Origin of the sequence: Hahella sp. KA22 (assembly GCF_004135205.1) — a bacterium.
Classification (GTDB): Bacteria; Pseudomonadota; Gammaproteobacteria; order Pseudomonadales; family Oleiphilaceae; genus Hahella.
This window is the reverse complement of sequence record NZ_CP035490.1, coordinates 5792942-5850332: the sequence shown is the minus strand read 5'-3', so window position 1 is coordinate 5850332 and position 57391 is coordinate 5792942. Positions and strand designations below refer to the sequence as shown.

General features: G+C 54.7%; 49 protein-coding genes (2 of these 49 cut by a window edge). 19 read left to right on the top strand and 30 right to left on the bottom strand.

Going from position 1 to position 57391, the window contains the following annotated elements; genetic code table 11:
• From EUZ85_RS25755 to EUZ85_RS25740, 4 genes are all read left to right on the top strand, one after another.
• Positions 1-223: the 3' portion of an extracellular solute-binding protein gene (locus tag EUZ85_RS25755; protein WP_127973011.1), read on the top strand. The gene continues 848 nt to the left of window position 1, outside the view; 223 of the gene's 1071 nt are visible here — the last part of the coding sequence; its start codon lies beyond the left edge, outside the window; its stop codon occupies positions 221-223.
• Positions 224-392: 169 nt separating this feature from the next.
• Positions 393-1523, top strand: a complete 1131-nt coding sequence (locus EUZ85_RS25750) for an ABC transporter ATP-binding protein (protein ID WP_127973010.1) — start codon at positions 393-395, stop codon at positions 1521-1523.
• A gap of 8 nt (positions 1524-1531) precedes the next feature.
• Positions 1532-2392 (top strand): ABC transporter permease, encoded by an 861-nt coding sequence (locus EUZ85_RS25745; RefSeq protein WP_127973009.1) that lies wholly within the window; start codon positions 1532-1534, stop codon positions 2390-2392.
• A 10-nt stretch (positions 2393-2402) separates the two neighbouring features.
• Entirely contained in the window at positions 2403-3257 is an 855-nt protein-coding gene (locus tag EUZ85_RS25740; protein ID WP_127973008.1) for an ABC transporter permease, read from the top strand.
• Positions 3258-3471: 214 nt separating this feature from the next.
• Here the strand turns inward: EUZ85_RS25740 and EUZ85_RS25735 are convergent, their stop codons facing one another.
• A complete protein-coding gene (locus EUZ85_RS25735) occupies positions 3472-4341 on the bottom strand; it encodes a CHAD domain-containing protein (RefSeq protein ID WP_127973007.1) in 870 nt (289 codons plus the stop codon).
• 147 nt (positions 4342-4488) lie between these two features.
• Here EUZ85_RS25735 and EUZ85_RS25730 point away from each other — a divergent pair, with 147 nt between their 5' ends.
• Entirely contained in the window at positions 4489-5286 is a 798-nt protein-coding gene (locus tag EUZ85_RS25730; protein WP_127973006.1) for an ABC transporter substrate-binding protein, read from the top strand.
• 19 nt (positions 5287-5305) lie between these two features.
• On the opposite strand, the gene EUZ85_RS25725 is transcribed toward EUZ85_RS25730, so the two are convergent.
• The 6 genes from EUZ85_RS25725 to EUZ85_RS25700 all read right to left on the bottom strand — a co-directional run bounded on the left by EUZ85_RS25725 (position 5306) and on the right by EUZ85_RS25700 (position 15158).
• On the bottom strand, positions 5306-7633 hold the full coding sequence (locus tag EUZ85_RS25725) for a pre-peptidase C-terminal domain-containing protein (protein WP_127973005.1): 2328 nt from the start codon (positions 7631-7633) through the stop codon (positions 5306-5308).
• 236 nt (positions 7634-7869) lie between these two features.
• Positions 7870-8364 (bottom strand): NUDIX domain-containing protein, encoded by a 495-nt coding sequence (locus EUZ85_RS25720; RefSeq protein WP_127973004.1) that lies wholly within the window; start codon positions 8362-8364, stop codon positions 7870-7872.
• A gap of 33 nt (positions 8365-8397) precedes the next feature.
• Positions 8398-9963 (bottom strand): SpoVR family protein, encoded by a 1566-nt coding sequence (locus tag EUZ85_RS25715; RefSeq protein ID WP_127973003.1) that lies wholly within the window; start codon positions 9961-9963, stop codon positions 8398-8400.
• On the bottom strand, positions 9956-11254 hold the full coding sequence (locus EUZ85_RS25710; RefSeq protein WP_206618159.1) for a YeaH/YhbH family protein: 1299 nt from the start codon (positions 11252-11254) through the stop codon (positions 9956-9958). Before EUZ85_RS25710 ends, EUZ85_RS25715 begins: the two co-directional genes overlap by 8 nt.
• A 20-nt stretch (positions 11255-11274) precedes the next feature.
• Positions 11275-13197, bottom strand: coding sequence for a PrkA family serine protein kinase (locus EUZ85_RS25705; RefSeq protein ID WP_127973001.1), 1923 nt, complete (start codon positions 13195-13197; stop codon positions 11275-11277).
• A 605-nt stretch (positions 13198-13802) separates the two neighbouring features.
• Positions 13803-15158: an HD-GYP domain-containing protein gene (locus EUZ85_RS25700; RefSeq protein WP_164887357.1), complete on the bottom strand. Its 1356-nt coding sequence runs from the start codon at positions 15156-15158 to the stop codon at positions 13803-13805.
• Positions 15159-15552: 394 nt separating this feature from the next.
• Here EUZ85_RS25700 and EUZ85_RS25695 point away from each other — a divergent pair, with 394 nt between their 5' ends.
• Positions 15553-16023 (top strand): OsmC family protein, encoded by a 471-nt coding sequence (locus EUZ85_RS25695; protein WP_127972999.1) that lies wholly within the window; start codon positions 15553-15555, stop codon positions 16021-16023.
• A 135-nt stretch (positions 16024-16158) separates the two neighbouring features.
• Here the strand turns inward: EUZ85_RS25695 and EUZ85_RS25690 are convergent, their stop codons facing one another.
• Together EUZ85_RS25690 and EUZ85_RS25685 are read right to left on the bottom strand one after the other, a co-directional pair.
• A complete protein-coding gene (locus tag EUZ85_RS25690) occupies positions 16159-16620 on the bottom strand; it encodes an EF-hand domain-containing protein (protein WP_127972998.1) in 462 nt (153 codons plus the stop codon).
• A 391-nt stretch (positions 16621-17011) separates the two neighbouring features.
• Positions 17012-18589, bottom strand: a complete 1578-nt coding sequence (locus EUZ85_RS25685; RefSeq protein WP_164887356.1) for a CRTAC1 family protein — start codon at positions 18587-18589, stop codon at positions 17012-17014.
• Between the two features lie 228 nt (positions 18590-18817).
• Between EUZ85_RS25685 and EUZ85_RS25680 the strand changes: the two genes are divergently transcribed.
• Entirely contained in the window at positions 18818-21298 is a 2481-nt protein-coding gene (locus EUZ85_RS25680) for a M48 family metallopeptidase (protein WP_127972996.1), read from the top strand.
• Here EUZ85_RS25680 and EUZ85_RS25675 read toward each other — a convergent pair.
• From EUZ85_RS25675 to EUZ85_RS25660, 4 genes are all read right to left on the bottom strand, one after another.
• Positions 21279-21809: a hypothetical protein gene (locus tag EUZ85_RS25675; protein WP_127972995.1), complete on the bottom strand. Its 531-nt coding sequence runs from the start codon at positions 21807-21809 to the stop codon at positions 21279-21281. The two genes, EUZ85_RS25680 and EUZ85_RS25675, sit on opposite strands and share 20 nt — an antisense overlap.
• Before the next feature lie 169 nt (positions 21810-21978).
• A complete protein-coding gene (locus EUZ85_RS25670) occupies positions 21979-23022 on the bottom strand; it encodes a DUF1338 domain-containing protein (protein WP_127972994.1) in 1044 nt (347 codons plus the stop codon).
• Positions 23023-23431: 409 nt separating this feature from the next.
• Positions 23432-24934: an aldehyde dehydrogenase family protein gene (locus EUZ85_RS25665; protein WP_127972993.1), complete on the bottom strand. Its 1503-nt coding sequence runs from the start codon at positions 24932-24934 to the stop codon at positions 23432-23434.
• A 110-nt stretch (positions 24935-25044) separates the two neighbouring features.
• Positions 25045-26166, bottom strand: a complete 1122-nt coding sequence (locus tag EUZ85_RS25660) for a saccharopine dehydrogenase family protein (RefSeq protein WP_127972992.1) — start codon at positions 26164-26166, stop codon at positions 25045-25047.
• A 133-nt stretch (positions 26167-26299) separates the two neighbouring features.
• Here EUZ85_RS25660 and EUZ85_RS25655 point away from each other — a divergent pair, with 133 nt between their 5' ends.
• Positions 26300-26725, top strand: a complete 426-nt coding sequence (locus tag EUZ85_RS25655; protein ID WP_127972991.1) for an Lrp/AsnC family transcriptional regulator — start codon at positions 26300-26302, stop codon at positions 26723-26725.
• Positions 26726-26752: 27 nt separating this feature from the next.
• Here EUZ85_RS25655 and EUZ85_RS25650 read toward each other — a convergent pair whose 3' ends face one another.
• A complete protein-coding gene (locus EUZ85_RS25650) occupies positions 26753-27163 on the bottom strand; it encodes a hypothetical protein (RefSeq protein ID WP_127972990.1) in 411 nt (136 codons plus the stop codon).
• Positions 27164-27406: 243 nt separating this feature from the next.
• Here EUZ85_RS25650 and EUZ85_RS25645 point away from each other — a divergent pair, with 243 nt between their 5' ends.
• Positions 27407-27952 carry a type VI secretion IcmF C-terminal domain-containing protein gene (locus EUZ85_RS25645; protein ID WP_127972989.1) on the top strand — a complete coding sequence of 182 codons (546 nt, stop codon included), beginning with the start codon at positions 27407-27409 and terminating at the stop codon, positions 27950-27952.
• A gap of 38 nt (positions 27953-27990) precedes the next feature.
• Here the strand turns inward: EUZ85_RS25645 and EUZ85_RS25640 are convergent, their stop codons facing one another.
• The 3 genes from EUZ85_RS25640 to EUZ85_RS25630 all read right to left on the bottom strand — a co-directional run bounded on the left by EUZ85_RS25640 (position 27991) and on the right by EUZ85_RS25630 (position 30803).
• Positions 27991-28749 (bottom strand): slipin family protein, encoded by a 759-nt coding sequence (locus tag EUZ85_RS25640; RefSeq protein ID WP_127972988.1) that lies wholly within the window; start codon positions 28747-28749, stop codon positions 27991-27993.
• Positions 28746-29942, bottom strand: coding sequence for a nodulation protein NfeD (locus EUZ85_RS25635; protein ID WP_241566865.1), 1197 nt, complete (start codon positions 29940-29942; stop codon positions 28746-28748). The genes EUZ85_RS25640 and EUZ85_RS25635 overlap by 4 nt, the downstream gene beginning before the upstream one ends.
• 369 nt (positions 29943-30311) lie before the next feature.
• Positions 30312-30803: a hypothetical protein gene (locus tag EUZ85_RS25630; RefSeq protein ID WP_127972986.1), complete on the bottom strand. Its 492-nt coding sequence runs from the start codon at positions 30801-30803 to the stop codon at positions 30312-30314.
• Between the two features lie 169 nt (positions 30804-30972).
• Between EUZ85_RS25630 and EUZ85_RS25625 the strand changes: the two genes are divergently transcribed.
• The gene (locus EUZ85_RS25625) at positions 30973-31890 is read left to right on the top strand and encodes a DMT family transporter (RefSeq protein ID WP_127972985.1); all 918 of its coding nucleotides are present in this window, start codon (positions 30973-30975) and stop codon (positions 31888-31890) included.
• 8 nt (positions 31891-31898) lie between these two features.
• Positions 31899-32342 (top strand): YchJ family protein, encoded by a 444-nt coding sequence (locus EUZ85_RS25620; protein ID WP_241566864.1) that lies wholly within the window; start codon positions 31899-31901, stop codon positions 32340-32342.
• An 8-nt stretch (positions 32343-32350) separates the two neighbouring features.
• Here the strand turns inward: EUZ85_RS25620 and EUZ85_RS25615 are convergent, their stop codons facing one another.
• On the bottom strand, positions 32351-33355 hold the full coding sequence (locus EUZ85_RS25615; protein WP_127972983.1) for an adenosine deaminase: 1005 nt from the start codon (positions 33353-33355) through the stop codon (positions 32351-32353).
• A 97-nt stretch (positions 33356-33452) separates the two neighbouring features.
• Entirely contained in the window at positions 33453-34559 is a 1107-nt protein-coding gene (locus tag EUZ85_RS25610; protein ID WP_127972982.1) for a BMP family ABC transporter substrate-binding protein, read from the bottom strand.
• 379 nt (positions 34560-34938) lie between these two features.
• Here EUZ85_RS25610 and EUZ85_RS25605 point away from each other — a divergent pair, with 379 nt between their 5' ends.
• Entirely contained in the window at positions 34939-36222 is a 1284-nt protein-coding gene (locus EUZ85_RS25605; protein WP_168199905.1) for a patatin-like phospholipase family protein, read from the top strand.
• 227 nt (positions 36223-36449) lie between these two features.
• The gene (locus EUZ85_RS25600; protein ID WP_129498766.1) at positions 36450-36740 is read left to right on the top strand and encodes a hypothetical protein; all 291 of its coding nucleotides are present in this window, start codon (positions 36450-36452) and stop codon (positions 36738-36740) included.
• Between the two features lie 39 nt (positions 36741-36779).
• Here EUZ85_RS25600 and thpD read toward each other — a convergent pair whose 3' ends face one another.
• The 6 genes from thpD to EUZ85_RS25570 all read right to left on the bottom strand — a co-directional run bounded on the left by thpD (position 36780) and on the right by EUZ85_RS25570 (position 42223).
• Positions 36780-37721 carry an ectoine hydroxylase gene (gene thpD / locus EUZ85_RS25595; RefSeq protein ID WP_127972980.1) on the bottom strand — a complete coding sequence of 314 codons (942 nt, stop codon included), beginning with the start codon at positions 37719-37721 and terminating at the stop codon, positions 36780-36782.
• A gap of 9 nt (positions 37722-37730) precedes the next feature.
• Positions 37731-38129 carry an ectoine synthase gene (locus EUZ85_RS25590; protein ID WP_011395439.1) on the bottom strand — a complete coding sequence of 133 codons (399 nt, stop codon included), beginning with the start codon at positions 38127-38129 and terminating at the stop codon, positions 37731-37733.
• A gap of 105 nt (positions 38130-38234) precedes the next feature.
• Positions 38235-39506, bottom strand: a complete 1272-nt coding sequence (ectB, locus tag EUZ85_RS25585; RefSeq protein ID WP_127972979.1) for a diaminobutyrate--2-oxoglutarate transaminase — start codon at positions 39504-39506, stop codon at positions 38235-38237.
• Positions 39507-39648: 142 nt separating this feature from the next.
• Positions 39649-40185 carry a diaminobutyrate acetyltransferase gene (ectA, locus tag EUZ85_RS25580; RefSeq protein WP_241566863.1) on the bottom strand — a complete coding sequence of 179 codons (537 nt, stop codon included), beginning with the start codon at positions 40183-40185 and terminating at the stop codon, positions 39649-39651.
• Between the two features lie 382 nt (positions 40186-40567).
• Positions 40568-41521: a tripartite tricarboxylate transporter substrate binding protein gene (locus EUZ85_RS25575; protein WP_127972977.1), complete on the bottom strand. Its 954-nt coding sequence runs from the start codon at positions 41519-41521 to the stop codon at positions 40568-40570.
• Between the two features lie 360 nt (positions 41522-41881).
• On the bottom strand, positions 41882-42223 hold the full coding sequence (locus EUZ85_RS25570; protein WP_127972976.1) for a hypothetical protein: 342 nt from the start codon (positions 42221-42223) through the stop codon (positions 41882-41884).
• A 339-nt stretch (positions 42224-42562) separates the two neighbouring features.
• Here EUZ85_RS25570 and EUZ85_RS25565 point away from each other — a divergent pair, with 339 nt between their 5' ends.
• Positions 42563-43642 (top strand): hypothetical protein, encoded by a 1080-nt coding sequence (locus tag EUZ85_RS25565; RefSeq protein ID WP_127972975.1) that lies wholly within the window; start codon positions 42563-42565, stop codon positions 43640-43642.
• Here EUZ85_RS25565 and EUZ85_RS25560 read toward each other — a convergent pair.
• Complete coding sequence (locus EUZ85_RS25560; protein WP_127972974.1) at positions 43639-45000, bottom strand: MBL fold metallo-hydrolase RNA specificity domain-containing protein; 1362 nt, start codon at positions 44998-45000, stop codon at positions 43639-43641. The genes EUZ85_RS25565 and EUZ85_RS25560 overlap by 4 nt on opposite strands.
• A gap of 224 nt (positions 45001-45224) precedes the next feature.
• Here EUZ85_RS25560 and EUZ85_RS25555 point away from each other — a divergent pair, with 224 nt between their 5' ends.
• Positions 45225-46742, top strand: a complete 1518-nt coding sequence (locus tag EUZ85_RS25555; protein WP_127972973.1) for a thymidine phosphorylase family protein — start codon at positions 45225-45227, stop codon at positions 46740-46742.
• Positions 46742-47614 carry a ribose-phosphate pyrophosphokinase gene (locus EUZ85_RS25550; protein ID WP_127972972.1) on the top strand — a complete coding sequence of 291 codons (873 nt, stop codon included), beginning with the start codon at positions 46742-46744 and terminating at the stop codon, positions 47612-47614. The genes EUZ85_RS25555 and EUZ85_RS25550 overlap by 1 nt, the downstream gene beginning before the upstream one ends.
• Positions 47615-47628: 14 nt before the next feature.
• Here the strand turns inward: EUZ85_RS25550 and EUZ85_RS25545 are convergent, their stop codons facing one another.
• Positions 47629-49479, bottom strand: a complete 1851-nt coding sequence (locus EUZ85_RS25545; RefSeq protein WP_145965872.1) for a 7TM diverse intracellular signaling domain-containing protein — start codon at positions 49477-49479, stop codon at positions 47629-47631.
• 206 nt (positions 49480-49685) lie between these two features.
• Here EUZ85_RS25545 and EUZ85_RS25540 point away from each other — a divergent pair, with 206 nt between their 5' ends.
• Positions 49686-50648, top strand: a complete 963-nt coding sequence (locus EUZ85_RS25540) for a D-2-hydroxyacid dehydrogenase (protein WP_127972970.1) — start codon at positions 49686-49688, stop codon at positions 50646-50648.
• A 178-nt stretch (positions 50649-50826) separates the two neighbouring features.
• Here the strand turns inward: EUZ85_RS25540 and EUZ85_RS25535 are convergent, their stop codons facing one another.
• Complete coding sequence (locus tag EUZ85_RS25535; protein WP_127972969.1) at positions 50827-51177, bottom strand: histone-like nucleoid-structuring protein, MvaT/MvaU family; 351 nt, start codon at positions 51175-51177, stop codon at positions 50827-50829.
• Between the two features lie 685 nt (positions 51178-51862).
• Here EUZ85_RS25535 and EUZ85_RS25530 point away from each other — a divergent pair.
• On the top strand, positions 51863-52282 hold the full coding sequence (locus EUZ85_RS25530) for a secondary thiamine-phosphate synthase enzyme YjbQ (RefSeq protein WP_127972968.1): 420 nt from the start codon (positions 51863-51865) through the stop codon (positions 52280-52282).
• Between the two features lie 422 nt (positions 52283-52704).
• Positions 52705-54072, top strand: a complete 1368-nt coding sequence (locus tag EUZ85_RS25525) for a YihY/virulence factor BrkB family protein (protein WP_127972967.1) — start codon at positions 52705-52707, stop codon at positions 54070-54072.
• 26 nt (positions 54073-54098) lie between these two features.
• Here the strand turns inward: EUZ85_RS25525 and EUZ85_RS25520 are convergent, their stop codons facing one another.
• Positions 54099-56513: a DUF748 domain-containing protein gene (locus tag EUZ85_RS25520; RefSeq protein ID WP_127972966.1), complete on the bottom strand. Its 2415-nt coding sequence runs from the start codon at positions 56511-56513 to the stop codon at positions 54099-54101.
• 528 nt (positions 56514-57041) lie between these two features.
• Positions 57042-57391, bottom strand: the end of a protein-coding gene (locus EUZ85_RS25510; protein ID WP_127972964.1) for a hypothetical protein. 871 nt of this gene lie beyond the right edge of the window; the window shows 350 of its 1221 coding nt (coding positions 872-1221); the start codon falls outside the window, past its right edge; it ends in the stop codon at positions 57042-57044.

The window sequence follows — 57391 nt, the reverse complement described above, 5'->3', positions numbered from 1 at the left end:
CGTAATGCGTCCGGACATCGCCGCGAAAATCACTGAATCCGCAGGTAACTTCACTGCGTCCAAAGGCAGCGACGAGTATGTCAACGCCACCCTCAAAAAGCAGTTCCAGGAAAGCTTCTCCGCGCAAGCCGTGGATAACATCAAATGGTATCCGCCGGTTCCTCCCGGGTTGGAAGAGATGGAAGGCAAGGTTCTGGATCGGGTGAAAGCCGCCAGACTGTAACGCCCGTTACTCTGTCGTCATAACGAAACTCCCGCCACGATGCATTTGTATCGTGGCGGGCTGCTTTTTTTCTGGCGAGGTCGACAAAGGCAAGCCCGGTTGATGATATGGTCGTTGGGCGCGTCCGCTGTCGCCATGCGCCGACCAACTTCAGTGTGTAAGTATGCCTATGTCCGATCCAGTCACTACTTCCTTCGACCTTGAGTGTCGTAACGTCCGCAAAAATTTCGCCGCCTTTACGGCAGTGAACGACGTCTCCTTCCAAATACCTCAAGGCAGTTTTTTTTCCATCCTTGGTCCGTCCGGGTGCGGCAAGACTACTTTGCTGCGCATGCTGGCGGGATTTCAGCAACCCGACGCGGGGGATATTCTCATCAAGGGACGCTCGGTGTTGGATACGCCGCCGAACAAGCGACCGGTGAATATGGTGTTTCAGCACTTGGCGCTGTTCCCCAACATGACGGTGGCGGAAAACGTGGCCTATGGTTTACGCCGTAGAAAAGCGCCGCGCCATGAGATTGAGACGGCGGTGAAGGATATGTTGGCGCGGGTGGGATTGCCGGATTCCGGCGGCAAGCGCATTGACCAGCTGTCCGGCGGTCAAAAACAGCGTATCGCCATTGCTCGCTGTCTGGTGCTGAAACCAGATGTTTTGCTGCTGGATGAACCACTGGGCGCGCTCGACCTGAAGTTGCGCGAACAGATGAAAGTAGAGCTGAAGCATTTACAGGAAAAGTTCGGCACCACCTTTGTCTATATCACCCACGACCAATCCGAAGCATTGGTGATGTCCGACCATATTGCAGTAATGAACAAAGGGCGTTTTGAGCAAGTCGGTACGCCGCAGGAACTGTATTACCAGCCTGATACGGCCTTTGTCGCCAGCTTTGTCGGCGACAGCAACTGCTGGCGCGGAACCTTGGTCAGCCGTGACTCAGATGGCGCGGCGATTCGCACGGCGAGCGGGCTGCAGTTTCGTGTGGAGGGCGCGCTGGAAAATCTGCAGCAGGGACAGGAGGCGCAAGTCTACTTACGGCCTGAGGCGGTGAAAATTGAGTTGACGGCAACGTCGTCGCATAGTGATGCAGGCGCCGGGCGTGGAGGCGAAAACTGCTTCAGCGGCGTGGTGGACGCGGTGTTGTTCGACGGCGCCCGCAGTCAGGTGCAGGTGAGTCTGGACCACAGCAGCGAGTCGATTTCCGTAGCGCTGCCGCAAACGCCAATGTTCCACACTATTGGCAAAGGCCAGCGGGTGCAGCTGGCCTGGGCGGCTGGCCAATGTAGCTGCTTTCCAGTGTAGGGGGCGTCATGAAACCCCAACACTTTAAATTCGGACTGGCGTTGCTGCTGACGCCGATACTATTGTGGCTGACGCTGCTGATTGCGCTACCTCATGTGGACATGGCGATGATCTCTCTACGCGAGCGCGTGTCCGCCGGGACCTATGCGTTCAGCTGGAGCAATTACACCGCCTTTTTTACGGAGCCGCTGTATTGGCGTACTTTCATGCGTACGGCGGTGATGTCGATCATGGCGACCGCTTTGACGCTGCTGATTGCATTTCCGATTTCCTTTTATATCGCCAAGGTGGCGCGAGGCAGGCTGCGGCCGCTGCTGTTTCTGTTGTGTCTGGTGCCGTTCTGGGTTAGCGAACTGGTGCGAACCTACGGTTGGATGATCCTGTTGCGGGAAACCGGCGTGCTCAGCTCCCTGTTGCAATGGCTGGGTTGGGTGGATGGCCCGGTGGAGATGCTGTATCAGGACGCCACCATTATGGTGGGGCTGGTGTATACCTCCATGTTGTTTATGGTGGTGCCGCTGGTGTCCACTCTGGACAGCCTCGACGACAGCCTGATCGAGGCCGCCTACGACCTGGGCGCCAGTCACTGGCGGGTCATGCGCGACGTGGTGATTCCCCATGCGGGGCCGGGGATCGTCAGCGGCTGCATCGTGGTGTTCATGCTCACTCTGGGCAATTACCTGACGCCGACTCTACTGGGCGGTAAAGACAGCCTTTGGTTCACCGAACAGATCTACACCCAGTTCATTACCCGGTTTAACTGGGAGCAGGGTTCCGCTTTCGGAATATTGCTGCTGATCCTGTCTTCGTTGATTGTCTGGATTGGATTGCGTCTGTCGCGCCAGTCCTTCACCAAAGTGATGAGCTAAGGAGCCTTTTATGCTGGCCTCAATTCCGTCCAGCCGCTATTTTCGCGGCGCTTATCACGCCTATGTGGCGGCGTTTTTTGTTTATCTGGCTGCGCCGCTGACGGTGGTGGCGGTGTTTGCGTTCAATGATTCCCTGTTTCCGGCGATGCCCTGGAAAGGCGCCACGATGGGCTGGTTTCTGGGAGAAAAATCGCCCCAGCTCGGCATCTTTCACGACACTGAACTGCTGGAAAGCATCCTGGTAAGTTTGCAGGTGGCGGTGTGCACCACTGTCGTCAGCCTGGCGCTGGCCACCTGTAACGCATTCCTGTTCGAACGACATGACTTTCCCGGTAAAAATCTGCTGTATGTGTTGATGCTGACCCCGCTGGTGATTCCCGGAGTGATTCTGGGGGTGTCGGTGCTGGTGTTCAGCAGCAGCATCGCCAACTGGGTGGAGGAAACCTTTTCCTATGACCTGGAAGCGCTTCGTCCGGGGCTGGTTCTGGTGGTGATCGGGCAGTTTGCGTTCATCACGACAATAGCCACCCTGGTGATCTCCGCGCGCTTGCGCAAGTTCGACGTCAGTCTGGAAGAGGCGGCGTTGAATCTGGGAGCGTCCCATTTTGACGTACTGCGCACCATTACGCTGCCATTCCTGAAACCAGCGCTGGTCGGCGCCGGCATCGTCAGTTTTCTGATGTCCTTCGAAAACTTCAACACCACGTTGATGCTGGTGGGATCGGATGCGCCATTGACCATCGCCATGTTTGATCGCCTGCGAGAAGGTTCAACACCTGTGCTGAACGCCGTGTCTCTGTTGTTGATGGCGGGCTCCGGCGGACTGGCGGCGTTGTCGATCTTCGTGCGTCGTAAGGAAGAGTGAGCAAGGGGCGAGTGTTGCCCCTGGACGTGTTAGTTTTAGGCATAAAAAAAGGCTGCAAAGGCAGCCTGAATGTCGCTCTAAAACTTGGTGATCGCTGTTTAAGGAAGCCGAATGTTTTACAGAGCCTTCTTATCAGCGGCCGAACCGCGTGGAAATCCCTTCCGGCCACTGTTGGAATTAGTGTAGGCGGTGATCGTTGCAGGGATGTGACAGCTCAGGAAATCCGCTTGTGTATCAAGCCTTTGAATTTTTCATCAGTATCGGTGAAACGACGGGCGGCCTGTTGGTCCGCCTTTTCCCATAACGCTTGCTGTGCGGCGCATAATTCCAGACGTATCTGTTCACGCCCGCTGATGTCTGTATCCGCTACGGCGTGCTCCAACAGATTCAGATCGTTAGCGTCTCCCAGTCCTTCGGTGACTTTCTTCAGACCGTTGTGAAGGCGGCGTAGCGATTTGTTCCATACTGGCTTGATCACGCGTAGCGCGTACATCAGATCTTTCAGGCGTTTGCGCAGCTCATGGCGGTCTTCGGCGTCGATGCCGCCCTGCACGCGCTGGAACTCGTTTTGACCGCGTTTGTACAGACGCGCCAGGCGTGCGCTGAGCCATTCGGCGTCAATGTCGGTGGACCAGGGGCGTTGTTGCAGCAGATCCTTATGCTTCAAAAGCTCGCAGTTGGTTTCTTGCAGCAGCTTCTGGGTTCTCTCTCGATCGGGCGCTGGAACCCGCTCTGCTTCGGCCTGAATGCGCGCGCTGATTTTGTCGATATCCGGATGCGGGGTAAGAGATGCTGTGAATTTGTTCCAGGTATTGAGCATGACGAAGCGATCGCGGTAGGGGGCGAGGGCATGGGCGGCGGTTCTCAGGGTTTGCCGCAGCTCATCGTGGGCTTCGTGACAGGCTGGCTTGAGCAGTCGCAACAGCGCGCGCAGCTCCTTGATCAGCTTGCGGGCGTTGTGCACCGCGGAATCAAAGTCGAAACGGGTTCTGATCAGTTCCAGGGCCAGATCGTTGATCAGGCTCTCCAGATAGCGCTGCAGTTCCTGCTCCAGCGGCTTGTCGAAACGCGTTTGATAACGCATAAGAGTTTGATTTCCCGGGTTAAACAAATAGTTCCTTTAAGGCGCCCCCTGAGCAACGATAGCACCCCGCGTGGCGGGCTGTCTGCATGAGACTATACTTAAGGTATTTCTTCTCAGACCCTGAGACCGACCAAGGGAGCCGGCTAAATGTCGTTGTATTTGACAAGGGCGCGCCAAGCTTTCGGATGCGCCTTGTGCCTGATTCTGCTCAGCGGCTGGGCCGAGGCGGTGGAATATACCCTGGTGACGGGAAAGGACTCTTATCCCCCTTTCAGTGGGGAAGACCTGCCTAATGGCGGGTTGGTGACGGAGATTATTCAAGCCGTTCTGGAGCGCAGCGGCGCAGGCGTGAAAATAGAGTACCTGCCCTGGAACCGAGGGTTCCGTCTGGCGGAAGCAGGCGACGTGCTGGGCACATTCCCCTATGTCAAAGACCGCGACCGCGTGGACGCCTTTTACTTTTCTTCCCCTTTGTATGTGACGGTGGAGCTGTTCTTCGTTCGTCGCGACGAGGAAATCAAATATACGAGCGATGAGGACCTTGCTGGTCTGGTGCTTTGCCGTCCTTTGGGTTATAGCCTGGAGAGCGTACAACCGTTGCTGGATAAGGACGTCGTCAGACTCTGGACTCCCAATGATCTGGAAACCTGCTTCCAATTGCTGGAAAGCAAGCGGGTGCATCTGGTGCCAATCGGCGTGAGAGTGGGGCGTTCCACCATTGAGCGCCTGTTTGGAGACCCGGAGCATTTTCGGGTGTTGTCCAAGCCTTTGCAGGTCAACGGGCTGCATCTCATCATTTCCCGTCGCCGTCCTGATGCGGAGAGTATTATGACGAACTTCAACAAAAACCTGTCGGAGATGTGGAAGGAAGGAGCGATCAGGAGAATTTATGACAGGCACCATACTCAGATGCCGACGGATGAGCTGTTAAAAGCGGCGCCTTAGGCGCCGCGTGTCAGAAGGGTTAGCGACAGTCCGCGCAGAGCAACACGCCTTTCTGTCCTGGGGAGGGCAATTCAATTTCGCTGTCAGAAGAACTCATGGATAAGTATCCGCCTCTGGCGTTGGAAATACCTTTCGGCCAGGAGTAGGTCAGGTCGACGTTGCAAGCGCCGCCTGGAGGCAGCTGCATGGCGTACTGGCCGTTACTGGCGTTGCTGAGGCAAGTCGACGACAGGCCGTAAGTCCCCCAGCTTCTTTTAGCGATAATCTCATCCACATAGCTCAGTTGCAGCGCCAGGTTGGCGCTCTTGCCGCCCTGATTGGCGAACGTCAGCGTGCGGTGGCATTTCATCCCGGGATTGCACCCGTCCAGCATGACTTCACCTACGCCAGCGCTGTTTACGTCCAATCCATCAACCGTCACTTTCGAGCTAAGAGTCGGTTTAAATTCAGGGCTGAACATCGCCAGATTGCTGGCGCGATCCCGGGTTCTGATGCGGACTTTGTAGGTCACATCCGGCTTCCAGGTCCAGGTCGCGGCGAACTCCAGCGAGTTGGCTCCACTCTTCTGAGCGTAGTTGGGCGTAAGATTGGTGACCAGAGTATTACCCTGGTATAAATCCAGGCTCACGTGACTGCTCTCGCCAGTCCAGCGCCAGATGACGCTCAGCTTTTCCCCGGAAGAGACGGGAGGGGCGATCAGCATTTCCGGCTTTTTCAGCTCAAAAGCAGGGCTCAGGCTCTTTTTACCCGAGTTCAGATTGTCGCTGACGCGGATTTTGTACTCGCCCTCCTGGTTGTAGGTCGCGTTCCAGACCAGGGTGTTGACGCCGTTGTTAAGCCCGCCACTGGAGGTGATCGTCTTGATTTTGGCTTCATTACTGGCTTTGACCAGATCTACGGTAGCGTAGCTGCCCGCGTCAAAGCACTCGGCGCGCCAGCTGATTGGCAGCTTTTGTCCAACGAAAGCCGGATTCGCCGCACTGACGTCACTGATGCTGGTGGGGCAGGGCGGTTCTCTGTCCCAGATGGCGGTAATGTCATAGGCGACGCCATTAAGAACTTCCAACTGACCGGAATATTCCGAGTTAGTGGGACGATCCGCCGTGACAGACGTGGCGTTTTCAACGCTGACGTACCACTCCCCGTAAGTCAGATTGTCGATCTGCAGCGTCTTGTAGTTCCCTGCGTCAGTGAGCGCCACATCGGCGTTATTGGCGAAGGCGGGCTCGCCTTTTTTCAGATACAGGTTAAAGTCGTAGCCATACTCGCCGTTCAGCTCAATGGTCAGGTACTTCTTACGCGGATCTTCAACGTTGATCTTGAAGTGGTGATACTGCTTGTCGCCGATCTTGATATGGCTGGCGTCGTAGTACCCGGTGTTCTCATCCATATAGCGGGTGCGACCGTTTTCCAGATCGCCTTTGATGCGCACTTGGGGCGTATAGCTCCCGTCCAGACTGCCTTTGATCGCCAGCGCATACATGGCTTTCGTCAATTCCTCGGCTTTTTCTTCATGACTTAGCTCAGGATGTCGGCCGCTAAGCACCAAGGTTCCACTATGAGGATTGCTTGGGTCATGCCAGCTCCAGACTGCTGGATATCGGTCGGTCCGCCCCAGGATTTCTACGCCTTCAGGATACTGGTTGGACTGTGATTTATATATGTAACCACCGCCTTTGCTCATAACATACGGAACCTCCCTAAATCCGAGAACATCGGTAAGGCTGCTCGTCAGGTATACCGTCTCCGAGGAGTCAGGCAAAGGCAAGGTTTGACCAGGATATAAGCGCAGTCCGTGTACGGAAGAGCCCGCCATACTGGCGCCGGCGCAAAAGCCGACATACCCGCCGCCGTTTTTCACAAAGTCCCGGATATTCTGGGCGCCGCTACGTTGAGCGGGATTCCAGATTTCGTTGAGTATGCCCATGTGCACGCTACCGCCGCTCGGTGTTGTTGAGGTGCGCAAGAACGAGGCCGCGCCGATATTCAACATACGATAACGGGGCGCGCCATCGGGATATAGAAGACGACCATTAAGATCGATATCTGAGCCGATGAACTTTTCGATGAAGGCTTGTCGGTCTTCCTCGTCCACTTCACCGGTCAAAATGTCGTAGGCGTCATAGCTTAGCGTCTCATAGGACAAACCCAGGGACTCGAAGTGTCTGATGGGTGAAGCGGTTATACCAGGTCCACCGTCGATCAGGACGTCTTTATAGAAGCCTTCTCCCGCTGGAATAGAGAAGTCGGTCAGCTGGTCTGCGCTAGCCTGACCGACAAGGAGCATGGATGAAACAAGTATTTTCAGCGGTAGTCCCACCGCGTTTTTATAAGAGCGTGCTTGCATAATGATTCCCTAAATTAAGCAATGAAGATATCAATCGTCGATGTCTCAGCCGGTCGCCGCCAGCTAGTGAGGGATCTCTCGATTGGGTTTCAGCGCTTCCAATGATAGGGAGGGCGAGAACGGCGGGATTGTAAAAATATGACGTTAGTGACTGGTCAGTGATACATAGCGCACAAAAGGCGGGCTTAAGGCCCGCCGATACCGAGTTTTCAAAAGAGTGATGAGAAAGAGGGTGGTTAGAGCGCCAGCAATCCCTGCTTGCTCAACCAGTCGCGCACCGCGAGACCGGCGCCGAAATTCCAGGGTTTGAGTTTTTCCGGCGGTATACGCTTGTACTCGGCGAGTTCGTCGCCCAGTTGGATTTCTCCGTTGCAGCGCACATGGAACGCCAGGATCAGTTGGTTTTGCTCATGGAACGCGTAATAGCCGATAAAGCTGGCGCTTTCTCCGGTCAACCCAAGTTCTTCGGAGACTTCGCGCAGGGCGCAGCGTTCAGGCGACTCCCCGGACTCCAGAAAGCCGGTTTGGATGGACAGCATGCCTTGCGGCCAGGTTTTATTACGGGCGAGGATGATGTCGCCATCATGCTCCACCAGCATCGCCACGACTGGCGTCGGGTTGTCCCAGTGAACAAAGTCGCAGCCATCGGAAGCGCAGCAACGCCGCGCTTTGCCGTCTATTTGGCGAGTGGTGAGGTTGTCCCCGCACAGAGGGCAGAAATGGAAGTTCATGGCCGCCGGCTCCATCCAGGTCCGTCGGCGGCGTCAGTCATGAGAGTCGTCCTCGTCATCTTCGCCATGTTGCGGACAACTGAAGCTGCGCAGCGTGACATCGCCGTCTACGGAGTTCAGGTGGATGTCGAAGCCCCACAGACGGTGAACATGACGCAGCACTTCATATACGTCTTTTTCGTACAGAGGGACGCGATCAAAGGGCGTATGCCGCAAGGTTAATGAGCGGTCGCCGCGTACGTCCACGTCCCACACCTGAATATTCGGGTCGCGATAACTCAGGTTGTACTGCCGCGCCAACTGTTCGCGTACGGCGCGATAGCCGTTGTCGTCATGAATGGCGGTGACGTGGTACTCGCTGTCCATCTCGTCATCCAGAATATTGAAGAACTTGAAGTCACGAATCACTTTCGGCGACAGGAATTGCAGGATGAAGCTCTCATCCTTGAAGTTGCGCATCGCGAAGTGCAGCGTCTCCAGCCAGTCTGAACCGGCGATGTCCGGGAACCAGGCTTTGTCTTCTTCCGTGGGCTCCTGGCATATCCGTTTGATGTCCTGGAACATGGCGAAGCCCAGCGCATAAGGGTTGAGGCCGCTATACCAGGGGCTGTCGAAGGGCGGCTGATACACCACGGACGTGTGGCTTTGCAGGAATTCCAGCATGAAGCCGTCGGTCACCAGTCCTTTGTCGTACAGCGTGTTAAGCAGGGTGTAGTGCCAGAAGGTGGCCCACCCCTCGTTCATAACCTGAGTTTGGCGTTGTGGATAGAAATACTGTGCGATCTTGCGCACGATGCGCACGATCTCCCGTTGCCAGGGCTCCAGCAGCGGAGCGTTTTTCTCAATGAAATAAAGGATGTTTTCCTGAGGCTCCGACGGAAAACGGCGTTTCTTTTGGGCTTCTTTTTCTCCTTGTTTGGAAGGGATGGTGCGCCACAGGTCGTTGACCTGTTTCTGCATGTACTCTTCCCGGTCCCGTTGTCGACGCTCCTCTTCCGCAGCGGAAATGGGCGCCGGGCGTTTATAGCGGTCCACCCCATGGTTCATGATGGCGTGGCAGGAATCGAGAATCTGCTCTACCGCTTCGACGCCGTGACGCTGCTCGCACTGGGCGATGTAGTTTTTGGCGAAAATCAGGTAATCGATGATCGCGCTGGCGTCGGTCCAGGTGCGGAACAGGTAATTACCCTTGAAAAAGGAGTTATGCCCATAACAGGCGTGTGCGATAACCAGCGCCTGCATCATCACGGTGTTTTCCTCCATGAGATAAGCGATGCAGGGATTGGAGTTGATGACAATCTCATAGGCCAGACCCATCTGGCCCCGTTTGTAGAGTTTCTCTGTTTGCAGGAACTGCTTGCCGAACGACCAGTGGTGATATCCCACCGGCATGCCCACGGAAGAGTAAGCGTCCATCATCTGTTCAGCGCTGATAATCTCCACTTGGTTGGGGTAGGTGTCTAACCCGTACTCTTCCGCGCATTTGCGAATTTCTTCGTCATAACGGTTGATCAGCTCAAAGGTCCACTCGGAACCTTCGGATATAGGCCTGCGACCCGCAGGCGGAGTAGCTTCGGTATGTTCAATCGCTTCAGGCATAGTCCACCTGCTTTTGGAACAGCTTGCGGAATACCGGGTAAATATCGCCTACATCCATGATTTGCTGCATGGAGAAGCGTTCCCGGAAGGCTTCGGTGAGCTTTTCATACTCATGCCAGAGCATCTGATGCTCGTGGGGCGTTATTTCGATGTAAGAGTAATATTGCACGTAGGGAAGGATGGACTCCGCCAGCAGCTTGCTGCAGCGGGGTGAGTCGTCGTTCCAGTTGTCGCCGTCGGAGGCTTGCGCGGCGTAGATATTCCAGTCGTCAGTGGGATAGCGCGCCTCCATGATCTCCCGCATCATCTGCAATGCGCTGGAGACAATGGTGCCGCCGGTTTCCCGTGAATAGAAAAATTCTTCTTCGTCCACTTCTTTGGCGCTGGTGTGGTGACGGATAAACACCACTTCGATCTTCTCGTAATTGCGCTTCAGGAACAGGTACAACAGGATGAAAAAGCGCTTGGCGATATCCTTGTGGGTCTGGCTCATGGAGCCGGACACATCCATCAGGCAGAACATCACCGCCGCAGTGGCGGGCTGTGGCTGTTTGACGTGCTGGTTATAGCGAATATCGATCTCATCAATGAAAGGAATCCGCTGTACGCGGCCTTTCAGGCGTTTGATCTCTTCTTCCAGCGCGCGGATCTGGTCTTCTTTGCTGAATACGGGGTCCGGGGTTTCCGGCGTGCGTTTCAGCGCTTCCAGTTGCTCCTCCATGTCGGAAATTTTCTTGCGGGTGTTGCCGGACAGGGCCAGACGGCGGGCGTAAGCGCCGCGCATACTGCGAATGACGTTGATTTTGGCCGGCGTGCCGTGAGTGGTGTAACCGGCGCGGACGAATTTGTAGTTGGAGGTGTCTTTCAGTTGCTTCTGCACCAGATTGGGCAGGGCCAGATCCTCAAACATGAAGTCCAGAAATTCTTCCTGGGAGATCTGAAAAACAAAGTCGTCGATGCCTTCGCCCTGGTTGCTGGCTTTGCCCTGGCCGGAGCCGCCGCCACCGCCGCCTCCTGGCGGCCGTGGGATGCTGTCTCCGGTGACGAACTCTTTATTACCGGGATGGGTGACGGAACGCCGGCCACCCTTACCGTGTCGGAACGTCGGCTCGCCGATATCCTTGCTGGGGATCGAAATGCTTTCCCCGCGGTCAATGTCGGTGATGGACCTTTTGTTGACCGCATCCGCCACCGCTTTCTTGATGTGTTCGCGATAGCGGCGCAGGAAACGCTGTCTATTGATAGCGCTCTTGTTCTTGCCATTGAGTCGACGGTCGATGATGTGGGTCATACCCATAATGGACCCTCACTTTATTGCGACTTGCGAACCCGTAGATACCACTCGCAAAGTAAACGCACTTGTTTTTCAGTATAGCCACGCTCGATCATGCGCCGCACAAATTCCTGATGTTTCTTCTGGTCCTCCTGGGACGCTTTCGGGTTGAACGATATGACCGGCAACAGGTCTTCCGTGTTGGAGAACATTTTCTTCTCGATCACGGTGCGCAGTTTTTCATAACTGAGCCAGGACGGGTTTTTGCCGTTATTGCTGGCCCGCGCCCGCAGCACAAAATTGACGACTTCGTTACGGAAGTCTTTTGGATTGCTGATGCCGGCTGGCTTCTCAATTTTCTCCAGTTCGTCGTTGATGGCCGCGCGGTCAAAGATTTCGCCGGTTTCAGGGTCGCGGTATTCCTGATCCTGAATCCAGAAATCGGCGTAGGTGACATAACGGTCGAAGATGTTCTGACCATACTCGGAGTAGGACTCCAGATAGGCGGTCTGAATTTCCTTGCCGATAAACTCGACATAATGCGGCGCCAGAGACTCTTTGATGAAGCGCAGGTAGCGGTCGTGAGTCTCCTGCTGGAATTGCTCCTGTTCGATCTGCTTCTCAAGCACATACAACAGATGCACCGGGTTGGCGGCCACTTCCGTGGTGTCGAAGTTGAACACCTTGGATAGTATCTTGAAGGCGAAACGGGTGGACAGTCCGTCCATGCCCTCGTCGACGCCGGCGGAGTCCTTGTACTCCTGAATCGACTTGGCTTTGGGGTCGGTGTCCTTGATGCTCTGACCATCGTACACCTTCATTTTTGAGTAAATACTGGAGTTTTCCGGCTCTTTGATGCGGGAAAGACAGGAGAACTGCGCCAGCATGCCCAACGTGTCGGGTGCGCAGGGCGAGCCGGCCAGCGAACTGTGCTTGAGCAGTTTCTTATAGATTTTGACCTCTTCGGACACCCGCAGACAGTAAGGCACTTTGACGATATAAATTCGGTCCAGGAACGCCTCATTGTTTTTGTTGTTGCGGAAGGTCTGCCACTCCGATTCGTTGGAGTGAGCCATAATGATGCCTTCGAACGGCACCGCGCCCATACCCTCAGTCGTGTTGTAGTTGCCTTCCTGAGTAGCGGTCAGCAATGGGTGCAATACTTTGATCGGAGCTTTGAACATCTCCACGAATTCCAGCATGCCCTGATTGGCTTTGTTGAGTCCGCCGGAGAAAGAGTAGGCGTCAGGATCGTGCTGAGGAAAATCTTCCAGCATGCGAATGTTGACTTTACCAACGAGGGCGGAGATATCCTGGTTATTCTCGTCGCCGGGTTCGGTTTTTGATACGGCGACCTGATTAAGAATGGAGGGATACAGTTTGACCACTTTGAACTTGCTGATGTCGCCATTGTATTCATGCAGGCGTTTCACCGCCCAGGGCGACATGATAAAGCGCAGATAGCGGTTGGGAATGCCATATTCCTCTTCCAGAATTTTGCCGTCTTCCGCCGGGTCGAACAGGCCTAACGGCGATTCAAATACAGGGGAACCCTTGATGGCGTAGAAGGGCTGTTTCTGAAACAGGCTCTTCAACTTTTCCGCCAGAGAGGACTTACCGCCGCCGACCGGACCCAGCAGATAGAGAATCTGTTTCTTCTCTTCCAATCCCTGCGCCGCATGTTTGAAAAACGACACTATTTGTTCCACGCACTCTTCCATGCCGTAGAACTCTTCAAATTCGGGGTAACGTTTGATGACTTTGTTAGAGAAGATGCGGCTTAACCGTTGGTCGCGGGATGTGTCGACCAGTTCCGGTTCGCCGATGGCGAGAAGCATTCTCTCTGCAGCGGACGCATAAGCGGTGCGATCCTTTTTGCAGATCTCCAAATACTCCTCCAACGTGTACTCTTCTTCCTTGCGTGAGTCGTATCGACTGGCGAATTGACTGAAGATGCTCATATAGGCCCCCTCTTGTGATGAATAGCTCGCTTAGTGGCGCTAAAACGTCGACATGATCAGTGACCGGCTATCGTGGACTGGCGGCTTCGCCTTGCTCAGACAGGGTCATCATGCGCCTCTTTGGAGCTTTATATGCGCCCCTTTCGGCTGCGTCTGGCCTGCAGACAAGTTTCCTGACATTTTTTCAGCGCGCCCGCGGGCGTCTCCGCTGAACAGATGTGAGAAAACGTTTCTGAATGCGCCCCAACACCACTTGCATGAAGTATTCCGCTTATGAATTAGCATAGTTCAGATCTATACAATTGGATAGGAATTAATTTTCTTAGTTTCATTAAAATTTTTTATATATCATTCTGTTACGTTAGGTGACACATTAATTTGATGACGATTGCAGAGTGATTTTGCGCGCCTTGTCGTGCACGTTAGACATCTATTTCCTTTAGTTGTGCGCCCGGATAGGGCGCGTGGTTGGAGCGCTAGGATAGTGTTAAGAAAAGCGCCCCGAAAAACAGCCTGACGGCAAGAAGAGGTTTAAAAAAGAGGAGGGCGTGAATCGAACTGGCGCAGCGGACGCACGATGAAGCGACGTCCGCCACTGGGTTGTCTTAGGCTACTTTTTCCGCCTTTTCCATGGACTTAGGCGCGCCCATATCGAGAATTTTGATGGAATTGGCCAGCGCTTTTCTAAGCTCGGGAGTAATTTTCTTCTCTTCCTCCAGATAGAGATACAGCACTCTTCCCAATTGTTTCAGCTGCCACTGCAGCTCCTGGTACATCAGGTCCATTTCCACGATTTCACGGCTGACAGTCTGAATGATCTGATTCTCCACTACGTGCTGCAACCAGCGGCCGAGAGGCGCGCTCAACATGCCGGAGCGCGTGACCAGAGTCCACAGACGATCTATTTTCACTTTGGCGACCCGCATGCGTTTGATGTGCTCTCTCTCCGCCAGCGTTTCTCGCAGCGCATAGATGCTCTCCACCACGCCTTCCAGCATTTGCCGCTTTTCCATGAGCTGCGCCGACATGCTGCTCAGGTCGCCTGAAATATTCAGTTGAGTAGCGGCGTGATTCACCTGACGCAGTACGGACATGAGCGCCATGTGCACCTGATTGGGGAAGAAAGAACTGTCGATCTGAAAGACCGGCATAACTTCGCCGAGATTAATTTTGTCATTGAAGCGGCGCTTCTCACAGATGGCGTAGGTTGCATCCGCCATCGCCACCACCTGTCCGACAATGCACAGGCTGTCTTCAAACAGACCGGCGGGATAGCCGCTGCCGTCAGCGCGTTCATGATGTTCTTTGACTGCGCGACGGGTGACGGCAGGGATCTCTTTGATATAGGAAAGAAACAGGTCGCCAATGAGCGTGTGGCTCTGCATGGCGCGCCATTCTTCCGGCGTGTACTCGCCGGTTTTGGCGACGATTTGTGGATCAATGTGGAGCATACCGGCGTCGTGAGCCAGTCCCGCCATAAAAGCCGCTTCGCGCTCTTCGTTACTCAGATTAAGGCGTGTCGCCATGGCGAAGCTTAACCACGCACAGAACAGGCCCTTTTGGTACTCTTTCGGCAATCGTTTGCTCAGAACGGTAACTTTCTGCACCAGCAGATCGTAGCCGCCATACTTCTCGCACACCTCGATAAGGCTGGCTTCCAGACGCATGGACGAATGAATCTCCAGCAGTCCTTCGAAACGATCGAACATTTGATGAATGTCGCGGTGAATTTCCTGCCCAAATAGGGCGTCGTCCACATTGACGGACACTTCAAGCGGCTTCACCAGTTTGTGGTTAAGCAGTCTGCGCGCGACTTCCGGTTTGATGGCCAGCCCCTTTTTAACCAGCAGCATCCCGTCCTTGTTGTATATGTCCTCAGTAGCGATTACCGCATTGGTCTCGTTCACCTCCGCTAGATGATTCGTATAGTGATCGGGCGTTGTCGGATCGTATTGCTTCATTTCAGTTTTCCTGCCGAAATCAGAATGTGACGTCATGCCATTAGGACGAGATTGAGAAGTGTGGGGCGCGTGCGAGATGATCGAATATTGCTCAAATATAGCTCAGTTATTGCTGGTCGATGGTGTATTTCTGCTCATATTTTGCAAACGTACGTAACTAACGTATCTAAAAAGAAAAAGCCTGAAAAATCGGGAGGTGAATGGCGTATTTCGCCAGTTAATTGTCTCGTTTGGCCGTATTGGCGTATAAAAAGTGCTCTATATTTGAGGAGGCCGATGTGTGGTGGCGACCAGAGAGCGGCTGATCGAAAAAGTCTGTTAACATTCTCCTTCACGGCATAGGCGCGTCGTCGGTTCGGCGCGCGTTTCATTTGGCTGATTCAAGGAGGTGTGGATGTCCGAGTATTTCGCCACCGTGCGCTGGCTTCGAGGCGCGCAGGATTTTCTCTCCAATCAATATAGTCGCGGGCATGAATGGGAGTTTGACGGCGGCGTTCGAATTCCCGCTTCCGCGTCTCCGCATATTGTCCCTTTACCCTTTTCTGTCGCTGAAAACGTTGACCCTGAAGAAGCGTTCGTCGCTTCGCTCTCCAGCTGCCATATGTTGTTTTTTCTGGCTTACGCCGCGAAGCGCAAGTTCGTGGTGGACAGCTATGAGGACCCCGCTATTGGCGTGCTGGCCAAAAACGAGCAAGGCGTCATGATGATGACTCAGGTGAGGCTGCGTCCCCGCGTCGAATTTTCCGGCTCAGTCAGGCCGACTCGTGAGGAGCTTGAAGCGTTGCATCATCGCGCGCATGAAAGCTGCTTTATCGCTAATTCGGTGAAAACGGAAGTCGTGGTGGAGTTAGATGCCTGGAAGTGAAGGCGTGAGCAGGGGAACTGAGTCAGGAGACCGGTGTAGCAGAGAGTAAGAGGCTGAGATAAGGAGCCAAAGCGTGCGTCAAGTAGCGCCCGGATTTAACTTATAGACGCACGCTTTGGCTGAAACTGTCGCCGCTTATTCGGCGGGAGCGGTTTCCAGATCTACCGGCGCATCAGCCGGAGCTGCTGGATCTACAGCCATTTCAGGCTGAGGTTCCGCTTGGTATAACTGGCCAGCTCTGGAGCCGGCTGCAGTGGCTTCACCGCTGTACACTACAAATTCATCGCGGCTGATTTCGCCGTTCTGATCGATATCGATCTGGGCGAATGCTTCGTTAATGCTGGAGTCAGCTGCGGCTTCTTCTTTGTTGATGACGCTGTTGCGGTCAGTGTCCAGGTACGAAAACACCTGCTCTACCGCTGGACCTGCGTACTGGTCGGAGCTGGCGGGCGCTTCAGTGATTTGCACTGGGGCGCTCATTTCAGTTTGAGGCTGTTGCTCCGCCACAGGTTGTTCTGTTTGAACGCTGGTTTCGTCAGAGCAAGCAGTCAGTGCTGCCAGGAATGACGCGGTTACGATTGCGAGTGCTTTATTCATACTCTAATACCTACTAAGTTGGTGTCCTTGTTTCCATTACTAGGAGACTGGCTTGAATGTGCGGATTCAAGGCTCCTCCTGTTAACCTCTCCCTTCTTGAGGTAGCCGGGCTGCTTAGCCTCAGCGTGTTTCGCCCTAGGTATATCAAGTTCGGCGCCAGTTTTTAAAATTCCTTTAAAAACAATTGATTAATTGTGTTCGGTGGATTTTGCTGCGAGTGAAAAGGTGGCTGAAAGTCGCAGAAAAGAGACGGCGGCGGCGACTATGCTGGTAATGTCATAAATATCAATGAGTTACGAGTTGCAAAAAGGCAACAGAGGGAAGCAGAGGATTAGCGGAAGAGTTTGGCGGCTGGGCGAAGACGCTGCGCCTGGCCGCCGGCTAAGCATTACTATTCGCTCAGAGAGAGCACGGTATTAATCTTCGGGTTCGTCAATTCCAGGCGCTTGCCATCGGGCTTCAGCGCCACAATACGGGTGGCGGATTCTCTGGCGCCGATACCGAAAACAAGACGGGGGCTTTGGTCTGTCATCAGGCCCACTGCGGATGTCGCTTGTCGGGTATAACTGCGCGCATCCTCCATTTCGATTGTGACTTCGGCTCCTGACCATTCAGGTGAATCCGGCAGCTGCAGGGCGATGAAGTTGGCCTCTGTGGTGTTCAGAAAAGCCCGCACGGGACCGTCCATGTTTAACCAGACGATATCCGGGCGTCCGTCGCCATTCAGGTCTAGGATAACGGGAGACTGGCCGAACCAGGGGTTGTCCAGCTCCAGGTTGTCAGCCTGGAAAAAACCGGTGGCGTGGCCCACTCCAGTCGGCAGTTGCAAAAATGCCTTGCCCGCCAGTTTGCTGACCTTGTGAATCGGCCATTTAATGTAGTTCTGCGCCACCAGCAGATCCATTTCTCCGTCCAGATTGATGTCTTCAAATACGCCCCCCCAGGCGAAGCCGTAGCCGGTTAACTGATAAGGTTCGGTCATATCGGTGAAGCGGAAGTCTCCCTCGTTTCGCAATAGCAACCATTCGCTGTCCTGACGCTGGTCATCGCGCAGGTCGCCGCTGGTGAGAAACTCCGGGATGGAGTTGCCGATATTGGTGAAAAACAGATCCTGATCGCCGTCGCGGTCAATGTCTCCCACCGCCAGCCCCATCCAGAAGCCAAACCCGGAGTGGGTGGGAACGGATTCAAAACGACCATCCCCCAGGTTTCTGAATATTTCCACTTCTCCCGTGTTTTGCGCCACGACCAGGTCTTGCAGGCGGTCGCCGTTGAGGTCGACAAAGACAGATAGAAAGGTGTTTTGCAGCGATGCAGTTCCGGACTGCGCGGTAATGTCGGTGAACTTCAGATCGCCGTCGTTGCGCAGCAGAATGTTGGCGCGGGCATGGCCGGGGTCGTTGAAGGTGGCGCTTTTGAAGGCGTCAAAGGAGATAAAGTTGCTGATATAAAGGTCGCCGTCGCCATCCTGATCAATGTCGGAGACAGTGACGGCGAAGGAGACGGTATTGTCCGGCAATTGAACCGGCAGCTTTTGCGCCGTGAAGCGTCCGCCGTTGTTCAAGTACAAATAGACGCCGTCGTTGCGAGCGATGATAAGGTCCACTTCGCCGTCGGCGTTCATATCCATCGCTGTCGCGCCATAGGTGGCCGCCGATGCGGATAATCCGGTGTCCTGAATAATATTGCGTAATTCGCCATCCCTGAGGCTGAGCAAAGCGTCGTCCTGTCCTTCGCCTCCACCCACAAAAATCTCTTCCTTGCCGTCGCCATCCATGTCCAGCACCGCTGCGCCGCTAAAAGGATGGACCTTTTGCGTCCAGTGGTGGACGAAATCCGTTTTAATCTCTGTGAACGGGGAGAGCTTCAGGCTGGCGGGCGCCTCGCGGACATCCTCCAGTGAAGCGGCGCAGCCGGTCAGCAAGAAAGGTGGTATTAAGAGAGCGCTGAAAGCCGCTGGTGTTTTCATGAACAATTTCCGCATGGTTCGCAATGAATAGGACTTAAAGAAAAAATAGTCGATTTGACGCAGTTATCAGAGTTCAAGCGATGCTTGTCTTAAATACCCGGCTTACTGTTCATAAATCCGGCTGCGCCAGTTACACTTCTTCGCGTAAAAACAACTAAAAAGATTAGAAAATATCAGCTTCGGCGCATAAAATTGCCGCCTTTTGCTGCCTCCACAAAGGATGTCGATTTGAGCGCACCTGCTTCCCCCCAATTCAATGTTATCAGCCAGGGTAAAATTCTTTCCGGTTTCGAAGAGCGTCAGGTGCGAGATAATCTCGTTGCGCGTTTGAAGTTATCGAACGCGCAAGTCGAGCGTCTGTTGACGGGGGCGGTGGTGATCAAGAAATCTTTGTCATCTTCGGACGCCAGAAAATATCAGGCCTTATTTGTTCGCCTGGGACTGGCGGTGACGTTGCAGCCTTGTCCCTCCGGGGACGTGGCGACGAAGCCCGCGCAACCGCAGCCGACAGAAACCGCACAGACCGCCAAAAGCGCAGTCTCATCGACGGCCAGTGGCGCCAAGCCGGCCAAAGACGCCGACATACAGACAGACGTGCTTGCCCTGGCGAAGAAGCGTCTGCACCAACCCATTCCCAAACTACCGGTAACCACAGCTTATAAACTGGGGCTGTTCAGCGTGACCTTGTTGAGCCTGATAGCGCCTTTGATTTACATCAGCCTGACAATCTGCGCGATAGTGGGAACGGTTTGGTACGGGATCAGTATCCCGGATATTCTGGCGGTGCGTAAAACCAATGCGATGGGGACGTTGATGCTGTTCGTACCGGTTCTGTTGGGAACCGTGTTCGCCTTGTTCCTGCTGAAGCCGTTCTTTGGTCGCGACTACGAAAACCGCACTCTGGAGTTGAATCCGAAAAAGTATCGCCGCTTTTATCAACTGGTGCAGCTGCTCACCGAGCGCATGGGCTTGCCGGCCCCGGTGAAAATCTACGTGGATGGCGAGGTCAATGCTCACGTCGCCCCGGAAAAAGGACTGCTGAGCCTGTTTCAGGGACGTTTGACCCTGACAGTCGGCCTGCCGCTGTTGGCGGGCATGAACAGTCGGCAATTCATTGGCGTATTAGGGCATGAGTTCGGGCACTTTGCGCAACGCAACGCCATGATCGCCAACTATATCGTCAACACCGCCAACGCCTGGATGGCGAGCCGGGCCTTCTATCCCGACGCCTGGGATCGTCGCTTGAGCAAGTGGCGGGAGTATTCCCCGATTTTTGCCCTGGATGTGGCGCTGATCGCCGCGCAGGGTATGATCAAAGGCACGCGCCTGATTCTGAAATACCTGTTCTTGTTTAACCTGCGCGTCACCCGTTGGATGTCCCGGGAGATGGAGTACGACGCCGATCGATACGAAAGCTGGGTTGCGGGCAGCGAAACCTTTCAGAGTACGGCGGTGGCGTTGTGGAATATGTCCATGTCGCAGCAACGCAGAGATGAGATCTGGCAATCCGCCTGGAACGAAGACCGCCTGATCGACAACTTGCCGCAAACCATTGCGCAGCTGGCGGCTGAGTTATCCCAGGAAGAAATCGACGCGGTGCGGGCGAAAATGGATGAGCGCCAGACCAATGTCTGGGATACGCATCCGGCGGACAACGACCGTATCGCCCATGCGGAATCTCTTGGTTATGAGCCGGTTTGGATCGATGAATTTCCCGCCACTGAGTTGATGCCGGACTTTGACGCTTTGTGCAAAATCGTCACGTTGCGCATTTATAACTCAATGGGGCTGGAGAAGCCGGAACAGTACCTGTGCTCCTTCGAGGAAATCAGGGACGTTCACTCGAAAATGAATGAGTCGGAAGAAGCCTTGAAGCGCTACTTCGCCGACTTGTTCTCCATGCGCCTGATGAAGCCGTTTAACGCTACGCCGACGGAGGTGGACCTGGCTGGGGCCGTGACCGAACTGCGCGGCCAGATTCCGCGCGCTACGGCGCAAATGGAGCTGTATTGGGAAGCCTATCAGCATATGGAGGCGGCTCAGGTCGGGCTGGCGTATGTGGAGGCGGGTTTTAACATCGACGCCGCTGATTTTGGCGTGAAGGCGGGCGATATCGGTTCTGTGCAACGCAGTCTGGATGATCGACGTACGGAAGTGAAACGGATGGCGGGCGAGTTAAGTCGCTGTCTGGACGCCTATGTGGCGCAGCGCATGCATCTGGCGATGGCGCAGATGTCCGCCGATGACAAGGCGCGGGCGGAGTCGTTGTACAACACTTTCCGTCAGTTGTTTTTATTGCGGGATATCTGGGACAGCCTGCCGTTATGCATGGCGGCGCTTGACGCCCTGTTCCGCCAGGACGAAGAAGAGCGCCCCAAATTTTTCGCTCAGGCGGCGGCGCGGCATGTGCAGTTGGCGAGGGAGTATCTGCGTCAGTTCCATCAGATCTCCGCCAATATCGACCTGCGTTTTTCCACCAGCAAAGAGCAGACTCTGGCGGAGTTCGCCGTAAATTGGGGCGTAAATCCAGAGGAGAAGCTGGATGAGCTGAATGCCGGAGCGATTTTCCAGATCAGCGACCGTTGTCTGCGCGTGATGCGTTATGCTTATCGCCGCACTATTTCAGAACTGGCGCTGCAGTGTTTGCAGGAAGAAGAAAAACTGGGGGTTCCGCCTCTGAAAGTGGAGATTAAGCCAGTGACGGCCTAGCCGTCGCAAACCCTTGACGCTCTATGTCTGCGAGCAGCGTTGCTATCAGCGCATTGGGAAACTGCCGGTAGTCCAGATAGGGCGTCAGATAAACGTTTCCCGCTCGCAGGATGCGACTGTCTTCCTGCAATGCTTGAGGCGTTTGCGGGAGCGTTGAGAACCCTTCCGCGAATTGCTGTCCCCCGATAAGGTGAACAGGAGGCTGACGATCTGTTGGCGTCTCCAGCAGGTGTTGTTGAAACAGCAACGCCGTCGCGCCGCCTTCCGTGAATAAGCGCCTGTCCCGCACCTCACGCCAGTCTTCCTCTGGAAACAACAGCTCCTGCGTTATCTTGGCGAAGATGGAAAAAATCTTGCGCCAATGATTGCCTGTCTCTTGGATGATGACTTCCGTTTCTCCAGAGATGCCGCAACGATAGTCCTGCAACTGCTCATACTGAGGCATGGGCGGGCGGTGAGGGGGGTAAAGAATGAGCAATGGGCGTGAGTCGCCGATTCCTGTCGCGTGCATGGCGAAGTCTGTAAGCGTTGTGTTGTCGGGGTTAATCGAGGAGGGGAGTATAGCCTGACCGGCCGAACATAAGCGAAAAAATGCGCACATGGCCAACCTCGGTCCAGGCCGCTGGCTTGCAAAGCCTGGCCGGAGTGACGATGTGCGCTAATTCTTCAATATGCTGGAGTTAGCATTCCGCTGTCTCGGCCGTATGCGTAACGGCGCGAGTCATGGTGAAGATGCCTTGGGCGTTACTGCTGTCAAAGCGCAGGTCCATGCCCTTTTCAGCGCTCTCATCGATATCGTTGCGCTGAATGAATTCAAAGAAGGAGCCGGGAACCTCATGGGTTTCGACGCCTTGATCCGTTTTGAACTGGCGTTTTACTTTGGTGGCGCGATAAGCGGTCTGCATGATGTTGGCGTTGCGCGCCACTTCAATTTCATCCTTCATCGGGCGACCCAGCTCACGCTGCTGTGCGTCCAGTTGACGAATGTCGCCCACGCGATCGGTCGCGTGGTTGAAAGCGTTGCCTTCAGTGGAGATCCAGGCCATTTCCGCGGACTCTTCCCGCAGCGCCAGATAGTCGTGCAGGTGAGGCACGCCGTGCTGACGGTCAAAACACTGCAACAGGTTGGGCAACAATTCCGCCGCGTCCGCCAGTGACAGCGCGCTGCTTGCAGCCAGTTTCTGCAATAGCTCCGCGGAGCGCGGCGTCAATGGATCGGAAGACACGGACACCACTCGGTCAACAGCGTCCTGGAAAGATTTGGTGAATTGTTCCGGGTACAACTCACTGACGAAGTATTGGGCGATATCGTGGGGCAGGTCCGCATGCGTGTAGACGAAGCCGCACATTTTCAGCTTGGGCAATGGATACTGTCCGGCCACGGTGAAGCCGAGAGGCTCCAGGATGCGCGCGAACGCTTTATAACCCATCGGCAGCGCCTGGTTTTCCCAGGCTACGGTGCGCAGCGCGCCGTGGTCGAATACGACTTTCTCTCCAGACGCCAGCTTTTCCGCCACGTATTGTTTGCCTTCCGGCACGCGCTCTAACAAATCATCGAACAACATCATATTCATCGCCTGGGCGATGACGGCGCGATTGAGCGGCTCGTCGTCATGGTGAGGCTGGGCGAAAATGGGGTGCAGTTGGACGGAATCAAGCAATTGCTGAGCCTTGGCGGCGTCAGTCAGCGAAGACAATAGTTTGAAAAGCGCAGTAGTTTGCATGGTACGGCTCGTAATCCTGAAAATAATACTGACGTTTGTCTGACCGGCGTGCGTCCAGACGCCTGAGGCGTTCTGGAAGAAGAGGAGGAGGTCCGGCTTCGGTCGAAGTCCGGTTACAGGCGCACAGTCGGAAACAGCTTCCCGTACATCATCGGTATATTAATCAGGCGGACAAATAGCTTCCTTCTATTTGTCCGCACGACAGGGCCTGCACATGTCAGACCCTGTCTCCCGCAGCTAGTCGCCGCGCAGGCGCATCCATGCGCCGGGCTATTAACATGCCAATATCATTGCCATGTTAATAAGCGTTAAACCAATAAGGAAAATCCTGACCTGTCGAACCGCGCGTCCTGGCGCGGATGTCAAAAGGAGAGCCGAAGCTCTCCTTTCAAGTCAACTCAGCAAAGGCTTAGTTGAGATCGAACTTAATGCCCTGGGCCAGCGGCAGCTCGGACGAATAGTTTACTGTCGCTGTGGAGCGGCGCATGTACGCCTTCCAGGAGTCGGAGCCGGACTCGCGACCGCCGCCGGTTTCTTTCTCGCCGCCGAATGCGCCGCCGATTTCAGCGCCGCTGGTGCCGACGTTGACGTTGGCGATGCCGCAGTCGCTGCCCACCGCGGAGGTGAACAGTTCCGCTTCACGCATGTTCAGAGTGAAGATAGCGGAAGACAGACCTTGTGGCACATCGTTCTGACGTTCAATCGCGTCTTCCAGATCAGAGTATCGGAAGAAGTACAGGATCGGCGCAAAGGTTTCGTGAGCATTGTTGGTCAGCGCGTTGCCGCCTTCCACAATCGCGGGGTTCACGTAGTAAGCCTGTGGGAACTCTTTTTCCAGCGCGCGTCCGCCGCCGTAAACGTCACAGCCTTTTGCTTTGGCGTCAGCCAGCGCCTGCTCCATTTGTTCGTAAGAGCGGCCGTCGATGAGCGGACCGATTAACGTGCCGGCTTCCTGTGGGTTACCGATAGGCAGTTGCTTATAAGCGGCCTTCAGGCGCCCCAGCAATTCGTCATATACGGAATCATGAGCGAAGACGCGACGAGTGGTGGTGCAGCGTTGGCCTGCGGTGCCGACTGCGCCGAAAACAATGGCGCGGGTGGCCATGTCCAGGTCAGCGGATTCCGCCACGATGATGGCGTTGTTGCCGCCCAGTTCCAGAATGGATTTGCCGAAGCGAGCCGCGACGCGCTGACCGACTACGCGGCCCATGGCGCAGCTGCCGGTGGCGCTGATCAAAGGTACGCGCTTGTCGTCAACCAATTGTTCGCCGACTTCACGTTCGCCGATGATGACGCTGGACAGGCCTTCTGGCGCTTCGCCGAAGCGAGCGATGGCTTTATCCAGCAGATGTTGACAGGCCAGGGCGCACAGAGGCGTTTTCTCGGAAGGTTTCCAGATCACAGGATCGCCGCACACCAGCGCCAGTGCGCTGTTCCATGCCCAAACCGCCATGGGGAAGTTGAACGCGGAAATAACTCCGACTGGGCCCATTGGGTGCCAGGATTCGCGCAGTGCGTGATTGGGGCGCTCGGATGCGATAGTCAGACCGTACAGTTGACGGGACAGACCGACGGCGAAATCGCAGATGTCGATCATTTCCTGTACTTCGCCTTGGCCTTCAGAAATGATCTTGCCACATTCCAGCGTGATCAAGGCGCCCAGAGTTTCTTTGTGCTTGCGCAGTTCTTCACCGTAAAGACGCACCAGCTCGCCACGCTGAGGAGCGGGCAGGCGACGCCAGGCTTTGAAGGCGTCTGCGGCGGCGGCGATTTTCTTTTCTACTTCGTCTTTGCTGTCCAGTTTCAGGTTGGCGATCACTTTGCCGTCAACCGGGGAGCTGATTTTGTAGTCCCCTGAAGCAAGAATGCCCTGGTCCATGCCCAGGGCTGAAAAAATCTCTTGGATATTCATAGCGGTCCTCCCGTAAAGAGTCGTAAGTGCGTTTGGTGGTCCTTGTAGCGAGCTTCTGGTTCGCTACCTGTCCTGATGTCGGGGCGCGGGGTCGCCGCGCCCATATTTGATCAGGCTACGCGACGCACTGAAGCCGAAGGGTTTTTCCCGTCGTCTTCCATATAGTTGCGGCCGAAACGGTTGTTTATAAAGTCTTCGAAGCGGATATCTTCCTGACGTACAAAGCCTTGGCTCGGCAGTTTGCCTTCCGCCAGCAGGTCCAGCGCAGCGCAGATGCCTGATGCGGTGGTGATCTGGATGGCGCTACGCAGTTTACCGTTGATTTCGCGGCTGTAAATCTTACGTGCGAAGGTTTCCTGCAGGAACAGACCGTTCTTCACGCCGCTAACGTTGGCGAATACCAATACAACGTCCTGCATGGTGACAGGGATGGCGGATTCCATGATTTCTTTCAACAGGTCGCGACGCTCGCCCAGACGCAGGTCGTTCAGCAGAAGCTTCATGACGTCGCGGTGACCAGGGTAACGCACGGTGCGGTAGTTCAGGTTGGACACTTTGCCTTCCAGGGTTTCGCACAGCGTGCCCAGGCCGCCAGAAGTATTGAAAGCTTCGTAATCGTCGCCGTCCAGAGAGAAGTGCTCCAGCTCTTCCATCGGAGGAACTTCGCGCAACTGGCCGTTAACGATGGCTTCACAAGGGTTCAGGTATTCGTTGATCAGCCCGTCGGTGCTCCAGGTCAGGTTGTATTTCAACGCGTTGGAGGGGAACTTGGGCAGTGCGCCGACACGCATGTGGACGTTATGCAAGGAGTCGAAGTGGCGCGCCAGATCATAAGCCACGATGGAAATGAAGCCAGGAGCCAGCCCGCACTGAGGAATGAACGCGGATTTGGCGTCTTTCGCCAGTGACTTGATGAGACGGGTGCTGGCGACGTCTTCGGTCAGGTCAAGGTAGTGAACTTGCTGCGCGGCGGCTGCGTGAGCGATGGATGCGCTGATATCGAATGGGCAGGAGTTGATAACGGCGAAGTGGCCTTTGAAGGCGGCTTCCATTTCCTGCTGGTTAGAGGCGTTCGCCTTCACAGTTGAGATGCCGGGAATTTCTTCGGCGATGCGGTCCAGCGCGTCCTGATTCTGGTCTACCAGCGTGACTTTGTAGTCGCCAGTGCTGTTCAGGAAATCCGTGATCATTGAGCCGATTTTACCAGCGCCTACAACAACGATGGGTTTCATATGTGCCTCTCCTAATTGTTATTGGATGAATAAATCTATAATAGGAGGCGCAGATGTCGGATTGTAACTGTCATAGTGACGAATTTACTGATAAATTTAGACGAAATATCTATATCTGTAGTGAAATCGTCATATGGATGAAAAAAATCAACGTTTGCTCGATCTGTTGCAGGCGAACGCGCGAGAAGCCACTTCGTCACTGGCGAGAAAACTCAACCTGTCCCGCACAGCAGTACATGAACGCATCGCCAAGCTGGAGGCGGAAGGCGTCATTCGCGGCTATACCGTGCGTCTGGATAAGGAATATGAGAAGAAGCGCATCAGCGCCCAGGTGATGATCGAAATCAATCCGAAACTGAACAAGCAGGTGGAGACGGCGCTGCGACGCATTGACGAGGTGCGGTCGCTGTACACGATCAATGGACAGTACGACTTCATCGCCCTGATCCGCGCGGAAACCACGGAACAGATCGATGAAGTGCTGGATCACATTGGTGAAATAGAAGGCATCGAAAAAACCATGTCGTCGATTGTGTTATCGACGAAGTTTGAGCGCTGAGAGGGCTTATCCCTCAAACCAAACGTACTACCAGCTCCCGCCGCCCCAATCGTCTGCGCCCGAGCTTCTGCTGTGTGAATTTCTTACAGGTCTTCCCCAGCTATTTTCCCACTCTATGTTTATAGGCTCTGAGGTCCATTCATTGGCGCCTTCATCAGAAATCATCGGGGGACGTGGCGGCTCGCAAAATGAGCAGAACATATCCGAGTGAATTTTGATGCCAGGAGAAAGATCATAGAGGTCACCGGCGGACCATTGGGCATTTTTGTCATAAACCCAAATGCCGCAGACACAGCATTTATCGCAATCGATTCTCTCGTTCAATGTGCTTGAGTTTTTAAATAATAAATCGAAATTGGCTTCACCAAACAGCTCTCGAGCTTTTTCTTCAATAGCGTTGAGCGCCTGTTCTTCTTTAGCGTTGTTATCGATATCCACAAGCAATCTCATGCTTAGTAGAACCGTTTTTTTCGTAGTCATTATTGCAATTTTCTCGTTATAACTTTTTGTAGGGATGACGGCAGGGAAGGTAGTGGTGACGGGCTTCCCTGCTTTTTGTTTGAGGCGGTTTTCGCCGTTTCTGAAATCGATTCGCCAATAATGCTATCCTGCGGCGGGCTTGGCAATGGGTAGGTTTATAGGTGATTTTCTGTCTCTTTTTTGTGTGAGAAGCGGGCGTAAATGAGGTTCCTGTTGAAGGCGTTTGGGTGGGCTGCTTTGCTTACAGGAAACTGTCTGAACGCGATGGCGGCGGAGGTTGGATGCTATCGAGACGACGTCATGGCGGCGTTGTCCACGTCTCCGGTAACGAGTTCGGCGGCTTCTTCTGAAACCGCATCAAAGGCTGGTTTCAGAGTGAGTCTTAAGCCTTTGACGATGTCTCCGTCAATTCGACGGATTCGCATTGTAATCGGGGAAGTCGAGGCGGCTTCAGTGCCCGGACCGAGATTTTGGTCCGAGTTCTCCTGGCCAGCGAGCAATCCGGACGCATACGTGGAAGTAGAAACGTTGAACGGCGACCGTAGACGGTATGACTTCTTGGGGGAGTGGGCGTTGTTTCGTTTCCTTGGGCAAGCGCGGATTACGCCCGAGTCGGACACCTCCGGCCAAGCCCAATTTGACTTTGGCGGCCTGCAAGTGACTTATCAGATAAAAACCGCTACAGCGACGCAATTCAACGTATTGCAGAAGTTATCCGACTATCCCTGTTTGGAATCCATGCCCTGAGTCGGTTTTCAGGGGCGAGTCAGGCTTGATGGGGGAGGTCAGCTGGACTCATTCTCCTGAATGCCGAAAGCCTTGAGAATTTCCAGTGGTAGTGGAAAAGCGATGGTGTTGGTTTTGTCGCTGGCGATCTCCGTGAGCGTCTGCAGGTAGCGCAGCTGAATCGCTTGCGGCTGCTTGGCGAGAATCGAAGCGGCCTCGCGCAGTTTTTCCGATGCTTCCAGCTCGCCGGTGGCGTGAATCACCTTGGCGCGCCGAATACGCTCCGCTTCCGCCTGCTTGGCGATAGCGCGAATCATGCGTTCATCCAGGTCCACATGTTTGATCTCTACGTTGGAGACCTTGATGCCCCAGCCGTCGGTCTGGACGTCCAAGATGCGCTGGATATCCTCATTCAGCTCCTCCCGCGACGCCAGCATTTCATCCAGCTCATGCTGACCAAGCACTGAACGCAACGTGGTTTGCGCCAGTTGACTGGTGGCCTCGTTGTAATTCTCCACGTTAATCACGCTTTTCTGCGGGTCCAGCACCCGGTAGTACACCACGGCGTTGACCTTAACCGAGACGTTGTCCCGGGATATTACATCCTGTGTCGGCACATCCATGACGACAATCCTTAAATCGACGCGCACCATTTGTTGAATGATGGGCACGATAACGATCAGTCCGGGCCCTTTCACCTTATAGAAACGACCAAGCAAGAACACCACTGCGCGCTCATACTCGCGCATGACTCGAAACATCGTCAGCAGCAGGGCGAGCGCAATAATAACCAGCGCCAAAACAACGTAAGCGATCATGGGATAGCCTCCACTTGCAGGGTCAGTCCCTGTATTCCTGTGATTCTGAGTTTTTGGCCTTGCGATACCGGCGTGTCGCAATAAGCCATCCATAGTTGTCCCTGGGCGGCGACCCGGCCGCTCCCTTCAAAGTCGGCGATAGCTTCCGCCTGTGAACCGATAAGAGTTTCCACACCGGACACCACCGCCTGTTTTCGGGATTTCAAGGCGAAGTGCAGCAGCACGCTGAGCACCAGGACGGATAGGGCCGCCACGGCGATGATGACGGGCAGGGCGATCTGGTAGGCGGGAGATTTCGTGTCCATCAGCATGACGGAGCCAAGAATAAACGCCGCCACGCCGCCTAAACCCAATGCGCCGAAGCTGGGAGCAAAGCTCTCCGCCGTCATCAGCGCGACGCCCAGTAACAAGAGCCCCAATCCCGCGTAGCTGATAGGCAGCAGCTGTAATGCATACAGGCCTATCAGCAGACAAATGGCGCCGAGGATGCCGGGCAGGGCTGCGCCAGGATTGTAGGCTTCCAGCAGCAATCCATAGATGCCGATCAGCAGCAGGATATAAGCGACGCTGGGATCGGTGATGACAGCCAGGAAGCGGTGGCGCCAATCCGGTTCGACAGGATGCAACTCATATCCAGACAGCTTTAAGGTTACAGCGCCGTTATCAAGGTTGACCTGCCTCCCTTCCAGTTGGGTCAGCAGTTGCTCTGTTGAATCCGCCATCATATCAATGACGTTCATTTGCAACGCCTCTTCCGCACTCAAGCTGGCGGCGTCGCGCACGGCCCGTTCCGCCCACTCTGCGTTACGCCTGCGCAGTTTCGCCAAGCCCTGGATATAGGCGACAGCGTCATTGATCTGCTTGTGTTCCAGCGTACTTAGCCCTTTCTCGTCGCCCTTTGCATCGCTGTCAGGCTTTGATGGCGAGGATGAAGGGGCGGCGATTGATATCGGCGTGGCGGCTCCCAGATTGGTGGCGTGCGCCATGGCGGCGACATGAGAGCTGTACAGAATGTAAGTTCCGGCGCTGGCTGCTCTGGCGCCTTTGGGATAAACGTAGGCGGCGACTGGAGTGGAAGAAGCCAGAATCGCCTGAATCATATCGCGCATGGACTTGTCCAAACCGCCAGGAGTATCCAGTCGCAACAGAAAGAGAGACGCCCCGGCTTCATTCGCCTCTTCTAATGCGCGCATGAATAAATCCGCACTGGCGGGTCCTATAGCTCCCTGTATATCAAGGGTCCATACCTGCGGCGGGTGTTTGGCGGATGCATTCACACCGCTTGTTTCTGCGGCCAGGGTTTCTGCGGTAAAAGACGAAAAGAAGAAAGAAGCGGAGATCGCGAAATAGAGCAGCCAAAACAATCTTGCGGGAAGCTGCATACAAAAACACAACCCCGAAGCGGTCGGCGTCCTGCGCCGGATTGCAAGCGAACTTAATCGCATATCCTTGGCCATGGCGTGGGTGCTCTTGCTGCGCCATTAATTGATATCAGTATTAGCAGATTAACTCGACTTCTGCAGAGGTCGCCAGAACATTATCCAGAATGGCGGGGTTCTGGCTCAAATAAATTCTCCCCCCGATCTTTCCGCTTGTAGCGGGAAGTTGGGGAGGAGGACTTGTTGCAGGAGGTGGCGGAAGGTGGGATCTTTTTCGCTTAGAGATTCAGCTTTTTTCTGGGCTTCGGTTTGAAGCTGACGATTCAGGGTTTTCACCAGTTCATGAAATTCGGTGAGCGCTCCCGCCCAGTGCAAACCGTTATTCAGGACATTATCGTCTTCCGGGGCGCCTCTTTCTGCGTAGACGTTGCGATAACATTGCGCAATGTCTTCCACCCAGCCGTTGAGGCTGACTTTCAAGTCGATTATATTGCCGCGTTGGCTGGCCAGAGACTCATGTTTTCTGAGATAAGGTTTGAAAACGGCGCCTAATGTTTGCGTCATTTTTTCTCTTTCGGATTCACAGGCGGACAGCTCCGTCGCAGCGCCCTGTTCCGTCATCAGCGTGAGGGCGGCTATGCTAAGGATTAATAGAGTCGGAGGATGGACTCGCATTGTGGTCGCCCGTCAGCAGTGCATGAAGGAATGCCGCTGAGATGTGGCGATATGTGGGTTGGGTCGCTTTAACGACATCGTCAGCGGCATAATTTAAACATAGTCCAAATATTGCGGATTGGCGAAATCTTCAATATTTGTCGTCAGGAAAGAAGTACAGGACGCAGCTATGTCTCAGGAAGTTTCGCGCAATACTAACGAGTCGCTGGCGTTGCGCTATGGTTTGTCCGCCGTCTTGCTGTGGTCTACCGTGGCCACCGCGTTCAAATTGGCGCTGGCGCAGCAAAGCGTCAGTCAGCTGGTGTTTTTCGCCAGTCTGACATCCGTATTGGCCCTGGGGGCGGCGTTGCTCTGGCAGGGACGTTTGACTGAGGCGATGCGTTCTCTGCGGGAAAACGGCTGGCGGGCGCTGTGTTTCGGTTTATTGAATCCGCTGCTGTACTACCACATTCTTTTTTACGCCTACGATCTGCTTCCTGCACAGGTGGCGCAGCCCATTAACTACACCTGGGCGTTGATGCTGGCGTTTCTCGCTGTGCCTTTTCTCGGCCACAAGCTCACGCGTACGGATGTGATCGCCATGTTGGTGAGTTACAGCGGCGTAGTGGTGATTTCCTTTGGCGGCGATGATAGCGGGCAATCTTTAAATCTTGTGGGGATTGCGCTGGCTTTGGTCAGTACTCTGGTCTGGGCGGCGTATTGGATTTTGAACTCCAGAGACAAGCGCGATCCGGTGATCGGGCTGTTTCAAAATTTCTTATTCGCCACGCCCTGCGCCGCCGTGCTGGCCTGGCCTTTGAATCTGGCGCCCGCCGCGTTGGGCGGCGCGGTCTATGTCGGCCTGTTTGAAATGGGCGTGACCTTTATGCTGTGGCTGATGGCGATGAAATATACGCGCCACGCCAGTCGCATCAGTAATCTAATATTTATCTCACCGTTTATTTCTCTGCTTCTGATCCACTTTATTCTGGGCGAGAAAATTCACATGCTGACCCTGGTGGGTCTTGGCTTTATTGTCGCCGGCCTGGCGATTCAGGCGCGCTCCGCTAAAAAAGGGCGGGCATCCGAACCTTTGTTGACTGAATGAGAGTAGTTATGAATAACCTGTGCCCCTGTAATTCCGGTTCGCCTTATGAAGAGTGCTGCCAGCCGCTGCATTCCGGTAAGGCTGCGGAGACGCCGGAACAGTTGATGAGATCCCGGTATAGCGCCTTTGCGATGGGGTTGATGGAGTACCTGCAGCAGACCTGGTGCGCGCAGCATCGCCCGGCGGATTTACAGCCGAACGAAAGTATCCAGTGGAAGCGTTTGGAAGTGCTGGATAGCGGCTCTGAAAGCGATCAAGGCTGGGTTAATTTTCGGGCCACCTTTCAGGAGGGAGACAAATGGATGCAGTTGCAGGAACGCTCCCGCTTCATTAAAGAGCAGGGGCGCTGGTTGTATGTAGATGGCGACGCCACCTGGACGGCATTAAGCGTCGGCAGGAACGATCCATGTCCCTGCGGCAGCGGTAAGAAAAACAAAAAATGCTGCGAGTGAGCTCTGTCTCAGTGACTTTGCAGATACTGGTCCAGCCGGGCCAGTAAACGCGCTTTTTCCTCAGAGGTCAGGAAACTGGCCTCAAAGCTGTTTCTCGCCATCTGTGCGGCTTGCTCCCTGGTCATGGGCGACGCCTCCTGCATGGCGATGAAATTCTCATTCATATAACCGCCGAAATACGCCGGATCATCTGAGTTCACCGTCACCATCAGGCCTTTTTCCAGCAGGCGTAGAATGTTGTGTTCTGACATGGAGTCGAACACGCACAATTTGATGTTGGAGAGCGGGCAGACGGTCAGCGGAATTTGTTCGTCGATCAATCGCTGCATCAGCGCTGCGTCCTCAATGCAACGTACGCCATGGTCGATGCGTTTCACCTTCAGCAGATCCAGCGCCTGCCAGATATACTCCGGCGGTCCTTCTTCACCGGCATGAGCCACGCTTAACAAGCCGGCGTTCAGCGCTTGCTCGAACACGCGCTGGAACTTTTCCGGGGGGTGACCGACTTCAGAGCTGTCGAGTCCAACGCCGACAAAGTGCTGCTTATAAGGTAACGCCTGGCGCAGTGTTTCCATCGCCGCTTCTTCACTCAGATGGCGCAGGAAACAGAGAATCAGTTTGCTGGATTGTCCCCACTGCGCTTCCGCCTCCTCCATTGCGCGGGTCAGGCCGCGCACCACCACGCCAATGTCCACGCCGCGATCTGTATGGGTTTGCGGATCAAAAAACATTTCCGTATGGATGACGTTCTGCTCACGACACCGTTGCAGATAGGCGAAGGTCATATCGTAAAAGTCCTGCTCATGCAGCAACACCTGAGCGCCCTGGTAATAGATATCCAGAAACTCCTGCAGGTTGTTGAATTCATAGGCCGCACGGACTTCTTCCACATTGGCGAAAGGCAAGGCGACGCCATTCCGACGTCCGATTTCGAACATCAGCTCCGGCTCCAGCGAGCCCTCTATGTGCAAATGTAGCTCCGCCTTGGGAAGTCCTTTCAGAAAATCTTGCATATCAAATTCCTGCGATCTTTTTTGAGATTCGGCCATAGGCCGCTAATGTCTTAAACATAGCATTTTGCGGCCCGTCGCGCTTACCTGATGCGATCTCTTAATGGGGAATTTCGCCTTTGATTCCCTGCACATACCAATTCATGCCCGCGACCTCTTCGTGAGACAGCTCTTCACCGGCGGGGGCTTTTAACTCGCCTTTCTGATTGTAGATAGGTCCGGCGAAGGGTTTCAGTTTGCCGGACTTGATGTCTGCGATCATGGTTTCCGCTTCTTTCACCACGTCAGCGGGAATGGCTTTGTTGAACTCCGGCAACAGGATCATGTCCTCCGCCATACCGCCCCAGTAATCACGTGGTTTCCAGGTTCCGTCCATGACGCTTTGCACGGTGTGAATGTAGTGGTAGGACCAGTCATCCACAACTGACACCAGATGCGCCTTCGGGCCAAAGCGGGACATATCGGAGGATTGGCCGACGGCGTATACGCCGCGCTGCTCCGCCACTTGCATGGCGGCGGGGCTGTCTGTGTGTTGCAGGATGACGTCGACGCCCTGATCAATCATGACATTGGCCGCCTCCGCCTCTTTCGCCGGGTCGAACCAGCTGCTGACCCAGAGGATCTTCAACTCATAATCCGGATTGACCTTGTTCATGGCGAGACGTACGGCGTTGATGTCGCGAATGACTTCAGGAATGGGAAAGGAGGCGATGTAACCGAGCTTGCCGGTTTTGCTCATTTTCGCCGCCACATAACCAGATACGTAGCGTCCTTCATAAGTGTTGGAGATATAAGTGCTGACGTTTTTGGTGCGTTTGTAGCCGGTGGCGTGTTCGAACACAACATCAGGGAATTGGGCCGCCACTTTCAGGGTGGGATTCATGAAACCGAAGGAGGTGGTGAAGATCACTTTATGGCCGGACTTGGCCAGATTGCGGATGACCCGTTCCGCGTCGGCGCCTTCCGGCACGTTTTCCACGTAGGTTGTTTTGACTTTGTCGCCGAAATGCTTTTCTAACGCCTGACGGCCCTGATCATGTTGATAGGACCAGCCGTGATCGCCGATGGGGCCGACATAGACAAACCCTACTTTAAAGGGCTCCTCTGCGTTGCTGATGCTTGACGCCATTAGCGCCACCGCGCCGAAAACGGCGATCAGCGGTCGACGGGCTTTTTTGAGTAACGCAGTAATGCTGACATTCAACATCGTAATTTATGCTCCCGGATCGTGTTTTTTGTTTATTGACGGCGGGTAGCCTGTGCTCAGCGGCCGCCGCTGATGCAGAAGCAATTTTATGACCAGCCAGCCAGGTTTTCGGAAACTTCCGCCGTATTCCGCGACGGGCTGCGTCACCGGCGATTCACTCAAGCACCGATATTGAACTTTTACATTCCTGAAGTACATATACGCCCTCAAATGGCGCATGCAGTGATCCGCCGCAGAGAGGGAGTGGCGCCCAGGTTGGTCGTTTTGGTGCGTAATCTGGATAGCGCAGTAAGGCCTGATTTAAGTTCGCGCATGACGTCTTCGCTCTTCCCGGCGGACGCCATGCGCGCTTTTTCATCGGATGATAAGGAGGTCTGTTATGCAATCGATATCTCAGCGCCATGAATATTCGGACTACGTCAGCGAATTGAAGCGGTGGTTTCCGCGAGATCGCTCCACGTCACAGGAAAATCCCGTACCTCCCCATACATTTGAATTCGCCCTGGCGTTGGCGGGTGCGGTGTCCGGCGGCGCCTACGCGGCGGGGTTCATGGATGTGCTGTTTGAGGCTCTGGATGCGTGGGAGGCGGCGAGGGGTTTGGCGGGCGTTCCAGTCCATCGCGTGCGCTTAAAAACAGTATCCGGCGCTTCCGCCGGGGCGATGAACGGCGCCTTGGCGGCGTTGTTCGCCAGACGGGATTTCAAACACGGGCGTCATCCCAGAGAGGAGCCCGGCTACTTATTCAATAATCCGTTTTATCAGGTTTGGGTTAGAGATATTGACGCCCAGCGCCTGCTGCGTCCTAACGATCTGGGCAAGGACTCTGCATTGCGATCGCTTTTGAATTCCGCGCACCTGGATCAAGTGGCGGAATCTCTGTTGCGACGCCTGGACGCTACCGCAGAGTCGTCTGATGGATTTCAGCGACCCTGGATGGGAGACGCCTTCAGTCTGCATTTTACGGTCTCCAATTTACGCGGCGTTCCCTACGCATTCGCTTTCTCCACGCCAAAGGGAGAGGGGGCGCGTGACCTGACAGGACATCTTTCGCGGTTGCATCAGGATCATCTGAGCTTTGCGGCCCCGGCTGGCGGGGTAATTCAGGCGTTGGATTTTCCGCCGGACCACCGCGCATTGCCGATGGATTTCTTAAATGAATCCTGGCGTGACCTGATTCAGGCAGCGTTGGCGGCGGGAGCCTTCCCCGTTGCGTTGCAGGCGAGAACCTTGCGACGGCCCCGTCGTGATTACGACTGGCGCTTCATTCGCTGCGATGACGAAGGGGTTTACCGGTTTGTCACGCCGGCGTGGGGGCGGGAAGAGATGCAAGAGGAAACCTATTGCTTTCTCAATGTGGATGGCGGCGTGATGAACAATGAGCCGTTTCAGTTGGCCCGACGGACGTTGTCGGGCCTGGAGGGGCGTAATCCTCGCTCTGGCGTTGCGGCGAATCGGGCGGTCATCATGCTGGACCCGTTCCCGGAAGCGCCAGCGCCGGGACTGGCGGATCAGGACTCCCTGGCTCACATCCTGCTGGGATTGCTGAGCGGCCTTAAGAATCAAACCCGGTTTGACTGCCAGGATATTCGTCTGGCGGACGCTGGCGACATTTATTCCCGTTTTCTGGTGGTCCCCGGCGTCCCGGCAAAAAGGGCGGGTTAGATATCGCCGCCGGAGGGTTACAGGGTTTTCTCGGCTTCTTTTCAGAGTCCTATCGTCATCATGACTTCTTTCTTGGACGGCTGAACGGCTATAAGTTTCTGCGTGACTGGTTTGTTTTACCCGCCGCGAATCCCATCGTTCAGTATGGATACGCGTCGCTCAACGATGCGGAAAGGGAGCGTTTTGTCTCCCGCGTCAGACCGGGTCACTACCAAATCGCACCTTTGATGACGAGCGTCGGTGAGCATTTTGAAGGCGACGCCATGGAAAGCGCTATGCCCAGGTGGCCCGGCGCACTCAGTCGCGCCGAATTGACGCTGGCGGAAGGATGGATTCGTGATCGCCTAGACGCAGTGTGGCCGCAGGTGCTGGCGGAAATGCGCGGCGTCTCTTCCGGGTGGAGGGGAACCTTGTTAAAGCTCGGCGTTGGTCTGTGTGAGCGACCAGTAAAGGCGAAGCTGGTGGATAGGGTGATGCTGGCGTTGCGCGGGGCGATGCGCGAAATGTCTGAAGGATAAGGTCGGCGCCCGTTGTCGGGCGCCGGGACCGGATCAGGCTCAGGAGGGATCGGTCAGTGATCCAGCCTTAAGCGGCGCAGTCGCTTGCCGGGAAGCGATATACTCCGGACGCGGCTGATGGTCGCTGAAAGGCGTTTCCAGGCGATTGCTCCAGGCGTTATAAACAAAGAAGGCGTTGGAGCGCGGGAAGGGCGAGATATTGCTGTTGGAGCCATGCATGGTGTTGCAGTCGAACAATATCACGGAGCCGGGTTTGCCGGTGGCGGTGGCGATGCCGCCTTCGTTAACCAGCGTGCTCAGGGCGATCTCGTCGGGAACGCCGTACTCCTGGCGCTTCAGCGAGGTCTTGTAGTTATCCTCTGGCGTGCCGTCGACGCAGGCGATGTAGTACTGATGCGAACCGGGAACCAGCATCAATGGACCGTTGTATTCGAAGTTCTCGGTCAGGGTAATGGAGGCGCTGAGCGCGCGCATGCGAGGCATGCCGTCTTCTACGTGCCAGGTCTCGAAATCGGAGTGCCAGTTGAACTCCTTGCCACGGAATCCGGGCTTGTAGTTCAGGCGGGACTGGTGAATATACAGGTCGTCGCCGAGGATGAAACGAATGATGTTCATCAGTCTCTGGTCAGTGGCGAGCTTGGAAAACAGCGGGCTAAGCTGGTGTACGCTGAATATGGAGCGCACCGACTGGCTTTCCGGCTCTGTAATGGTTTCTTTGCGCTTGGCGATCATGGGATTGCGGCGCATTCTCTCCATTTCTTCGGTCAACAGCGCAACTTCTTCCTGAGTGAACAGCTCGGGCAGCATCAGGAAGCCGTTTTTGTCATAGCTTTCCACCTGCTCTTGAGTCAGAGGGCAGTCGGCGTCGTACTCACTGTAAACCACCGGGTCGCAGCGCTTTAGAATGCAGACTTCCGAACTTTTGCGCGAAGGATAGGGGTCCGGTGGGGTGAGGTGGGCTTTATCAAGAATCATGTTCATGGTTTTGCTCTACTCCATTATGGTTTCTGCTTCCAGGGGGTACACGCCATTCTCGTCGTGGGTCTCTTTACCGTTAAGCGGTGGATTGAAGACGCAGGCGACGGTCATTTCGCTAAAGGCGCGCAGCAGGTGTTTGTCGTGTTTATCCAGTACGTAAAGGGTGCCGGGTTTGATGGCGTGGACTTCGCCATCGGCGACGGTTTCCACTTCGCCTTCACCGGAAATACAGTACACCGATTCCAGGTGGTTCTGATAATGAATCGGCGTTTCCTTATTGGCGTATAAAGTAGTGATATGGAAGGAAAAGCCCATGTTGTCGTCTTTCAACAGCATACGGACGCTTTCCCAGTTGTCCGCTTTCACTCTGCGATCGGATTGGCGGGCTTGTTCCAGTGTTCTAACGATCATTGCAATTGACTCCTGCAATAAGTCTGAATTCGTGACGGATGTATAGAGGTGCACCTTTGTATAAAAGTGTCCCTGTGTACAAAGATATAAGGCGCAAGAGGGCTATCAGCTGGCTTTGCTGATTTCATGGACTAATGCGTCTTCTACGCACTGCGCCAGCGTCGCCAGCCCCTCTTTAAGTTCCTGCTCAGAAATCACCAGTGGACACAGGCATTTCACTACCTGAGACTCGGAACCGCTGGTCTCAATGATCAGGCCTTTCTGGAACGCGCGCTTACAGATGGCGGCGGCCAGTTCTCCGTCGCGACAATTCAGACCGCGCATCATGCCGCGGCCTCTCGCTTGCATGAGCGTCTTGCCGTGTTTGTCGGCGATCTTGTTCAACTCAGTGCGCAGAATTTCGCTTTTGCGTTCGATCTCTGCGGCGAAGTCAGGGGTGGACCAGTAGTGGCGAATCGCGGCGGCGGCGGTAATAAACGCATGGTTGTTGCCACGGAAAGTACCGTTGTGCTCGCCTGGTTTCCATTGATCGTGTTCTGGCTTGATCAGGGTGACGGCGAAAGGAAGACCGAACCCGCTCAATGATTTTGATAAGGTTACGATATCCGGTTTGATGCCGGCTTTTTCGAAACTGAAAAACGTCCCCGTCCGTCCGCAACCCGCCTGAATGTCATCCACGATCAGCAGGATGCCGTGTTTGCGGCAAATAGCCTCTACATTACGCAGCCAGCGCTCGCTGGCCACATTCAGGCCGCCTTCACCCTGCACGGTTTCCAGAATAACCGCCGCCGGCAGATCCAGGCCGCTGCTGTTGTCAGAGATCATCTTGTCGAGGAATTTACTGGTGTCTACGTCTTTGCCCAGATAGCCGTCGTAGGGTAAGTGGGTGACGCAGTTCAACGGCACGCCCGCGGCATCGCGGTGGTGGCTGTTACCAGTGGCCGCCAGAGAGCCCAGAGTGACTCCGTGAAAGCCATTGGTAAAGGCCACAACATTGTGCCGTCCGGTGACGTTGCGAGCGACTTTAAGCGCTGCTTCCACGGCGTTGGCGCCGGTGGGTCCGGTGAACTGGACAACGTACTCCATCTTGCGTGGCGCCAGGATGCGCTCTTTGAATTCAGTCAGAAAGCGCGCTTTGGCGTCTGTGTGCATGTCGAGGCCGTGTGCGACGCCGTCCTGGCTGATGTACTCCAGCAGCGCTTCTTTCAAAGCCGGGTTGTTATGGCCGTAATTCAAGGTGCCGGCGCCAGCCAGAAAGTCGAGGTGTTTCTCGCCGTCCACATCGTACAGATGAACGCCTTTGGCCTTATTGAAAATTTTAGGGAATGAGCGGGCGTAACTTTGTACCCCGGATTCTACTTCTTGGAAAATATTCATGGTTTCTCCTTGTCGTAGCTGATGAATGTCAAGCATGTTGCGGTGAGCCCGCGACAGCGAAATGCTTCGCCGTCTGATTTATATCCGGATGCACTCCCTTGCTCCGGATAGAGGTCCTGCGACCGGATCGCTTAAGTCTGCGTCAATCGCGCAGACAGGATGGGTCGAACGGGCCTATGGTCAATAAAACTTCTTCCTCGTGATCGTCCGTAAACTGCGATGCATCGAACAGGGTGCGTCGTTGCATCTCCGCGCCCAACTCCTGGGCCAGTTTTTCAAACAGTTTCCAGGAAGCCTGGTTGCTGGGATTAATGGTCGTTTGCAGTTGCGATACGTTGCGACAGGCGTCCCGCGCAAGAATGGCGCGTAACATTTTGCCCGCCACTCCTTGTCCGCGCATGGTTCTATCAACCGCCACCTGCCAGATGAACAGGGTATTGGCGTCTTCCGGCAGGAGGTATCCAGAAATGAATCCCCCCGGGGTTTTATTACCACTCTCATCAACACTTTCCGCAATGACGCAAGTATTCGCCCAATGCGTGCATTGCAGCAGATTGCAGTAAACCGAATTTTCGTCCAGTGGCGGACAGCGTGAGATGAGTTGGTGAACGGAAGGGCCGTCTTCGGCGGTGGGCGTACGCAGAACTACCTCTGTCTGACGCCTGTCTGGAATGTGCATAGCTGTAATTTCGTTTCTCATGGGGTGGAGGATTCTAAACAGTTAATACTTAGAATACAAACTAAATGTTTCTTGTGTGTTTCAGAATTACTAACGAAATTAAGTCATTTTGCGGGTTGTGTGGTGGTGGAATGTTAAAAATAAGTTACAGTAAAAAGTAATAATTGAGAATAATAAGAAGCCTGTGCGCCAGGCTTTGCAAGCGTTACGGATGGTGTGTGTAAAAAATGTTCAGATGGACGTTGGATTAAAATGACGTCATATGATGGCGTCTTCCGGGAGCGGTCTGCGTAACGCGCCAGTGAATGGAAACTTGGAGTAGAAATGAAAAGGGGCTGCCAAATCGGAGCCCCTGTCGAACGCTCGTGCTGGAAGTCTGCGCTTAGATGCTGTTAAGCAGTCTGCGGATGGTGACTTCTTGCTCTTCCAGGAAGCCCTTGGCGTCCTGTGTCGGGATGTATAGAGATTCCCAGCCGTATTTCAGTCTAACGGTTTTCCAGTCTGGGGACTTATCCAGCGCGGCGAGCATGTCCGCATATTTGGCGACGGTTTTGTCCGGGGTGCCGGGAGCGACGAAGAAGCCGCGCCAGTTGGCGAGGACGACGTCCAGGCCTTGTTCTTTCATGGTCGGGATATCAAACCCTTCCAGACGCTCGGCGCTGGTGACGCCCAGTGCGCGCAGCTCGCCGGATTTGATCTGCTTTACGACTTCCCCCATACCGGTCACCATCGCAAGGGCGTAACCGTTGGAGAATTTACGCATGGCGTCGCCGCCGCCGTCGCTGGCGGAGTAACGCAGCTTTTTAGAGGACATGTTGGCCGCTTCCAATACCGCCAGCGCGGTAATGTGGTCCAGGCTGCCTTTGGCGGAGCCGCCCACGATAGGCTTGCGCTTGCCGATTTCTTTGATGGCCGCCAGCAGGTCATTCATGTTTTGGTAGGGCGAGTCTTTGTTCACCACGACGACCTGATATTCAGCGATCAGCATGGCGACGGGCGTGACGTCCCGGAATGAGCGTTCGTAAACGCCTGACAGGCTGCGCAGAATCAGCGGCAGCGACTGCACCATCAGGGCGTCCTTATAATCTTTGGACGTCGCCAGCGCGTTTAATGCGCGTCCGCCGCCTTCGCCGGAATAATTCACATACTTGGCGCCGCCGATGAGCCCCATTTTAGTGAGCGCTGCGCCGGTTTCTCTGGCGGTGGTGTCCCAACCGCCGCCTTCGCCGGCGGGGATGAGAAACTTTTGCACGTCTGCATGAGCGGTCGGAGCCAGCGCCAGCGTAAGGGCGGCGGCTTGTAAAAACGTTTTCACATTCCTGAAAAATATGGGCATATGCGTCTACCTCCTGTGCTTAAGATTCTAGGTAAGATTTGAACTGGATTACAGGAGTAAGTCGCGCGGTGGCGAGTATTGTCCGTTACGCTTGTTTGCAACGTGCGGAAATACGCAGGGAGTGGAAGATTTTGAAGATACTGCTTTCATGGTCTGCTCCTGTTATTTTTATCGAGCATAACGTATAAGCGCCTGAGAAAAAACGAGATTTCTGTAAACACGAACTCGCTTTTTCGCCTGTTTTTTGATCAGAAAAAAAGCAGGGGCGATGCTTCTTCCCGAATATAGAGAGCTAAGCTGTCACCAACCTGTCATGGAAACGCTCCCATTAATTTTTTGTGACAGGGTTTGCATTTCATTTTATAGCCCGCTGAGGTAGTCGGAGAGGGTGTTTTGGGCGCGGGACAGCTCATTGACGCCTTGCTCAGCGCGGGATACGCCAGTGCATAAACTGAACCGAACCAGCCTGATTTTTAGCCGCAGCCGAGGTGGGCGTCGTTTACGTTTGCACATGAGATCGGCGGTGGGGTCGGTGGACCTGTAAGCGCAACGTTGGTCATGACCACTTTTTAGCGACGTGGCGATTGCGTTATTGATCGCGCCTTCGTCTGGGTCTATTTGCTCCAGCGCAATATCCGTTCCCTGGCGATAGTTGAGCAGTGCGCGCAATAGTTGGCGCGCGCTGCATATCATGAGCGTCATATTCCATACTCCAATGTATCGATCCCTGTCTTTCTGAGCATAACCTATGCCGTGTCTGCCTGTATGACTGGGATCAATCTGTCGCCCAGGGGGGCGTACTCCCAGGCGCTATATAGAAATTAAGCACCTTTACGCGGATTTAATGCTGTGCCCGTGACTGGATATTCATTAATTTGCCGCGTATAGATGTAGTTCAGGCGTTTTCGCAAATGTGCAGTTTTGCATCGACGCGGCGGGCGGCGACGTCAGCTTTTGAACGCGAAACTGTTAGAGGATTTTCACAATAATCATGTCATGGCCGGCGCAGCGTTCGCCTGGTGTGACGGTAGGAGGTGGTTCGTGTCTTCATTGCCCAGCGCTGCGTTTGCAAATACGCCTGGTGTGGCCAACAAACTTGGAGTCGCCAATAGTCATGGCGTCGTAAATAGTCATGGCGTCGTAAATAGCCATGGCGCTAAGAGTTGCTTTATTTGCGGTCTGTCTGTGCAGCGCGTTGTGATAGGCGCGGCGGCGTCATCGGAACTTACTTGCGATAATCCGGAATGTCGTCGCCTGGCGGAGCGCCGAGCCGCCACCCCGCCAGCCTTGTTTGACGCACAAGTGAAATTTCACCGCCAGCGGATGCAGGAAAGAAAAATCATCGCGGAAGCTGAGCAACGCCGGATAGAAACGCAAAGCGCGGAGGAAGCGAAACAGAATCAGGCGCTCTACGACCAACTCGCCAAATCGGAAGGCTTGGACCCCGAAGGAGCCCCAGTCACCATTCCCACTGCGCCGACCCGTCTCGCCACGTTGCCGAAACACCGTATCCGGCAGTATCGCGACTTTCTGACGCAAATTATCAGCGAAGCCTGCATGCACGGTTTTAAGGATACGGATGACGAGCTCGCCAGTCGCGCGCGCGCTAAAGCCAACAACAAGCCTTTAGAGCATTCTGAAACCCTGGCCAATATGAACATGCATCTTTGCACCATGTGTAAAGGCGGCTGCTGCACCAGTGGGCGTGAGCATGCCTATCTGTCGGCCAGCGTAATTCGACGTTTTATGCGGGAAAACCCCGAACTGCGGCCTCGCCATGTGCTACAGCTTTACTTGGATAAACTGTCCGGCAAGTCCATACGCGGCTCTTGCATCAATCACACAAATAAAGGCTGCAGTCTCCCACGGGAAATGCGTTCGGATATCTGTAACGGCTACTTTTGCGATTCGCTGAAAAGCTTCAATCGCAAGTATGCGCGCGAGACGCCGCCGTCGCAGATTATCGCCATCGCCAGGGCCCAGGATAACTGGAGTCGTTTTCACCCTGAGCAAAGCAATGACGTTGTCGCTATCGCGGTAGTGTCGTCGGATGAGGCGAAACTACTGCCGCTGCCGGAGGGCCTGCACGGGGAAAACGACGCCTGGGTAGCTGAAGACTAAATCTCCAGCTGCGCCTCATCCAGATATTCCGGGGCGGAGGCGCGCCAGCCCAGTTCATCGGCGATGCGTAAGCGTAACGCATCCGCCGCCACGCTCTCGCCATGAGTAACATAGGTGTGTCGGGGAGGCTGCTTGAAGCCTTTCAACCAGCTCAGAATCTCCGCATAGTCCGCATGCGCGGACAGACTTTCCAGATTGATCACTTCCGCCTTCACCGGGAAATATTCGCCATGAATTTTGACTTTCTCCGCGCCATGAGTAAGGGCGTCTCCACGTGTGCCCGGGGCCTGGAATCCGGCGAACACAATCGTGTTGCGATGGTCGGGCAACAGGGTCTTGAGGTGATGCAGCACCCGACCGCCGCTGGCCATGCCGCTGGCTGACACAATGATGCAGGGAAACTTCTTGCGGTTGAGTTCTATCGATTCCTCTACGCTGCGGATAAAGTGCGTATTTTGATCGATTAGGGCGCAGTCCTCCGCAGTGAGGCGGTGTTCTTTGTGGTAATGGCAGAAAATTTCGGTGGCGCTGATGGCCATCGGGCTATTGAGGAACACGGGCAGATCGGGAATGCTGTTGTCGGCCTTGAGTAGTTGGATCAAGTAAAGCAGGTGCTGGGCGCGGCCAACTGCGAAGGAGGGAATCAATACGATGCCGCCGCGCTTCGCGGTGGCGTTGATCGCTTCGCTGAGTTGCGCGCGCACATCGACTTTTTCATGCAGACGGTCGCCGTACGTCGACTCCACCACTAGATAGTCCGCCGCCGCAATGGTTTCCGGCGGATACATGATGCGGTCTTCCTGTCGGCCCAGGTCGCCGGAAAATACGATAGAACCTTTTCCGCCGCTCAGTTGTACGCTGCCTGCGCCGAGAATATGTCCGGCTCGATGTATTTCCGCAGTAACGCCGTGAATGGGAGAAAACGTCTCATGGAAGTCCACGGTTTCAAAATGCTTCAGCGCTTCCCAGGCGTCTTTCTCCGTGTATAGCGGCAATGCGGGACTGTGTTTGGAAAACTTGCGCTTGTTGGCGTAACGGGCGTCTTCTTCTTGCAGAAAACCGGAATCAGGCAGCAGCACTTTCGCCAGCGCGTAGGTGGCGGGAGTGCAAAAGACTTTGCCTTTAAAGCCGTGTTTCATTAACGCGGGAATGTAACCGCTGTGATCCAGATGGGCGTGGCTGAGCACCACCGATTTGATTTCCGACGCCTTGGCGGGAAAGGGTTTCCAGTTACGCTCACGCAGGGCTTTCACCCCCTGATACAGACCGCAATCCAGCAAAAATTTCCCAGAGCCCTCGCTAAGTAAATATTTAGATCCTGTCACCGTACCCGCTGCGCCGAGAAATTTCAGATGCATTGTGAGACTCCCAGAGGAATTAAAGAAGCGATCCGTCTACTGTAATGGCGGAGTGAGCTTGGGTTTTTGACTTAACGCAGATAAGCCGTACTCGTGTTTATTACACTGGTCTTAGATGCGCCCTGATGTAGCCTGTTATTATCTTAGTCCAACGACGATGAATCAGTCGGCGTAGCCAACGCGGACCTGTCGGGGCGAAGTTCGAACAATTTGCGGAAAACACTATGCAGCAACGCGAACTTAATTATTTGTTTCTTAAGCGGATCGGCATTAATACTCACCAGGAGCCGGTGGTGTATATGCGGCAGGATTGCCACGTATGTCGGTCGGAAGGTTTCTATGCGCACTCGCGGGTGCGGGTGACGACCAACAAGCGCAGCATCATCGCGACGGTTAATCAGGTCACCGACGGCTGGCTGTCGCATCAGGAGGCGGGTTTGTCGGACGCTGCGTGGCGCCTGCTGGATGCGGAGGACGGTGAGGTGGCTTATTTCAGTCACACCAAAGCGGTGGATTCGATGAGCCATGTGCGCGGCAAACTATATGGCGCGCCATTGACTCAGGAAAGCGCTGACGAGGTGGTGAGAGATATCGCCGGCGGACTGTATTCGGACGTGCAACTGGCGGCTTTTGTGACTGCCTGCGCCGGCAGCCGTTTGAATCAGGATGAAGTCGCGGCGCTCACCAGCGCCATGGTGAAGGTGGGGCAGCGCATTGACTGGGGAACCTCGCCTATCATGGACAAGCATTGCGTCGGCGGTCTGCCGGGCAACCGCACCACGCCTATTGTGGTCGCCATCGTCACCGCCTGCGGCCTGCGCATGCCGAAGACATCTTCCCGCGCCATTACGTCGCCTGCGGGCACCGCCGACACCATGGAAACCATGGCTCCGGTGAATCTTTCTCTGGCGCAAATGAAGAAAGTGGTGGAGCAGGAAGGCGGCTGCATCGCTTGGGGCGGATCGGTGAGTCTGAGTCCGGCGGACGACGTGCTGATTCGCATCGAGCGGGCGTTGGATCTGGATAGCGAAGGGCAGCTGGTGGCGTCGGTCATTTCCAAAAAAGTGGCGGCGGGCTCCACCCATGTGTTGATAGATATTCCTATCGGTATGACCGCCAAAGTGCGCAGCCCGGAATATGCGGAGCGTCTGGCCTCTCATATGCGTTATACCGGTGAGAAGCTGGGCATTCAGGTGGAAGCGATGTTCACTGACGGCGCGCAGCCAGTCGGGCGAGGCATTGGGCCGGCTCTGGAGGCGCGGGACATATTGGCGGTGCTGCGTAATCAGGCGGAAGCGCCGGCTGATTTGCGTGAACGGGCGTTGACGCTGGCCGGGCGTTTGCTGGAGATCGGTGGCGTCGCCAGTCATGGCGCCGGCGTCGCTCGCGCCAGGGAAACGCTGGAGTCCGGCGCGGCGTTAAACAAATTCATGGCTATCTGTGAGGCGCAGGGGGGATTCCATGAGCCTGCGCTCGCGCCGCACAGCTATGAAGCCACCGCCGAACGGGTCGGGGTGGTCTCCTTCGTAAATAACCGTTTCGTGGCCAAGTTGGCGAAACTTGCGGGAGCGCCCTCAAACCCGACTGCGGGTGTGGACTTCCATGTTAAATTGGGGCAAAAGGTGAGGGTGGGAGACCCGCTGTTCAGCATCTATGCGGAAGCGCCTGGCGAACTGGCGTACGCACTGGACTTTTTGCGCGATCACCCCAATGAAATCCGTATAGAAGAGGAAAGTCTATAATGTTGCTTTACAACCTGGCGCCGGGGCATCCGGTGGCTGAGAGGCTCGCCGCCGCCCCCGGGATGGACGTCGGTAACTATCAATTGCGACAGTTTCCCGATGGCGAAACCTATATTCGCATCGAGGGTGAAACACCGAAAAAGGCGATTGTGTGCGCTGATCTTTCCAACCCGGATCAGAAAATATTGCCGGTTCTGTTATTCGCCGCCACCCTGAGGGATCTGGGCGTGGAGCATATCACCCTGGTGGCGCCTTACCTGCCTTATATGCGTCAGGATATTCGCTTTCATCCCGGCGAGGGCGTGACGTCACGCTATTTCGCCCGCATGATTTCCGCTCACTTTGATCGTCTGCTGACGATTGATCCTCATCTGCATCGTTATCACTCGCTGGATGAGCTTTATACTATCCCCGCCCGCTCACTGGCGGCGGCGCCGGCGATTGCGGACTGGATTCGCACCCATCTGGACAAGCCGGTCATCGTCGGGCCGGACAGCGAAAGCGATCAGTGGGTCAGTCATGTGGCGGAGCTGGCGGGATGCGACCGTCTGGTGTTCAGCAAAACCCGCCTGGGCGACAAAGACGTCATTATCGACGCTACGAATGCGGAGAAGTACCGGGAGTATTCTCCGGTGATGGTGGACGATATCATTTCCACTGGGCGTACTATGATTGAAGCCGCTGCGGAACTGGTGGCGGCGGGTCTGCATCGCCCTGTCTGCATTGGCGTGCACGCCGTGTTCGCGGACGACGCTTATCACGCAATTCAGGCGGCTCCTATCGAACGGACGGTCAGTTGTAATACCGTGATTCACGCCACCAACGGCATTGATGTTGGCGAGCTGTTGCTGCAGGCGCTACAGGAGCGCTGATCCGCCTGCATTAGTCACATGCGGAAGCTGACGCCGTTGCCGCCGTTCATTTTTGCTTCGGCCAAAGCTTCCCGGGCGCGCTCCATCAAGTCCTGCGGCTCCCAGCCCTGGCTGGGAATGTCGCTGGACAGGCCGATACTGATAGTGACGCTGAAGCGGGCGTCGTCCACCTGTATCAAGGTGGCTTCCGTACGTGAGCGAATCAGCTCCGCCAGTTGCAGGGCTCCTTCGGCGGAACAGTGCGCCAGCACCAGCACGTAACAATCCCCCTCATAGCGGAAAATGCTGTCTCCTGCGCGGCGCGCCATCGAACTGATCAACTTGGCCAGGACCTGCAGGCAGGTATCGGCGGCGAACTGCCCGAACTGCTGGTTAACCTTCTGGAAGCGATCGATATCTATAAACACCAGTGACAGCGCGGAGATGGAGCGCGAGCAGCGGCTCCACTCCTGCATCAGCACTCGCTCGAAACTGGCCTTGTTTTTTAGCTGGGTGAGCTGATCGAAGGTGGCGATTTCATTGAGCTGTTCATGGGCGACAGACAGCTTTTTCATCGCCTCATTGAGTTCTTCCGTGCGTATAGCGACGCGGCGCTCCAGCTCGTCGTTGGCTTGCTGCTGCGCCATCAGCATCGACTGTTCCGCCTCCCGGGCGCTGCGTTCGCGATGCAGCGCCAGCTCGCGCATGGAGATGTGGCGGCGACGCTCAATATTGATACGTTGCGCCAAAGCCAGAGAGAAAATCATCACTTCCAGGCAGGCGCCAATCTGTGGCATGAAGCCAATAATCGTCAGGTTCGGAATCAGTCCGATTTTCTCCAGAGAAATGGCGATATTGCCAAACAGGAACACAGCCCAGGCCAGGGTGAAATAGGCGGCGGTGGGCTCGCGGCGGGACCATTGCAGAAGGCCGATGACCAGCCAGGTTATCGACACCGCCCCGGTGGCCAGCACGGCTATTTTGATGCCGGTGGCGTAACTGGCGGAGAACGCAAGCGCACAGCAGACCAGACCGAAAAAGGCGCAACTGATGCCAATGTAGGGCAGGATTCCCCCGCGCACATTGAGATTGAGAAATCGATAGCCGAACAATGAGGCGAAGGTGACGCTACAGCCTATGAAAAATACCAGACTGATCTGATTCCATTGCGGTGAGTGCGGCCAGATAAATTGAAACGGCGTGCCATGCAGCGCCAGTTGCACGATCGCGATGGACACCACATAACCCACGTAATGGACAAAGGTCAGATCGCGGATAACGAATCCCAGGGCGAGATTGTAAGCGGCCATGGCCAGCATGATGCCGCTGAACAGGAACTGGGCGGCGAGCTTCCACTGGTCTGCCTGCACAAAGGCGGTGGGGGACCAGAGATCCGCCGGTAATTCCAGCGCGCCCTGAGTGGCGATGCGGATATAAATCGTCGACTTGCTGTGCGGCTTGAACTTGAACGGGAAAATAAAGTTGCGGTGAAACACGGGACGCTCGCTGAAATTGAGTGTGTCGCCGCTGTGATAGGCTTCGACGATTTTTTCCTCTTCCGTCAGATAGACCTTGATGTCGTCCAAAACCGGGTAACTGATTTCCAGCCAGCGCTCCACGGGCTCGGCGCCGGCGTTGGTGACGCTGAAGCGAAACCAGTGCGGCGACACGTCGAGACCAAAGTTGGGATCGAAGCGGCTGTTTTGCCGCCATCCCATCGGGGCGGTTTTGCGCTCCAGAATATCCTGGATTTTAATTTCTCCATGGGTTTCCGCCACCCACCAGAGATAAGGGGCGACCTCCAGACGTTCCTGGCGGGAAGTAAGCTGAATGGAGTTATACGTCGAAGCGAAAGCCTGCGCGCACAGCAGGAATAATCCGCACATGGCTGCGCTGCGAAGAAGACTGGAGGCCGCTCCATGCTGGCGGCGCTGGCGGGCGCATTGAATAAGCCCCCGAAAAGAGCGTATAAAGTTCACGATTTTGAAAAGTTCCCGCGCTCGATGGGTATGGTTGTCATTGTTCTTACAATTTATAGCCGATGTTATCGAATCCTGTAGAGCCGGAATACGGAAAGGGGAGACTTATCTTCATGAAAGCTGTGATATTGGATGCCGAAAGTCTGGGTGCGGACGTCAGTCTGGACTCATTAAAAGAACATGTGACCGCCTTTGACAGCTACGCGGCGACCACCCCGGAACAAGTGGCTGAACGCATTGCCGGCAAGGATATCGTTATTGTCAACAAAGTGGTTTTGAATGAAGCGCACATGGTTGGCAGCCCTGAATTAAAGCTGATAGCCGTCACCGCCACTGGCGTGAACAACATAGACATGGCGGCGGCGAAGAAACATGGCGTGGACGTCAGGAATGTCGCTCATTATGGAACCGCCACCATTGTTCAACATGTCTTCTCCATGGTGCTGGCGCTGTCGAATAACCTGCTGCGCTACACCGCCGCAGTGGAGCGGGGAGACTGGGGGCGAGCCCGACAGTTTTGTCTGATGGATTATCCTATTCGCGAGCTAAGCGGCAAAGTGTTTGGCGTCGTCGGATACGGCGACCTGGGGCGGGCCGCCGGCGCGGTGGCGCAAGCCTTCGGCATGGAAGTCAAAGTCGGCGCCCGTCCGGGAACTGAGCCTGGCGTCAGGGATGGCGTGAATTATCTGTCGATGGAGGCGCTGTTGTCTCAGGCGGATGTGCTCAGCCTGCATTGCCTGTTGTCCGAAGATACGCGCAATATGATTGGCGCTGCGGAGCTGGCTTTGATGAAGTCAGACGCCCTGTTGATCAATACGGCCCGCGGCGGACTGGTGGACGAGGCGGCGCTGGCGGATGCATTGCGTAACGGTCGTCTTGGCGGCGCCGGGTTTGATGTGCTGACGCAAGAGCCGCCGGTTAATGGCAATTTATTATTGGCGCAGGATATTCCCAATCTAATCATTACACCGCATTGCGCCTGGGCCAGTCGGGAAGCGAGACAACGACTGGTGGATAAAACTGGAGATAATATAGCGGCATTCGCCCATCGTGAAGAAAGGCAAGTGCGTTTATAGCAAGTAGATAAGCTGTTTTGGAAGGATGCGCCGCAACTTTTAAAAGTTGCGGCGTCAGAAATCGCCAGCGCATTCCGGGCTGACAACTTCAATCATTCTGATTAGCGGTAAATATTACATCCTTATTGTTATTACGCTGTTGCGCGACGCTTAGGGCCGGCAATATAACTGGCGTTAATTATGCGACCAGCCAGCTTTCAACTTTCTCTTTGCCGAACTTTTGTTTCCACTCGTTCAGCAACTTGTGATTGCCGCCTCTGGTTTCAACAACTTCACCGGTTTTGGGATTTTTATACACTTTTAAAGGACGGCTGCCGCGACGCTTGTCTTGCTTCGGCGAAGTCTTTTCTTTGCCGTACATCTTCAATACATCGTCCAGATTGACGTCGTATTTGGCCATCAAATCTTCAAGCTTCTTTTTAAACTCCAGCTCTTTCTTAAGACCTTCGTCTTTTTCCAGACTCTCGATCCTTTTTTGCAGTGCTTCGAGCTCAGCTTTAGCGGAATTATAAGCGTTTAGTTTTTTCATTCTTATCTCCTCTGGTTAATGCAACAACGGCGTTCTGGTTTTTATAGTCGTTAACAGTTTAAATTTCCAGAAAATTATAAGAAATATTATTATCGAATGTTAATAAGACGCAAATAACTTTCGTCGAAATTATTAAAAGTACATGACCACTGTCTCATTCTTTCGTCGTAAAGCGTTGCCGTCGAGACTCTGATTTTCATATTCAGACGGTTTTAAACTAGAGCGCTCTCTCTATTTTCATGCTGAAAAAAGCCAGACGCAGCATTAGGTTAGACGCGTCACTGCATCGGAAGATTATGTCGATGGCGAAGGGCGGAGTACGCAGACAATCGCTATGATTTAAATGGACTGTATTGCTGGGAAAAGCCTTCAGCAATGTTTCAAGTTTATGTAGAGGCGTTGAAGTACGCCATTTACACCGGACGTCAGCTTACGTAGAAAAAGGCGAATTGGATTAATCTATCCAAGTTGAAAACCGGAAAGCTTGTTTCCCCTCCAATATCTTGAACCTGAATCCAACCTGCATACCGCTGAAGACTGCTTCTGATATAGAAGAAACCGTATATGCGGGAGAACCAGGGCTTGTAAAAACGCAATGCGGTAACGCTCAAGGAACCTCAGGCGTTCGCTGTTGGCCTGTGGTAAAGTTCCCATTTGAAGCAATTCGAGTTGAGATGGCGGATATATGTGGCTGCAGAAAGAAATACGCTTGAAGCCCAGACAACGGGGCTTTCATTTGATTACTGATGAAATAGTGCGGGAGCTTCCGGAACTCAAGACGTTCAGAGTTGGGATGATGCAGCTCTTTATAAAGCATACATCTGCGTCATTGACGATAAATGAAAATGCGGACCCAACCGTTCGCCAGGATTTTGAAAGCTATTTCAATCACGCAGTGCCAGAAAATGAACCCTATTATCGTCACCTTGATGAAGGTTCCGATGATATGCCGGCTCATCTTAAATCCAGCCTGTTGGGGTGCAGCGTTAGTTTGCCGATCACCGATGGACGTTTTAATCTCGGAACATGGCAAGGTGTATATCTTTGCGAACACCGCAATCATGGCGGCGTGAGAAAAGTTGTGGCGACTATTTGGGGTGAATAGACGTTTTAGCCTGTAAATGTTGAGACTCCCGACAGAGTAATCGACATCTTTGAAACTTGTTCTCAATGAATATACAGGAACGTTCAGCGAGGACTACTTCATTATCATGGCGCTTCTTTCCAGTTATCGTCCGCGCCTTTCAACCTGACCTCGTCCCATCAAGTCGCTGACACCCCGCTATTGAAAGCAGGACATTTGGCGTACATACGAATCAGTTCATTGATATACAATGTTTTTACCGGGCTTTTCCATCAAGCCTTTCAAGACGTCCATTTTTATGTCATACGTACGCCATGCGATGGCGAGCGCCGCCTGCATGTCGGCATGCGCGGGGCGGCGACTGCAATTTGGAGAGAACAACACAGGATGGCTGCTTTTGAACAACCTGATATGTCTGAATTCGGCGCAAAACGAGAACAACTATGAGTAAAGCGACGATAGAAACCTGGGTGTCGCGATTGGATCGCTGGCTTTGGGAAAATGAAACCGGCGGCGCCGCAGGCGGCATGATGCGAGTGTTGTGGCACAGTGCGCGCGTTTTGTTTGCGGTGGTGCGCGATGTGTTATTCGGCCATATCACGCTGCACGCCATGGGGCTGGTGTATACGACCCTGCTCTCCATTGTGCCGTTGTTGGCGCTGAGCTTTTCTGTATTGAAAGGATTTGGCGTCCATAATCAGCTGGAGCCGCTGCTGGAGAATGTTTTCCAGGCGTTCGGGGAAAAAGGGCCGGAACTGGTGCAGAACGTGCTCGCGTTCGTCGACAACGTCAAAGTCGGCGTGTTGGGATCGGTGGGCCTGGGTTTGTTGATTTATACGGTCATCTCTCTGGTGCAGAAAGTGGAGCGCTCCTTTAACGAAATCTGGCGAGTGTCGCAGATTCGCTCTCTGGCGCAGCGCTTCAGTTCTTACCTCAGCGTCATCGTCGTCGGTCCATTGCTGGCGTTTTCCGCCATGGGCGCCACGGCGACGTTGGTGGGTACGGACGTGGCGCAAACCGTTTTGAGCATTGAACCTTTTGGACGGCTGTTCTCTCTCGCCACCCGTATGGCGCCCTATGTCATTATCGTGGCGCTGTTCACCTTTATGTATCGCTTTATCCCCAATACCAAAGTGCGCACCCGATATGCGTTTATTGGCGGGTTAGGCGCTGGGATCGCCTGGCAGACGACGGGCTATGTGTTCGCCAAGTTTGTGGTCGGCACGTCCAACTATGAAGCGATCTACTCAGGATTTGCGGTGGGCATCCTGGTTCTGATCTGGCTGTACATCTCCTGGCTGATCCTGTTGATGGGGGCGTCGGTGGCGTTCTACGCCCAGCATTCCCATCAGATCACCCGGCAGCGCAGGGTGCGTCCTTGTGCGGTGATTGATGAGCGTACTGGGCTGGCGCTGGTTTACAAAGTGGCGAAGAAGTTCGATCAGCAGGGCGGCGGCGAGAGCATCTCTGACCTGGAGGACACCTTATCGGTGGGGCCCGAGACGATTCAGCGCATCATCGATAAACTGTTGAAGAAAGGCGTATTGGCCATTATGGGGGACGAAGCGGATTCATTGATTCCCGCCCGTCCTCTGGACCGCATTACTCTGGCGGAATTGATGCACGTGTTGCGTTCGCCGGAGCACAGTCTGCCTGCTTCACTTTATTCGGATAAGTCTGTGGACGCCATCGCCAAGGGCGTGACGGCGGCGATGGAAGCGTCGCTCGGGCAGATGACCCTGGCGTCCTGGGTGCGGGGCGAGGAAGCTGTCGTCAGAGAGGCGACGCCGCCGGAGAGAGCGGCGAGTTGAGCAAGGGCGCATTAGCGCCCTTCACCTCAGATTTCGAATTCGATGCGGCCTTTACCGCCGCTGTCTTTTTCCACCTCAGGATTACACAGCAGGATGCGGGAAGAAGCGATCTTTCCGCCTTCCAGCACCTTCGCTTTAAATTTCTGACCTCGTTCCTCCGCCAACTGCTTTAACGTCTTCAGTTGCTCTACCGTCAGGGCTTTCGTGTCGGACGGATAGCTCAGTTCTGCGGGGGAGGCGATGGCGCAGGTTTTCACTTGCATCTCCTCTTTGTCCAGCAGCAGTTGGCGGAACTCATTGACGAACGCTTGTTGCTCTGGGCCGACGTCAGACTGGCCAGCCTGATAGGGCAAGGGCTCGATACGGACTTTCAGCGCCTGTTCGCCAGCGAATTTCACGACCGTGACGACATTGGCGTAGGGCACGAACGTTTTGATGAGATAGCCGCTGGCGGCTTCGAAAATCGCTTTCTGTGCAATCAGCGCGACAAAACCACTCCAGCCGAAGCTGGGGCTATCGACGTCCCCGGACAGCGGCATAGCGAGCTCTACGTTGCCATTGCCATCCTTCAGCATCCCCAGCGCCACGTTTAAGGGTATCGCTCCGCCTTGCTGAATAGAGCTGGCGTCCGGGTTTTTGTCCGCCCCTAAATCCATGCCGCGCAGCATGATTTTAGTGTCGCCGCTGATGCGTCCTTCATCGATGGTCATGGCGAGGTTCATATCAAACTGTCCGTTGTTGATGTCATAACCCAAGGCGTCGCTCAGGTAAGGCGATACGGGCGGCAGGTTTATTTCCGCAATAGTGGTGCGGGTGTCGAGGGACAGCTTGGACGCGAATGGCCAGATGCGCGTGTCTGACTGAATTTTGGAGTATTGGTCAGTCTGCGCCTCCATGGTGATATGGAAAGCCTGCTCCGGGTTTTCGGTGGTCAGGCTTTCGGCGACCAGAGAGTTAATGCGGATATCCTGCTGAAAAGGCGGCTTCACGCCTTCATCGGTGAAGCTGAGCAAGGAGTCTCCTTTAACGGAGATTTGATTAATCACCAGATTGAATGGCGAGCTTTCCGGCGCATCGCTTGCAGGGGGCGCTTCAGTGGTGGCCTGGGCGTCGGTTTGTGGCGTCTGCGACGCCTCTTCTTCCGCCGGAGCGCTCGCCGACAGGGGCGCCAAAGTAATCAGATTGCGTTCTTTGTTCAGATGCACGTTGGAGCGTATGTCGCTCAACTCCACCATTTCGATAAACGCCCGTTTGTCGCTGGCTTCCACATTCGACACAAACAGGGTGCCCGCCTGCAACAGCGGCGGCAGTTCTTCATTGTCGAGGGCGGAGCGCGACAGCACCAGATTCTGCGAGCTGATCTGATCCACCTTGACGTTAAGCGCCTCGTCCATGCTGAAGGAGACGGGCGTCAGGTCCAATTTGTCCCAGCCCGCGAGGATATAGCGTCCGGCGCTGTCGTTGACGCGGGTTTTACCGCTGTGGATCTTACCGTTGAAGGCGACTTCAGGTTCGCCTTCCGGCGCGATGCTGATTTGCAGAGGGCTCAGATCGATGCTGGTGATGTCGCTTTCAATGGTTATGTCTTTAAGCTTTACGTCGACCTGGGAGATATCCAGCTTTTTGGTGGTTGTGGTCAGCGTCAGGGCCCCATTGCGCCAATCCACCACGATTTCCGCATTCAGGTCCAGGCTGGCGTTGCTGTCGCGCAGATCGGCGGGGAGATAATGCGCGAACTGCTGCATTCTCGCCTTAAGCGAACTGATGTCCAGCCACTGTACAAACTTGTCCGGGCCGACGCGAAACTCGGTGGCGAGGACGATGTCGGCGCCGTTCACCTGAGTCATCACATCAGCGAAACCGTTCCACTCCGCGCCTTTGCCTTTGATGTTTTTCAGGTTGAGGCTGAACAGGCGAATCTCGTCTTGTAAGGGCGCCTGATCGGCGGCGCCCGCTGGCGGCAGTCGGCTGATATTGAGGTTGCAATTGCGCAATTGTATAGAGGGCAGACTGATCGTCCAGTCTTCCCCAGCGGGTTCCTGAGCTGGTGCGGGAGGCTCTTCGTTCCCCGTTGGGAACAGCACCCCGGCGACGCGCCAGCCTTCCTGCTCTTGGGCGATATTCAGTTGCAGGCCGTCCAAGGCGATTTTGTCGACGACCACAGTATTTTCGAACAAAGGCGTCAACTGCGCGGAGACCTGCAGGGCTTCGAATTTGAGCTCCAGTCCCCGTGGGGTCGTGACTTTGACGCCGCGGCCGTTGATCTCGGAAGTGAAGGGGTTGATGGAGAGGGATTCCGCAGAGAAGTCTGCGTTGTGCTCAGCGAAGTATTTGGTGAGCGCGTCATTGGCGACGTAAGGGCCGAGCCCCCATATCCCCAGAATCAACAGACAAAGAATGCTCAACAGAGCAATTAACGTTCTGCGGATGATTCGCTGCATATCGGCGCCCTTGGTATTTTTTCGTGGCTTCCCGCGCAATAGCGGAGTCTTTCTTAATCGTCGCCCGCCGTCTTCGACCTGCAGGCGGACAAACGCCGAAAGCTGAGTCGTGTCAGAAGGTTACGGAAAGTTTAGCCACTCCTGCGCGGCGATCCAAGGGGAAATACGCCATCCGTTGGCATTGAGTCTATTGCGCGATTACATGCGCGAGATTTGGCCCAGCACGTCGCAACGCTCAAGAATCATTCTTTCATAGGATTCGACCATTGCAGGGTTGCTGGAGCCGCACGACTTCCGGCTGTCCAGGTACCGGATGAGTCGCTGTACGTCTCTGAACAGCTGTCTTTCCAGTTGGTCCTTTGAGCTGGCGTTGTGCGATAACTTTGTTGGAATGTTATTGATCGCCATGAATGTCACACTCTGTTACTTTTTGCGTAATTGTAGATAAATAACATTACTTGTCAAAAGTAATAGGCCAAAAGTATTAATAAATTTGTGGCGCGCCTCTCGTTTTTGGCGTTAATTTGATCAGGCGAACACAAAAAATACCTGCGCCAGCCCGGCTAACGCTCCTAGTACGCCGCCAATGGCGATTAATTTGATCTCATCTTCTTGGAAGCAGGGGCGCAACAGGTCCTGAAACTCTTCCGGGGATAACGCCTCCATACGGGTGCGCATGATGTTTTCCACCACGATGGCGCGCTCTTCGTTGAAAAGCGGGTCTTTGAAGGCAGTCTTGGAGATCTCCAGAGCTTTTTCGCCGACTTTCTTTTTTAGTTCGGCGAACGCGGTAGGCCCGAAAGCGATTTGAGTAATGGGTTTGGCGACGCCGGTCGTCACGTCTACGAGAGGTTTGACGTGTTTCTTCACCAGGGCGC

Excerpts from the sequence above, each read along its gene's own strand:
- EUZ85_RS25645 (WP_127972989.1), top strand. The coding sequence starts at position 27,407 with ATGAGGTTCCTGTTGAAGGCGTTTGGGTGGGCTGCTTTGCTTACAGGA.
- EUZ85_RS25525 (WP_127972967.1), top strand. The coding sequence starts at position 52,705 with ATGAGTAAAGCGACGATAGAAACCTGGGTGTCGCGATTGGATCGCTGG.
- EUZ85_RS25535 (WP_127972969.1), bottom strand. The coding sequence starts at position 51,177 with ATGAAAAAACTAAACGCTTATAATTCCGCTAAAGCTGAGCTCGAAGCA.
- EUZ85_RS25575 (WP_127972977.1), bottom strand. The coding sequence starts at position 41,521 with ATGCCCATATTTTTCAGGAATGTGAAAACGTTTTTACAAGCCGCCGCC.
- EUZ85_RS25715 (WP_127973003.1), bottom strand. The coding sequence starts at position 9,963 with ATGCCTGAAGCGATTGAACATACCGAAGCTACTCCGCCTGCGGGTCGC.
- EUZ85_RS25640 (WP_127972988.1), bottom strand. The coding sequence starts at position 28,749 with ATGATCGCTTACGTTGTTTTGGCGCTGGTTATTATTGCGCTCGCCCTG.
- EUZ85_RS25600 (WP_129498766.1), top strand. The coding sequence starts at position 36,450 with ATGACGAGCGTCGGTGAGCATTTTGAAGGCGACGCCATGGAAAGCGCT.
- EUZ85_RS25610 (WP_127972982.1), bottom strand. The coding sequence starts at position 34,559 with ATGTTGAATGTCAGCATTACTGCGTTACTCAAAAAAGCCCGTCGACCG.
- EUZ85_RS25730 (WP_127973006.1), top strand. The coding sequence starts at position 4,489 with ATGTCGTTGTATTTGACAAGGGCGCGCCAAGCTTTCGGATGCGCCTTG.
- EUZ85_RS25590 (WP_011395439.1), bottom strand. The coding sequence starts at position 38,129 with ATGATCGTTAGAACACTGGAACAAGCCCGCCAATCCGATCGCAGAGTG.
- EUZ85_RS25725 (WP_127973005.1), bottom strand. The coding sequence starts at position 7,633 with ATGCAAGCACGCTCTTATAAAAACGCGGTGGGACTACCGCTGAAAATA.
- EUZ85_RS25675 (WP_127972995.1), bottom strand. The coding sequence starts at position 21,809 with ATGCACGCGACAGGAATCGGCGACTCACGCCCATTGCTCATTCTTTAC.
- EUZ85_RS25540 (WP_127972970.1), top strand. The coding sequence starts at position 49,686 with ATGAAAGCTGTGATATTGGATGCCGAAAGTCTGGGTGCGGACGTCAGT.
- EUZ85_RS25705 (WP_127973001.1), bottom strand. The coding sequence starts at position 13,197 with ATGAGCATCTTCAGTCAATTCGCCAGTCGATACGACTCACGCAAGGAA.
- EUZ85_RS25745 (WP_127973009.1), top strand. The coding sequence starts at position 1,532 with ATGAAACCCCAACACTTTAAATTCGGACTGGCGTTGCTGCTGACGCCG.
- EUZ85_RS25750 (WP_127973010.1), top strand. The coding sequence starts at position 393 with ATGTCCGATCCAGTCACTACTTCCTTCGACCTTGAGTGTCGTAACGTC.
- EUZ85_RS25615 (WP_127972983.1), bottom strand. The coding sequence starts at position 33,355 with ATGCAAGATTTTCTGAAAGGACTTCCCAAGGCGGAGCTACATTTGCAC.
- EUZ85_RS25625 (WP_127972985.1), top strand. The coding sequence starts at position 30,973 with ATGTCTCAGGAAGTTTCGCGCAATACTAACGAGTCGCTGGCGTTGCGC.
- EUZ85_RS25620 (WP_241566864.1), top strand. The coding sequence starts at position 31,899 with ATGAATAACCTGTGCCCCTGTAATTCCGGTTCGCCTTATGAAGAGTGC.
- EUZ85_RS25700 (WP_164887357.1), bottom strand. The coding sequence starts at position 15,158 with ATGAAGCAATACGATCCGACAACGCCCGATCACTATACGAATCATCTA.
- ectA (WP_241566863.1), bottom strand. The coding sequence starts at position 40,185 with ATGCACATTCCAGACAGGCGTCAGACAGAGGTAGTTCTGCGTACGCCC.
- EUZ85_RS25690 (WP_127972998.1), bottom strand. The coding sequence starts at position 16,620 with ATGAATAAAGCACTCGCAATCGTAACCGCGTCATTCCTGGCAGCACTG.
- EUZ85_RS25635 (WP_241566865.1), bottom strand. The coding sequence starts at position 29,942 with ATGCGCGCATTAGAAGAGGCGAATGAAGCCGGGGCGTCTCTCTTTCTG.
- EUZ85_RS25550 (WP_127972972.1), top strand. The coding sequence starts at position 46,742 with ATGTTGCTTTACAACCTGGCGCCGGGGCATCCGGTGGCTGAGAGGCTC.
- EUZ85_RS25720 (WP_127973004.1), bottom strand. The coding sequence starts at position 8,364 with ATGAACTTCCATTTCTGCCCTCTGTGCGGGGACAACCTCACCACTCGC.
- EUZ85_RS25570 (WP_127972976.1), bottom strand. The coding sequence starts at position 42,223 with ATGACGCTCATGATATGCAGCGCGCGCCAACTATTGCGCGCACTGCTC.
- EUZ85_RS25710 (WP_206618159.1), bottom strand. The coding sequence starts at position 11,254 with ATGACCCACATCATCGACCGTCGACTCAATGGCAAGAACAAGAGCGCT.
- EUZ85_RS25665 (WP_127972993.1), bottom strand. The coding sequence starts at position 24,934 with ATGAATATCCAAGAGATTTTTTCAGCCCTGGGCATGGACCAGGGCATT.
- EUZ85_RS25670 (WP_127972994.1), bottom strand. The coding sequence starts at position 23,022 with ATGCAAACTACTGCGCTTTTCAAACTATTGTCTTCGCTGACTGACGCC.
- ectB (WP_127972979.1), bottom strand. The coding sequence starts at position 39,506 with ATGAATATTTTCCAAGAAGTAGAATCCGGGGTACAAAGTTACGCCCGC.
- EUZ85_RS25685 (WP_164887356.1), bottom strand. The coding sequence starts at position 18,589 with ATGAAAACACCAGCGGCTTTCAGCGCTCTCTTAATACCACCTTTCTTG.
- EUZ85_RS25695 (WP_127972999.1), top strand. The coding sequence starts at position 15,553 with ATGTCCGAGTATTTCGCCACCGTGCGCTGGCTTCGAGGCGCGCAGGAT.
- EUZ85_RS25605 (WP_168199905.1), top strand. The coding sequence starts at position 34,939 with ATGCAATCGATATCTCAGCGCCATGAATATTCGGACTACGTCAGCGAA.
- EUZ85_RS25660 (WP_127972992.1), bottom strand. The coding sequence starts at position 26,166 with ATGAAACCCATCGTTGTTGTAGGCGCTGGTAAAATCGGCTCAATGATC.
- EUZ85_RS25530 (WP_127972968.1), top strand. The coding sequence starts at position 51,863 with ATGTGGCTGCAGAAAGAAATACGCTTGAAGCCCAGACAACGGGGCTTT.
- EUZ85_RS25545 (WP_145965872.1), bottom strand. The coding sequence starts at position 49,479 with ATGTGCGGATTATTCCTGCTGTGCGCGCAGGCTTTCGCTTCGACGTAT.
- EUZ85_RS25655 (WP_127972991.1), top strand. The coding sequence starts at position 26,300 with ATGGATGAAAAAAATCAACGTTTGCTCGATCTGTTGCAGGCGAACGCG.
- EUZ85_RS25735 (WP_127973007.1), bottom strand. The coding sequence starts at position 4,341 with ATGCGTTATCAAACGCGTTTCGACAAGCCGCTGGAGCAGGAACTGCAG.
- EUZ85_RS25740 (WP_127973008.1), top strand. The coding sequence starts at position 2,403 with ATGCTGGCCTCAATTCCGTCCAGCCGCTATTTTCGCGGCGCTTATCAC.
- thpD (WP_127972980.1), bottom strand. The coding sequence starts at position 37,721 with ATGAACATGATTCTTGATAAAGCCCACCTCACCCCACCGGACCCCTAT.
- EUZ85_RS25630 (WP_127972986.1), bottom strand. The coding sequence starts at position 30,803 with ATGCGAGTCCATCCTCCGACTCTATTAATCCTTAGCATAGCCGCCCTC.
- EUZ85_RS25520 (WP_127972966.1), bottom strand. The coding sequence starts at position 56,513 with ATGCAGCGAATCATCCGCAGAACGTTAATTGCTCTGTTGAGCATTCTT.
- EUZ85_RS25555 (WP_127972973.1), top strand. The coding sequence starts at position 45,225 with ATGCAGCAACGCGAACTTAATTATTTGTTTCTTAAGCGGATCGGCATT.
- EUZ85_RS25560 (WP_127972974.1), bottom strand. The coding sequence starts at position 45,000 with ATGCATCTGAAATTTCTCGGCGCAGCGGGTACGGTGACAGGATCTAAA.